This window comes from Streptomyces sp. NPDC020192 (genome assembly GCF_044388685.1).
Classification (GTDB): Bacteria; Actinomycetota; Actinomycetes; order Streptomycetales; family Streptomycetaceae; genus Streptomyces.
Genome location: NZ_JBIRXG010000010.1, coordinates 232,291 through 289,961 on the forward strand (window position 1 = coordinate 232,291; position 57,671 = coordinate 289,961).

At 72.0% G+C, this 57,671-nt stretch carries 48 protein-coding genes and 2 pseudogenes (1 of these 50 running past the window's edge); 34 read left to right on the forward strand and 16 right to left on the reverse strand.

Annotated elements, in window-relative coordinates; all coding sequences use genetic code 11:
* The 4 genes from ACH47Z_RS21075 to ACH47Z_RS21090 all read left to right on the forward strand — a co-directional run.
* Positions 1-209 (forward strand): YncE family protein (locus ACH47Z_RS21075; RefSeq protein WP_399075742.1); only part of this gene is annotated, 209 nt, incomplete at its 5' end.
* A 1,235-nt stretch (positions 210-1,444) separates the two neighbouring features.
* Positions 1,445-1,714 (forward strand): hypothetical protein, encoded by a 270-nt coding sequence (locus tag ACH47Z_RS21080; protein ID WP_399075745.1) that lies wholly within the window; start codon positions 1,445-1,447, stop codon positions 1,712-1,714.
* Between the two features lie 421 nt (positions 1,715-2,135).
* Positions 2,136-3,395 (forward strand): FAD-dependent monooxygenase, encoded by a 1,260-nt coding sequence (locus ACH47Z_RS21085; RefSeq protein WP_399075747.1) that lies wholly within the window; start codon positions 2,136-2,138, stop codon positions 3,393-3,395.
* A 511-nt stretch (positions 3,396-3,906) separates the two neighbouring features.
* Positions 3,907-4,320 carry an LppP/LprE family lipoprotein gene (locus tag ACH47Z_RS21090; protein WP_399075749.1) on the forward strand — a complete coding sequence of 138 codons (414 nt, stop codon included), beginning with the start codon at positions 3,907-3,909 and terminating at the stop codon, positions 4,318-4,320.
* On the opposite strand, the pseudogene ACH47Z_RS21095 reads toward ACH47Z_RS21090, so the two are convergent.
* Both ACH47Z_RS21095 and ACH47Z_RS21100 read right to left on the reverse strand, forming a co-directional pair.
* A pseudogene (locus ACH47Z_RS21095) lies at positions 4,321-4,546 on the reverse strand (transposase); the annotation flags it as partial.
* A gap of 1 nt (position 4,547) precedes the next feature.
* Positions 4,548-4,685 (reverse strand): annotated as a pseudogene (locus tag ACH47Z_RS21100) (IS3 family transposase); the annotation flags it as partial.
* Positions 4,686-4,805: 120 nt separating this feature from the next.
* Between ACH47Z_RS21100 and ACH47Z_RS21105 the strand changes: the two are divergent.
* The 7 genes from ACH47Z_RS21105 to ACH47Z_RS21135 all read left to right on the forward strand — a co-directional run bounded on the left by ACH47Z_RS21105 (position 4,806) and on the right by ACH47Z_RS21135 (position 12,933).
* Positions 4,806-5,000, forward strand: a complete 195-nt coding sequence (locus tag ACH47Z_RS21105) for a transposase (protein ID WP_399075896.1) — start codon at positions 4,806-4,808, stop codon at positions 4,998-5,000.
* A gap of 251 nt (positions 5,001-5,251) precedes the next feature.
* A complete protein-coding gene (locus ACH47Z_RS21110; protein WP_399075751.1) occupies positions 5,252-6,085 on the forward strand; it encodes a M55 family metallopeptidase in 834 nt (277 codons plus the stop codon).
* On the forward strand, positions 6,078-7,382 hold the full coding sequence (locus ACH47Z_RS21115) for a M20/M25/M40 family metallo-hydrolase (RefSeq protein ID WP_399075753.1): 1,305 nt from the start codon (positions 6,078-6,080) through the stop codon (positions 7,380-7,382). Before ACH47Z_RS21110 ends, ACH47Z_RS21115 begins: the two co-directional genes overlap by 8 nt.
* Before the next feature lie 14 nt (positions 7,383-7,396).
* Positions 7,397-9,349 (forward strand): prolyl oligopeptidase family serine peptidase, encoded by a 1,953-nt coding sequence (locus ACH47Z_RS21120; RefSeq protein ID WP_399075755.1) that lies wholly within the window; start codon positions 7,397-7,399, stop codon positions 9,347-9,349.
* A complete protein-coding gene (locus ACH47Z_RS21125; RefSeq protein WP_399075757.1) occupies positions 9,346-10,269 on the forward strand; it encodes an LD-carboxypeptidase in 924 nt (307 codons plus the stop codon). The genes ACH47Z_RS21120 and ACH47Z_RS21125 overlap by 4 nt, the downstream gene beginning before the upstream one ends.
* Positions 10,270-10,323: 54 nt before the next feature.
* Positions 10,324-10,875: a GNAT family N-acetyltransferase gene (locus ACH47Z_RS21130; protein WP_399075759.1), complete on the forward strand. Its 552-nt coding sequence runs from the start codon at positions 10,324-10,326 to the stop codon at positions 10,873-10,875.
* Between the two features lie 105 nt (positions 10,876-10,980).
* Positions 10,981-12,933, forward strand: a complete 1,953-nt coding sequence (locus ACH47Z_RS21135; RefSeq protein ID WP_399075761.1) for a DUF5107 domain-containing protein — start codon at positions 10,981-10,983, stop codon at positions 12,931-12,933.
* A gap of 16 nt (positions 12,934-12,949) precedes the next feature.
* Here the strand turns inward: ACH47Z_RS21135 and ACH47Z_RS21140 are convergent, their stop codons facing one another.
* A complete protein-coding gene (locus ACH47Z_RS21140) occupies positions 12,950-13,300 on the reverse strand; it encodes a VOC family protein (protein ID WP_399075763.1) in 351 nt (116 codons plus the stop codon).
* 140 nt (positions 13,301-13,440) lie between these two features.
* Between ACH47Z_RS21140 and ACH47Z_RS21145 the strand changes: the two genes are divergently transcribed.
* Positions 13,441-15,288, forward strand: coding sequence for a transketolase (locus ACH47Z_RS21145; RefSeq protein ID WP_399075765.1), 1,848 nt, complete (start codon positions 13,441-13,443; stop codon positions 15,286-15,288).
* Positions 15,289-15,424: 136 nt separating this feature from the next.
* Positions 15,425-16,117, forward strand: coding sequence for a GvpL/GvpF family gas vesicle protein (locus ACH47Z_RS21150; RefSeq protein ID WP_399075766.1), 693 nt, complete (start codon positions 15,425-15,427; stop codon positions 16,115-16,117).
* 21 nt (positions 16,118-16,138) lie between these two features.
* On the opposite strand, the gene ACH47Z_RS21155 is transcribed toward ACH47Z_RS21150, so the two are convergent.
* Positions 16,139-16,960, reverse strand: coding sequence for a class I SAM-dependent methyltransferase (locus tag ACH47Z_RS21155; RefSeq protein ID WP_399075768.1), 822 nt, complete (start codon positions 16,958-16,960; stop codon positions 16,139-16,141).
* Positions 16,961-17,204: 244 nt separating this feature from the next.
* On the opposite strand from ACH47Z_RS21155, the gene ACH47Z_RS21160 reads away from it, so the two are divergent.
* From ACH47Z_RS21160 to ACH47Z_RS21185, 6 genes are all read left to right on the forward strand, one after another.
* The gene (locus ACH47Z_RS21160) at positions 17,205-17,861 is read left to right on the forward strand and encodes a histidine phosphatase family protein (RefSeq protein ID WP_399075770.1); all 657 of its coding nucleotides are present in this window, start codon (positions 17,205-17,207) and stop codon (positions 17,859-17,861) included.
* Positions 17,862-17,947: 86 nt separating this feature from the next.
* Complete coding sequence (locus tag ACH47Z_RS21165) at positions 17,948-19,567, forward strand: ABC-F family ATP-binding cassette domain-containing protein (protein ID WP_399075772.1); 1,620 nt, start codon at positions 17,948-17,950, stop codon at positions 19,565-19,567.
* Between the two features lie 153 nt (positions 19,568-19,720).
* Positions 19,721-19,978: a DUF6158 family protein gene (locus ACH47Z_RS21170; RefSeq protein ID WP_399075774.1), complete on the forward strand. Its 258-nt coding sequence runs from the start codon at positions 19,721-19,723 to the stop codon at positions 19,976-19,978.
* A 472-nt stretch (positions 19,979-20,450) separates the two neighbouring features.
* On the forward strand, positions 20,451-21,083 hold the full coding sequence (locus tag ACH47Z_RS21175) for a hypothetical protein (protein ID WP_399075776.1): 633 nt from the start codon (positions 20,451-20,453) through the stop codon (positions 21,081-21,083).
* Between the two features lie 130 nt (positions 21,084-21,213).
* Positions 21,214-22,470 carry an aminotransferase class I/II-fold pyridoxal phosphate-dependent enzyme gene (locus tag ACH47Z_RS21180; RefSeq protein WP_399075778.1) on the forward strand — a complete coding sequence of 419 codons (1,257 nt, stop codon included), beginning with the start codon at positions 21,214-21,216 and terminating at the stop codon, positions 22,468-22,470.
* Complete coding sequence (locus ACH47Z_RS21185; RefSeq protein ID WP_399075780.1) at positions 22,467-23,528, forward strand: MBL fold metallo-hydrolase; 1,062 nt, start codon at positions 22,467-22,469, stop codon at positions 23,526-23,528. The genes ACH47Z_RS21180 and ACH47Z_RS21185 overlap by 4 nt, the downstream gene beginning before the upstream one ends.
* Here the strand turns inward: ACH47Z_RS21185 and ACH47Z_RS21190 are convergent.
* Both ACH47Z_RS21190 and ACH47Z_RS21195 read right to left on the reverse strand, forming a co-directional pair.
* On the reverse strand, positions 23,497-24,108 hold the full coding sequence (locus ACH47Z_RS21190; RefSeq protein ID WP_399075898.1) for a DedA family protein: 612 nt from the start codon (positions 24,106-24,108) through the stop codon (positions 23,497-23,499). The two genes, ACH47Z_RS21185 and ACH47Z_RS21190, sit on opposite strands and share 32 nt — an antisense overlap.
* 17 nt (positions 24,109-24,125) lie before the next feature.
* Positions 24,126-24,899: an MBL fold metallo-hydrolase gene (locus ACH47Z_RS21195; protein ID WP_399075782.1), complete on the reverse strand. Its 774-nt coding sequence runs from the start codon at positions 24,897-24,899 to the stop codon at positions 24,126-24,128.
* 92 nt (positions 24,900-24,991) lie between these two features.
* On the opposite strand from ACH47Z_RS21195, the gene ACH47Z_RS21200 reads away from it, so the two are divergent.
* The 6 genes from ACH47Z_RS21200 to dnaK all read left to right on the forward strand — a co-directional run bounded on the left by ACH47Z_RS21200 (position 24,992) and on the right by dnaK (position 33,091).
* On the forward strand, positions 24,992-25,423 hold the full coding sequence (locus ACH47Z_RS21200) for a hypothetical protein (RefSeq protein ID WP_399075784.1): 432 nt from the start codon (positions 24,992-24,994) through the stop codon (positions 25,421-25,423).
* Positions 25,424-25,512: 89 nt separating this feature from the next.
* Positions 25,513-27,636, forward strand: a complete 2,124-nt coding sequence (locus ACH47Z_RS21205) for a phage holin family protein (RefSeq protein WP_399075786.1) — start codon at positions 25,513-25,515, stop codon at positions 27,634-27,636.
* Between the two features lie 86 nt (positions 27,637-27,722).
* A complete protein-coding gene (locus ACH47Z_RS21210) occupies positions 27,723-28,784 on the forward strand; it encodes an ATP-binding protein (RefSeq protein WP_399075788.1) in 1,062 nt (353 codons plus the stop codon).
* A gap of 56 nt (positions 28,785-28,840) precedes the next feature.
* Positions 28,841-30,574 carry a hypothetical protein gene (locus ACH47Z_RS21215; protein WP_399075900.1) on the forward strand — a complete coding sequence of 578 codons (1,734 nt, stop codon included), beginning with the start codon at positions 28,841-28,843 and terminating at the stop codon, positions 30,572-30,574.
* A gap of 82 nt (positions 30,575-30,656) precedes the next feature.
* Positions 30,657-31,082 (forward strand): OsmC family protein, encoded by a 426-nt coding sequence (locus tag ACH47Z_RS21220; protein WP_399075790.1) that lies wholly within the window; start codon positions 30,657-30,659, stop codon positions 31,080-31,082.
* Positions 31,083-31,222: 140 nt separating this feature from the next.
* On the forward strand, positions 31,223-33,091 hold the full coding sequence (dnaK, locus tag ACH47Z_RS21225) for a molecular chaperone DnaK (RefSeq protein ID WP_399075792.1): 1,869 nt from the start codon (positions 31,223-31,225) through the stop codon (positions 33,089-33,091).
* A 19-nt stretch (positions 33,092-33,110) separates the two neighbouring features.
* Here the strand turns inward: dnaK and ACH47Z_RS21230 are convergent, their stop codons facing one another.
* The 4 genes from ACH47Z_RS21230 to ACH47Z_RS21245 form a co-directional block, all read right to left on the reverse strand.
* A complete protein-coding gene (locus tag ACH47Z_RS21230; RefSeq protein ID WP_399075794.1) occupies positions 33,111-33,515 on the reverse strand; it encodes a hypothetical protein in 405 nt (134 codons plus the stop codon).
* On the reverse strand, positions 33,512-35,200 hold the full coding sequence (locus tag ACH47Z_RS21235; protein ID WP_399075796.1) for a right-handed parallel beta-helix repeat-containing protein: 1,689 nt from the start codon (positions 35,198-35,200) through the stop codon (positions 33,512-33,514). The genes ACH47Z_RS21230 and ACH47Z_RS21235 overlap by 4 nt, the downstream gene beginning before the upstream one ends.
* A gap of 136 nt (positions 35,201-35,336) precedes the next feature.
* Complete coding sequence (locus ACH47Z_RS21240) at positions 35,337-36,200, reverse strand: helix-turn-helix domain-containing protein (protein WP_399075798.1); 864 nt, start codon at positions 36,198-36,200, stop codon at positions 35,337-35,339.
* A gap of 105 nt (positions 36,201-36,305) precedes the next feature.
* On the reverse strand, positions 36,306-37,154 hold the full coding sequence (locus ACH47Z_RS21245) for a helix-turn-helix domain-containing protein (protein ID WP_399075800.1): 849 nt from the start codon (positions 37,152-37,154) through the stop codon (positions 36,306-36,308).
* A 37-nt stretch (positions 37,155-37,191) separates the two neighbouring features.
* Here ACH47Z_RS21245 and ACH47Z_RS21250 point away from each other — a divergent pair, with 37 nt between their 5' ends.
* From ACH47Z_RS21250 to ACH47Z_RS21260, 3 genes are all read left to right on the forward strand, one after another.
* Positions 37,192-38,310: an ADP-ribosylglycohydrolase family protein gene (locus tag ACH47Z_RS21250; protein ID WP_399075902.1), complete on the forward strand. Its 1,119-nt coding sequence runs from the start codon at positions 37,192-37,194 to the stop codon at positions 38,308-38,310.
* Between the two features lie 80 nt (positions 38,311-38,390).
* Positions 38,391-38,696 carry a 4a-hydroxytetrahydrobiopterin dehydratase gene (locus ACH47Z_RS21255; RefSeq protein ID WP_399075802.1) on the forward strand — a complete coding sequence of 102 codons (306 nt, stop codon included), beginning with the start codon at positions 38,391-38,393 and terminating at the stop codon, positions 38,694-38,696.
* Between the two features lie 5 nt (positions 38,697-38,701).
* Positions 38,702-39,451: a class I SAM-dependent methyltransferase gene (locus tag ACH47Z_RS21260; protein ID WP_399075804.1), complete on the forward strand. Its 750-nt coding sequence runs from the start codon at positions 38,702-38,704 to the stop codon at positions 39,449-39,451.
* A 43-nt stretch (positions 39,452-39,494) separates the two neighbouring features.
* On the opposite strand, the gene ACH47Z_RS21265 is transcribed toward ACH47Z_RS21260, so the two are convergent.
* Together ACH47Z_RS21265 and ACH47Z_RS21270 are read right to left on the reverse strand one after the other, a co-directional pair.
* Complete coding sequence (locus tag ACH47Z_RS21265) at positions 39,495-42,155, reverse strand: cellulose binding domain-containing protein (RefSeq protein WP_399075806.1); 2,661 nt, start codon at positions 42,153-42,155, stop codon at positions 39,495-39,497.
* A 134-nt stretch (positions 42,156-42,289) separates the two neighbouring features.
* A complete protein-coding gene (locus tag ACH47Z_RS21270) occupies positions 42,290-45,208 on the reverse strand; it encodes a glycoside hydrolase family 48 protein (protein WP_399075809.1) in 2,919 nt (972 codons plus the stop codon).
* A 261-nt stretch (positions 45,209-45,469) separates the two neighbouring features.
* On the opposite strand from ACH47Z_RS21270, the gene ACH47Z_RS21275 reads away from it, so the two are divergent.
* A complete protein-coding gene (locus ACH47Z_RS21275) occupies positions 45,470-46,948 on the forward strand; it encodes a cellulase family glycosylhydrolase (RefSeq protein WP_399075811.1) in 1,479 nt (492 codons plus the stop codon).
* A gap of 30 nt (positions 46,949-46,978) precedes the next feature.
* Positions 46,979-48,706 (forward strand): glycoside hydrolase family 6 protein, encoded by a 1,728-nt coding sequence (locus tag ACH47Z_RS21280; RefSeq protein ID WP_399075813.1) that lies wholly within the window; start codon positions 46,979-46,981, stop codon positions 48,704-48,706.
* A 36-nt stretch (positions 48,707-48,742) separates the two neighbouring features.
* Here ACH47Z_RS21280 and ACH47Z_RS21285 read toward each other — a convergent pair whose 3' ends face one another.
* Complete coding sequence (locus ACH47Z_RS21285; RefSeq protein WP_399075815.1) at positions 48,743-49,516, reverse strand: phytanoyl-CoA dioxygenase family protein; 774 nt, start codon at positions 49,514-49,516, stop codon at positions 48,743-48,745.
* Positions 49,517-49,634: 118 nt separating this feature from the next.
* Here ACH47Z_RS21285 and ACH47Z_RS21290 point away from each other — a divergent pair, with 118 nt between their 5' ends.
* The 3 genes from ACH47Z_RS21290 (at position 49,635) to ACH47Z_RS21300 (ending at position 52,149) form a co-directional block, all read left to right on the forward strand.
* Positions 49,635-50,552, forward strand: coding sequence for a class I SAM-dependent methyltransferase (locus ACH47Z_RS21290; RefSeq protein WP_399075817.1), 918 nt, complete (start codon positions 49,635-49,637; stop codon positions 50,550-50,552).
* Between the two features lie 94 nt (positions 50,553-50,646).
* Entirely contained in the window at positions 50,647-51,348 is a 702-nt protein-coding gene (locus ACH47Z_RS21295) for an SDR family oxidoreductase (protein WP_399075819.1), read from the forward strand.
* A 186-nt stretch (positions 51,349-51,534) separates the two neighbouring features.
* The gene (locus tag ACH47Z_RS21300) at positions 51,535-52,149 is read left to right on the forward strand and encodes a hypothetical protein (RefSeq protein ID WP_399075821.1); all 615 of its coding nucleotides are present in this window, start codon (positions 51,535-51,537) and stop codon (positions 52,147-52,149) included.
* Positions 52,150-52,217: 68 nt separating this feature from the next.
* On the opposite strand, the gene ACH47Z_RS21305 is transcribed toward ACH47Z_RS21300, so the two are convergent.
* The 3 genes from ACH47Z_RS21305 to ACH47Z_RS21315 all read right to left on the reverse strand — a co-directional run bounded on the left by ACH47Z_RS21305 (position 52,218) and on the right by ACH47Z_RS21315 (position 56,736).
* Complete coding sequence (locus ACH47Z_RS21305; RefSeq protein WP_399075823.1) at positions 52,218-53,054, reverse strand: aldo/keto reductase; 837 nt, start codon at positions 53,052-53,054, stop codon at positions 52,218-52,220.
* 79 nt (positions 53,055-53,133) lie between these two features.
* On the reverse strand, positions 53,134-54,960 hold the full coding sequence (locus tag ACH47Z_RS21310; RefSeq protein WP_399075825.1) for an AMP-dependent synthetase/ligase: 1,827 nt from the start codon (positions 54,958-54,960) through the stop codon (positions 53,134-53,136).
* A gap of 288 nt (positions 54,961-55,248) precedes the next feature.
* Positions 55,249-56,736, reverse strand: a complete 1,488-nt coding sequence (locus tag ACH47Z_RS21315; RefSeq protein WP_399075827.1) for an MFS transporter — start codon at positions 56,734-56,736, stop codon at positions 55,249-55,251.
* Positions 56,737-56,851: 115 nt separating this feature from the next.
* Between ACH47Z_RS21315 and ACH47Z_RS21320 the strand changes: the two genes are divergently transcribed.
* Positions 56,852-57,671, forward strand: partial view of an Lrp/AsnC family transcriptional regulator gene (locus tag ACH47Z_RS21320; RefSeq protein WP_399075829.1) — the 5' portion only. It continues 167 nt past the right edge of the window; the window shows 820 of its 987 coding nt (coding positions 1-820); the start codon lies at positions 56,852-56,854; its stop codon lies off the right edge, out of view.

Consider the following 57,671-nt stretch of genomic DNA (forward strand, 5'->3'; position numbering starts at 1 on the left):
GGGTGGCGGTGTCCCCGGACGGACGTCGGGCTTATGCGGTCAATGCCGGCTCGGATTCGGTGTCGGTGATCGACACGGCCACCAACCGCACCGTGGGCAACCCCATCGTTGTCGACGGATACCCGGTGTGGGTGGCGGTGTCCCCGGACGGACGTCGGGCCTACGCGGCCAACTCCGGCTCGGATTCGGTGTCGGTGATCAAGTTCTAGCCTCCCCTTTTCGCTTGGGGCGGCGGAGTCGAGTCGGGCGCGGTGGGCCGGTGGTTTTCGGCTGTTGGTCGCCGGGCGGGCCCGACGCCGGGGTCGGGTTCTCCAGGGATCCTCGGGTCGTAGGCGGGCAGGGACAAGTACCCCAGGTCATGTGGCCGGCCGTCGCAGGGCGGCGAGGTGGGCGAACGCGCTGACATGTTCGTGCTGCCATGGCCGGGTGGCGGCGATCCGCAGGCGGAGGTGGCGTCCGCCGCTTCTTCAAGTTCCTGTTCTCACAAGCTCGTCGGCATGTCATCGATCACGTGGGTGAGCTGTCCGGAGTGTCGCCACTACGTGCGGCAGGGGCAGGCGATCGCGGGACGGCTCTGCAAAGACCGCCCCACTACCGCCCCGCCCCACTGCACTCCCCACCTCCAGGCCGTTGACCAGGGAAATTACAGTGATCCGGCCGTAGTGCGCAGATGTAGTACTAGACTGACAAATCGGGATTAGTCCATCACCCCAAGCCACGGGAGATCATCATGGCGACAAGCGCCCGGAAGCGCATCCGACACCTCGTCGGTGCGTTTTGCGTTGCTGCGCTGCTGGTGGGCGTGACGAGTGCTGAGGCAATGCCTCAGACAACGAAGGCCGCGGCGGAATCGCCAAGCGGCGCACCAAACGTGCCCTGCGACGGCCCCGAGAACCCGCCAGGCTGTATCCCTTAGTGAGGCGGCCGCCGCTGACACGGCAGTGAAGTCGCGGCATGGCGTGGGCAGGACCATGGCTCGGAGCAGAACGAGCAGTTCGGGTCGGGTGGGATCAGTTCCAGCGCGGGTGACGCTCCGGTGGCACGGCTGCGGGCGAGGGTCACGGCCGGGAGGCGCCGGCGATCAGGCTCCAGCCCATCCATGAGTACCAGCGGGTCACCTGGGCCGTTTGAGTCGCTCCGGGTCTGATGGACAAGGAAAGAGGGCGGGAGTCGGTGAGGCTGACTCCCGCCCTCTTATGTCTGCATTCGCCCTGGACGCCGGCCGCTGTGACGTCCCGGCCAACGCGGCTTCGGAGGTCAGGGGCCGGCGAGGCTGTCACGGGGCCTGGCACCGGGCCGTCCTGGGCGATCCATATCAAGATCGCTTGCAGGTGTCAAGTTACGCCTTTCCGTGGCGTGACGACGCATGACCCGTTCGGGCTTACTCGAAACACGACCTTACTGATCCGGAGTGAGGCTCATCCACCGAAAGGAAGGACAGGTCATGTTTCGAACGAGAAGGAAGATCGCCAAGGTCGCGGCCATCACCGTAACCGCCGCAGGGGCGCTCCTGGGCGGCGGCGCCGCCGCCCAGGCCGCACCCGCCACGACGCACGCCACCACCGTGGCAAGCGTCAGCAGCTGGGGTGGCTGGGGTGGCTGGGGCGACGACGGCTGGGGCCACCACGGAGGCTGGGGTGGCTGGGGTGACTGCGGTCACCACGGAGGCTGGGGTGACTGGGGTGGCTGGGGCGGCTGGGGCGGCTGGGGGTAGCCGACCCGGGGCAGGCGGCACCGACGCTGCCCCGACTCCCGCGGCACCCCGAGGCGGCGCCTGACGGGCCGCGAGGAGCCCCCGGTCAGATCGCCAAGGCCCGGGCGCGGGTGCGGCAGACACACCTCAGGTGTGAGATCGCCGCACCCGCGCGCGGTGCCGGGCACAGGCTCCGCCCCCTTCTGTGCCCTCGGGCGCGCACCGACCCACAGGCACCAAGACCCAACCCACCGTGTCAACCGAGACTCAACCCAGGGAAGAGGAACCCATGCGACCACTACTCCAAGGACCCGACCGGCAGGGGACGCCGGCCGGGACCGCCCTCCCGCCGCTTGGCGGCCCCCCTCCGACACCGACCGCGCACCAGGGTGCCGCAGCCGCGATGCGGCCGCCCGGCCGTGCAGCCAGAACGGGACACGCCATGAAGATCGTGTGCGTCGGCGGTGGGCCGGGAGCGTTGTACTTCGCGATCGCGGCCAAGCGCCGCGATGCCGGCCATGACATCACCGTCATCGAACGCGACCCGCCGGGGGCCACCTACGGCTGGGGCGTGGGGTATGGGGACGACCTGCTCGACCACCTCTACCGCAACGACCCCGACAGCGCCCAGGCGGTGCGTGCGGCCTCGGCCCTGTGGCAAGACCAGGAGGTCCGCCGCGGGGAACAGACCGCGTATCTGGGCCGGTACGGCTACAGCATCGCCCGCGCCACCCTGCTCGACATCCTCACCCGACGCGCAACCGAGCTGGGGGTGGATGTCCAGCACCGCCGCAAGGTCGACGACCTGGCCGAGCTCGCCGACGCCGACTTGATCGTCGCCTGCGACGGGGCCAACAGCCGGGTGCGCCAGTTGCACGGCGACCACTTCGGCACCCGCCTGGAAGCCGGCCGCAACCCCTACATATGGCTGGGCACCGACAAGGTGTTCCCCCGCTTCACCTTCGCCTTCGAACCGACCCCGGCCGGGTGGATCTGGTTTTACGCCTACCCATCGAGCGCGGAAATCAGCACCTGCGTCGTCGAGTGCGCCCCAGAGACCTGGCGGGGGCTGGGGCTCGATACGCTCGACACCGCCGACGGTGTGCGGTTGCTGGAACAGATCTTCGCCTCCGCTCTGGACGGCCACGCGCTGCTTGGCCAGTCCCGGGGGGAACCGGCACGCTGGCAGCACTTCACCGAGGTACGCAACGCCACCTGGTGCCACGACAACGTGGTGCTGCTGGGGGATGCCGCCCACACCACCCACTACACCCTGGGCTCGGGCACCCGGCTGGCGCTGCTGGATGCGATCGAGCTCGCGCACAGCCTGTATACGGAGGCAGAGCTGCCTGCCGCTTTGCAGGCCTACGACAAGCGCCGCCGAGCCGCGCTCCATCCCGTGCAGGCCGCGGCCCGCACGAGCATGGCCTGGTTCGAGCATCTCGACCATTACCTTGAGCAGGATCTGGTGGACTTCGCCTACGCGATGTCGGTACGGCAGGGAGCTCAGGCGCCGTGGTACTACCAGTTGCACAGGGCCACCCAGGTCCCGGTGCTGCGCCGGGTACGACGGGAAGCCAACAGGGGTCTGCGGAGGTATCTGGCGCTGCGGCGCGGGGAGACTGCCCTCGGCACGGGCAGCGCCACCAGGAGGGCCACGACCACGGCGGCCCTGGCGGCACCGGCGGGGCACCAGCAGTGACGGCACCGGACAGGGCAGCCCCGGCAACCTGGACCACCGAACTTGTCGAGCCGTGATTCCTCATTTCCCTGGCGATTTTTCGGCCGGGCCGACTCGATGCAAACCCGAAGGACACGAACCCCACCGCAGTTCTTTTCTTCATCCCCCGCGATGCGGCCGCCCCGGCGCACGACGAAAATTCACCAACCCGTGCGCCGGGGCGAAAACTCTGCACCCCGGAAAGAAAAAACCCATGAGCACTCACCCATGCACACATCACCCGGTGCCCGCGGAGGCCGCACCTGCCCAGGGCTTGCCACTGGGACAGCCCAGGCCGGCACTCCGTTCCCGGTTCTTCTGCACCGCCCTCGCTGCCACCGCCGTCGTCTTGGCCCTGGCCCCCGCAGCGGCATCAGCCGCGTCCCCTTCCGTAGGGTCCCGGCCCGGTCCGAGCGTTGCGACGATCGGGGTGCTGCCTGGCTCCTCCCGGGCCGACGTGCCCAGTCCCAGCGCGATCGCGCGGGTGATGACCATGACCGTCGAGACAGGCGACCCCTCGGAGCATTTCGCGCCGTCCAGTGCCCCGGTCACGGTAGCGGACGGGTCCGGCGGTTATCTGACCGCGGTGATCGGCACCCGGTCTCCGAGCGTGGACGGGCGCGGGCAACTGGTCTTTTTCTGGCATGGCACGACGTTTGTCGGCTGGGACAGCAGCAGCGAAAGCCCGGCCATTCAATCCATCACTCCTGGAAAACCCGGGGTCATCCGAGTCACCTACGCCCACTACGGGCCCGATGACGGATTGTGCTGCCCCTCCCTGCCCTCGGTCACGATCGAATACCGGTGGAGTGGGAATGGCTTCACCCTCTCGGGGATGCCACCAAAACGGCCGGGTTCCACTGCCCCGGGGCGGGTACTGCTGTCGCCGGGACGGGGAAGCAGCTGATCAGCTGGGGTTCGGCAGTTGGGCAAGCCGTTCGAGGGCGGCGGTGATGTGGTTGGTCCAGGGCCAGTGGCGGGCGAGGCGGAGGATGCGTCGGCGGCGGGTGGTGACGAGCTGTCCGGCCGTGGTGAAACAGGCGGAGCCGCAGACGGCGGGGCTCCCCGAGCCTGGCCCTGCCGGTCAGTGCGAGCATCGGCATCCAGCCGAGCAGGTCGAGCGCGGTCTGCACGCAGCCGGCCGAGCGAGGCTTGTCGGCGGCGTCGGTGGTAGGTCCTCTCGATCATGGCCGCGTTGTCGCCTGCCGCCCCGACCCTTCCTGTCGAACCGGCCACCCCGTGGCCGTCGAGCGCCCGAACGAATGTCCGTGACTCGTCGCACGCCTGGCCAGGCAACTGCCGGCCCGCTGCCGAGAGACAACCGAGACCGTCCGGGACCTGGAAGCCGAGAACACCGCCCTCGTCAACCGACGGGCCCCGGCTCTCCTGGAGATTCCCGGCTGCCGTGCTCTCACCGTGGCAAAGATCCTCGGTGAGACCGCCGGGATCACACGCTTCAAGTCGAAGAACGCCTACGCACGGCACAACGGGACCGCGCCTCTGCCCGTGTCGTCCGGCAACCGCGAACGTCACCCGTCTCAGCCGCATGGGAAACCGCCGGCTCAACGTCGCACTACACCGCATTGAGATCATGCAAGCCCACTACCACCCCGAAGCACGAGACTCCCCACAGCGCCGCCGCCAGGCCGGAGACACCAGCACAGAATCAATCCGCGTCCTCAAACGCAGCCTTTCCGACGGAGCCACAGATCCACCTCGCAGCAGCTGCTTGACATAGGAGCAAGCGGACGTGACCGGAAATCGCGACCCGTGCGGTGCTCTCAACCTCCTCCCCGCCTCGTAGGAGGTTCCCTCACCGGCGCGTAACGTGAAGCAGCATGAAGATCCTCATCAGTGCCGACATGGAAGGCGCCACCGGCGTCACATGGCCCGCCGATGTGCTGCCGGGGACGCCGCAGTGGGAGCGGTGCCGGGCGATGTTCACCTCGGACGTGAACGCCGCCGTGCAGGGTTTCTTCGACGGCGGGGCCGATCAGGTGCTCGTCAACGAGGCCCACTGGACGATGCGCAATCTGCTGCTGGAGCGGCTCGACGAGCGGGTCGAGATGCTCACCGGGCGGCACAAGGCGCTGTCCATGGTGGAGGGTGTGCAGCACGGCGATGTCGACGCCATCGCCTTCGTGGGCTATCACGCGGGCGCAGGCATGGAGGGCGTCCTCGCCCACACCTACCTCGCCAACCAGATCACCGGGGTGTGGCTGAACGACGTCCGCGCCAGCGAGGGTCTGCTCAACGCGCATGTCGTCGCCGAGTACGGCGTGCCCGTCGTCCTCGTCACCGGTGACGACGTGGCCTGCGAGGACGCGCTCGGTTACGCCCCCGAGGCGCTGAAGGTCGCCGTCAAGGACCATGTGTCGCGGTACGCGGCGGTGTGCCGGACTCCCGCGCGCACCGCCGCCGACATCCGCGCGGCCGCGAAGGAGGCCGCACGGCTGGCGGTGCGTCAGGAACCTGCGGAGGCGGGGCCGTTCACCGTCGCCGTGGAGTTCGACGCCGAGCATCTGGCGATGGCCGCCACGGTCGTCCCCGGGGTCGCACGGATCGGGGAGCGGAAGGTGGCGTACACCAGCGCCACGATGTACGAGGGGATCCGGACGTTCAAGGCGGTCACCACGATCGCCTCCGCCGCCGTGGAGGAGCAGTATGGCTGACCAGCAGGCCCTGGACGAGGTCGTGGAGTTCACCTCCGCACTCATCCGCATCGACACCACCAACCGGGGCGGCGGGGACTGCCGGGAGCGGCCCGCCGCCGAGTACGCCGCCGAGCGGCTGGCCGGTGCGGGCCTGGAGCCCCTGCTGCTGGAGCGTACACCGGGCCGGACCAACGTCGTCGCCCGGATCGAGGGCACCGACCCCGGCGCCGACGCGCTGCTCGTCCACGGTCACCTCGACGTGGTGCCCGCCGAGGCCGCCGACTGGAGCGTGCACCCCTTCTCCGGGGAGATCCGGGACGGGGTGGTGTGGGGGCGCGGCGCCGTCGACATGAAGAACATGGACGCGATGATCCTCGCCGTCGTGCGTGCCTGGGCCAGGCTGGGCGTCCGGCCGCGCCGGGACATCGTCGTCGCCTTCACCGCCGACGAGGAGGCCAGCGCCGAGGACGGCTCCGGGTTCCTCGCCGACCACCACCCCGAGCTGTTCGAGGGCTGCACCGAGGGCGTCAGCGAGTCCGGCGCCTTCACCTTCCACGACGGTGCCGGCCGGGAGCTCTACCCGATCGCGGCCGGCGAGCGCGGCACCGGCTGGCTGAAGCTGACCGCGCGCGGCCGGGCCGGACACGGCTCCAAGGTGAACCCGGAGAACGCGGTCACCCGGCTCGCCGCCGCCGTCACCCGCATCGGCGAGCACACCTGGCCGCTCCGCCTCACCCCGACCGTGCGCGCCGCGCTCACCGAACTCGCCGCTCTGTACGGCATCGACGCCGACTTCACCGACGTGGACCGGCTGCTGGACAAGCTCGGCCCGGCCGCCAAGCTGGTGGAGGCCACCGTACGCAACAGCGCCAACCCCACCATGCTGGAAGCGGGTTACAAGCTCAACGTCATTCCCGGCGAGGCCGTCGCCTACGTCGACGGGCGCTGTCTGCCCGGCGGCGAGGAGGAGTTCACCGCCACCCTCGACCGGCTGACCGGCCCGGACGTGAGCTGGGAGTTCGCGCACCGGGAGGTGGCCCTCGAGGCGCCCGTGGACTCGCCGACGTACGCGAAGATGCGGGCCGCCGTCGAGGAGTTCGCGCCCGAGGGGCATGTGGTGCCGTACTGCATGTCGGGCGGCACGGACGCCAAGCAGTTCTCCCGGCTCGGCATCACCGGCTACGGCTTCGCTCCGCTGAAGCTGCCCGAGGACCTCGACTACCAGGCCCTGTTCCACGGCGTGGACGAGCGCGTACCCGTCGAGGCGCTCCACTTCGGCGTCCGCGTCCTCGACCGGTTCCTGCGCACCGCCTAGAAGGAGGACATGAGGTGCTGACCGCGCCGTACGGAACCTGGCCGTCCCCCGTCGACGCGGCGCTGGCCGCCGCGCACGACGGACAGCCGGAGTGGGTGGGCTTCGTCGGGGACGAGGTGTGGTGGACCGAGCCCCGGCCGGGCGAGGGCGGCCGCCGGGCGCTGGTGCGCCGTACGAACCAGGGCACGGAGGAGACGGTGCTGCCCGCGCCGTGGAACGTGCGCAACCGGGTCGTCGAGTACGGCGGCCGCCCCTGGACCGGCGAGGTGTACGACGGCCGGCCCCTGATCGTCTTCACACACCTCGCCGACCAGCGGCTGTACCGGTACGAGCCCGGCGGCGAGCCGCGCCCGCTGACCCCGCTCTCCCCGGTGGGCGCCGGGCTGCGCTGGGCGGAACCGCACCTGGACCTGGAACGCGGTGAAGTGTGGTGCGTGCTGGAGGAGTTCACCGGGGACGGCCCCGGCGACGTCCGGCGGGTCCTGGCCGCCGTACCGCTGGACGGCTCCGCCGCCGAGGACCGCTCCGCCGTCCGTGAACTCACCGACGGCCGAAGCCGGTTCGTCACCGGCCCGCGCGTCTCGCCCGACGGCCGCCGGGCCGCCTGGCTCGCCTGGGACCATCCGCGGATGCCGTGGGAGGGGACGGAACTGCTCGTCGGCGAGATCGGTGTCGACGGCGTACTGCATGCCGTCCACACGGTCGCCGGCGGGCCGCGCGAGGCGATCGCGCAGGCCGAATGGTCTGCGGACGGCGGTCTTCTGTACACGAGCGACCGCGGCGGCTGGTGGAACCTCTACCGGGACGGCACCCCGCTCTGCCCGCGCGAGGAGGAGTTCGCCGGGCCGCTGTGGCGGCCGGGCCTGCGCTGGTTCGCGCCGCTGGACAGCGGGCTGATCGCGGTCGTCCACGGCAGGGGGTCGACCGGACTCGGGATATTGGACGCGGTGTCCGGGGAGATCGTCGACGCCGCCGGACCGTGGACCGAGTTCGCCGGCACGCTCGCCGCGCACGGCGGCCGGGTCGTCGCGGTCGGCGCCGGTCCGCGCACCGGGTACGAGGTGGTCGAGCTGGACACCGTCACCGGCCGGGCTCGCGCCGTCGGCGCCCGGCACCGGGACGCCGTCGACCCCGCCTACTACCCCGAGCCCCGCATCCGCACCTTCACCGGCGAGGACGGCCGCGAGGTGCACGCGCACGTCTACCCGCCGCACCACCCCGCCCGCACCGCACCCGACGGCGAGGCACCGCCGTACGTCATCTGGGCGCACGGCGGACCCACCAGCCGGGTGCCGCCCGTGCTGGACCTCGCCATCGCCTACTTCACCTCGCGGGGCATCGGGGTCGCCGAGGTGAACTACGGCGGCTCCACCGGATACGGCCGCGCCTACCGGGAGCGGCTGCGCGAACGGTGGGGCGTGGTCGACGTCGAGGACTGCGCGGCCGTCGCCCGTGCCCTCGCCGAGGAGGGCACCGCCGACCCCGCCCGGCTCGCCGTCCGGGGCGGCAGCGCGGGCGGCTGGACCGCCGCCGCCTCCCTGACCACCACCGACGTCTACGCCTGCGGCACCATCGTGTACCCCGTCCTCGACCTCGCCACCTGGGGCCCGGGGGAGACCCACGACTTCGAGTCCCGCTACCTGGAGTCGCTGGTCGGGCCCCTCGCCGAGGTCCCGGCCCGGTACGCCGAGCGCTCGCCCACCAGCCACGCCGACCGGCTCACCGTGCCGTTCCTGCTGCTCCAGGGCCTGGACGACGTGATCTGCCCGCCCGCCCAGTGCGAACGCTTCCTCGCCCGGATCGCGGGCCGGGGCGTGCCGCACGCCTACCTCACCTTCGCGGGGGAGGGGCACGGGTTCCGGCGGGCCGAGACGATGGTGCGCGCGCTGGAGGCGGAGATGTCCTTGTACGCTCAGGTGTTCGGGCTGGACGTGCCCGATGTCCCGAGACTGGAGCTGCACCCGTGAAGGAACTCGTCAGGCCCGCGCGGCTGGCCGCCGGCGCCCGTGTCGCCGTCGTCGCCACCAGCGGACCTGTGCCCGAGGAACGGCTCCAGGCCGGGCTCGACGTGCTGCGCGGCTGGGACCTCGACCCGGTCGTCGCGCCCCATGTCCTCGACCGGCACGGCGAGTTCGGCTATCTCGCGGGCACCGACGCCGACCGCGCGGCCGACCTGCAGAACGCCTGGTGCGCCCCGACCGTGGACGCCGTGCTGTGTGCCCGCGGCGGCTACGGCGCACAGCGCATGGTCGACCTGCTGGACTGGGAGGCGATGCGCGCGGCCGGACCGAAGGTCTTCGTCGGCTTCAGCGACGTCACCGTCCTGCACGAGGCCTTCGCCGCCCGTCTCGGCCTCGCCACCCTGCACGGGCCGATGGCGGCCGGGATCGACTTCATCAAGAACGCTCGCGCACAGGACCATCTGCGGGACACGCTCTTCGCCCCGGAGACCGTGCGCACCATCGCCTCCGGCGGTACGGCCCTCGTGCCCGGCCGCGCCCGCGGTGTCACCGTCGGCGGTTGTCTCGCCATGCTCGCCTCCGAACTCGGCACCCCGCACGCCCGCCCCTCGGCGGCCGGCGGGCTGCTGTGCCTGGAGGACGTCGGCGAGGAGCCGTACCGTCTGGACCGCTGTCTCACCCAGCTCCTGCGCGCCGGCTGGCTGGACGGTGTGCGCGGAATCCTGCTCGGCTCCTGGGAACGCTGCGGCGACTACGCCCGGGTACGGCCGCTGCTCGCCGACCGGCTCGGCGGGCTCGGGGTGCCGGTGGTGGAGGAGTTCGGTTTCGGTCACTGCGCGGGCGCGCTGACCATCCCGTTCGGTGTCGCGGCCGAACTCGACGCGGACACCGGCACGTTGACGCTGGACGAGCCCGCCCTGCGCTGACCTGCCCGCGCATTTCCGGAGGCGGCACGGCCGGTGGCGTCGTACGCTGGCCGGATGCCGCACACCGCACCCCACTGGCTCGCCGAGGGACCCCGCGTGGCCGTCCGCCACTTCACCCTCGAGGACGGACCCGAGTTCACGGCCCGTAGCCGCGAGAGCAAGGACCTGCACCGGCCGTGGCTGTTCCCGCCGGACACCGACGAGGCCTTCGCCGCCTACGCCGGCCGGCTGATCGAGGACCCCACCAAGGCCGGTTTCCTGGTGTGCGAGCGGGACAGCGGGGACATCGCCGGGTTCATCAACATCAACAACATCGTCCGGGGCGGCTTCCAGTGCGGCGCCCTCGGCTACGGCGCCTTCGCCCACGCCGCCGGGCGCGGTCTGATGCGCGAGGGCCTCGACCTGGTCATCGGGTACGCCTTCGGGCCGCTGGGCCTGCACCGGCTGGAGATCAACGTCCAGCCCGGGAACACCGCCTCGATCGCCCTCGCCCGGGGCGCCGGTTTCCGGCTGGAGGGCTTCTCGCCCGCCATGATCTACATCGACGGCGCCTGGCGCGACCACGAACGCTGGGCGCTGACCGCGGAGATGCGCACGGGCCACTGATCCCTCCGTCGCGGCGAGGAGAACCTCCGTCGTCGCGGCCTTTGCGCAATCCTGACCGGCACCTCCCCTGGCCGACTCACCGCACGCCGGGTTCCATGGGGACTCGTGACGAGGATCCGACGTGAGGTACTGACCCTGCCCGCCGCGCAGTTGGGGCCGGACAACCCGCTGCCCCCGCTGCACCCCCTCGACGAGGTCCACCGCATCGACGCCCGCGACCGGGACGGCATGCCGACAGACATGGCCCGCCAGCTCGGCTACGAGCCGCTGACCAGCCTGCTCCCGGTCCGGGTCCGCGACGGCTACGGCAGGAACCGCGAACCCCGTGCCCTCGACGCCCTGGTGATCGAGAACGACCGGCTGCGCGCCACCGTCCTGCCCGGCCTCGGCGGCCGTATCGCCTCCCTGGTCCACCTGCCCACGGGACGCGAACTCCTCTACCGCAACCCGGTGTTCCAGCCCGCGAACTTCGCGCTCAACGGCGCCTGGTACTCCGGCGGCATCGAGTGGAACATCGGCGCCACCGGCCACACCGCCCTCTCCTGCGCCCCCCTGCACGCCGCCCGCGTCCCCGCCCCCGACGGCGGCGAGATGCTGCGGCTGTGGGAGTGGGAGCGGCTGCGCGACCTGCCGTTCCAGGTCGACCTGTGGCTGCCGGAGGGCTCCGACTTCCTCTACGTCGGCGTCCGGATCCGCAATCCGCACGAGCGACCCGTGCCCACGTACTGGTGGTCCAACATCGCCGTGCCCGAGGAGGTACGCGTCCTCGCCCCCGCCGAGGAGGCCTGGCAGTTCGGCTACGAGCGCCGTCTGCGCCGGGTCCCCGTCCCGTCGTACGACGGCGTCGACCGCACCCACCCCCTCAACAGCCCTTACGCCGCCGACTACTTCTACGAGATGCCGGACGGACGGCGCCGCTGGATCGCCGCGGTGGACGCCGACGGGCACGGGCTCGCGCAGACCTCCACCGACACCCTGCGCGGCCGCAAGCTCTTCGTGTGGGGCCACCGGCCCGGCGGCCGGCGCTGGCAGCAGTGGCTGACCGAACCCGGCACCGGCGGCTACTGCGAGATCCAGGCCGGCCTCGCCCGCACCCAGCTCGAACACGTCCGGCTGGACGCCGAGAGCGAGATGTCCTGGCTGGAGGCGTACGGTCCCCTCGACGCGCCGGGTGCGGGGGAGTGGGCCCAGGTGGTCCAGGGGGCCGAGGACCGGCTGGAGGCGGCCCTGCCCCGCGCCCGCGTCGAGCAGGCGTACACGGCCTGGCAGCCGTACGCCGACACCGAACCCGGCGAGACCCTGGCCACCGGCTCCGGCTGGGGCGCCCTCGAGGTCCTGCGCGCCGACTGGAAACTGCCCGGCACCCCCTTCCCCGAGTCCACCCTCGGCGAGGCCCAGGCACCCTGGCGGGAACTGCTGCGCACCGGCTCACTGCCCGAGCCGCGCCGGGTACGGCCGCCCGGCGAGACACTCGTCGCACCGCACTGGCGGGACATGCTGGAGACCGCGCCCGCCACCCCGCACACCGAGTACCACCTCGGCGTCGCCCAGTGGCACGCCGGCGACCGCGCCCAGGCCGTCCGCAGCTGGGAACGCGCGCTCCAACTGGCGCCCTCCCTCTGGCCGTTGCTGCGCTGCCTCGCCGTGGCCGACCAGGCCTCCGGCCACCACGAACGGGCCGCCGAACGGTACGCGGACGCCTTCGACGACCTGTGCCGCGAGCGGCGCGACGACGGCGAGTCCTGGACCGCCGCCCAGGCCGCGCTCGGCCGCGAGGCCGTGCCGGCCCTGCTCCGCGTCCGGCGCACGGCGGACGCCCGAGCGGTCTGGGACCGGCTGCTGCCCGCCGTCCGCGAGCGCGGCCGCTTCCGGCTCCTCGAGGCCGAGCTGCTGCTCGCCGAGGGGCGGGCCGACGCGGCACGGGCCGTCTTCGACGCGGGCTTCGAGGTCGCCGACCTGCGGGAGGGCGAGGAGGCGCTCGGCCGGCTGTGGTCCCGGCTCACCGACGAGCCGCTGCCCGCCCGCCACGACTTCCGGATGCGGCCGGACAGGCCCTGACCCCGACCCGGCCGGCTCAGGTCCGCTGCTGGTCCACGTACTCGAAGACGGACCCGTCCGGATGCATCGCCAGCAGATTGCGGCCGGCCGGCGTCGGCACCGGCCCGGCGAGGATCCGGGCGCCGAGGCCGGTCAGCACCTGGTGCGCCTCCTCCACGTCCTGCACGGCGATCGTCGCCGTCACCTTCCGCAGGATCTCCAGCTCCGCCTCCGGGCCGCTCATGAGCAGAAAGGAGCCGATCGCGGCGACCTGCACCCCACCCCGCTCGAACCGCAGGGCTCTGCCGCCCGCCAGCCGCTCGTAGAACGGGATCGCGGCTTCGAGGTCGTCGACGCAGATGCGCAGCGAGGCGCCCATAATCTCCATGCTTCCGAGCCTAGTTGGGGTGTCCTGAGGGGCGCGAGGAACCTGCCGTTCGGGTGACCCGCCGGAGGTTTACGTGCCGCGGCCGGGGATACACGGAAGACCTCCCGTGAGCCGACCTGCACAAGGAGTCGTAGGAAACGATGAACACAGACGAACTCACGGAACTCGCCCAGCAGTTGAGGGTCGACAGCGTACGCGCCTCCGCCGCCGCGGGCTCCGGGCACCCCACCTCCTCGATGTCCGCGGCCGACCTGATGGCCGTCCTGCTGGCGAGGCACCTGCGCTACGACTTCGAACGTCCCGAGCACCCCGCCAACGACCGCTTCGTGCTGTCCAAGGGTCACGCCTCGCCCCTGCTGTACGCCGCGTACAAGGCGGCCGGCGCGGTCGAGGACGGCGAGCTGCTCACCTTCCGCAAGCTCGGCAGCCGGCTGGAGGGGCACCCCACGCCCCGGCGGCTGCCCTGGGTGGAGACGGCCACCGGATCCCTCGGCCAGGGCCTGCCCGTAGGGGTCGGCATCGCCCTGTCCGGCAAGCGTCTGGAGCGCAACGGCTACCGGGTGTGGGTGCTGTGCGGCGACAGCGAGCTGGCGGAGGGCTCGGTGTGGGAGGCCGCCGAGCACGCCGGGTACGAGCAGCTGGACAACCTGATCACGATCGTCGACGTCAACCGGCTCGGCCAGCGCGGCCCCACCCGGCACGGCCATGACCTGGACGCCTACGCCCGCCGCTTCCAGGCCTTCGGCTGGCACACCGTCGAGACCGACGGCCACGACATCGACCGGATCGACCGGGCCTACCAGGAAGCACTGGCCACGACCGGGCAGCCCACGGTGATCCTCGCCCGCACCCTCAAGGGCAAGGGCGTGGCCTCCGTCGAGGACCGCGAGGGTCTGCACGGCAAACCGCTGCCCGAGCCCGAGGAGGCCGTCGCCGAACTCGGCGGACCGCGTGACGTGCGCGTCCGGGTCGGCGAGCCGCCGGCCGCCGCCGCGCTGCGCGACCTGACCATCGAGGTGGTCCAGCTCCCGCGCTACGACGAGGGCGACAAGATCGCGACCAGGGACGCCTTCGGCGCGGCCCTCGCCGCGCTCGGCGCCGCCCGCGGCGATGTCGTCGCCCTGGACGGCGAGGTCGGCGACTCCACCCGTACCGAGGAGTTCGCCAAGGCCCACCCCGAGCGCTTCTTCGAGTGCTACATCGCCGAGGAGCAGCTCGTCGCCTGCTCCGTCGGCATGGCCGCGCGCGGCTGGCTGCCGTACGCCTCGACGTTCGCCGCGTTCTTCACCCGCGCCCACGACTTCGTGCGCATGGCGTCCATCAGCGGCGCCGGGATCAACCTGATCGGCTCGCACGCCGGTGTCGCCATCGGGCAGGACGGGCCCTCCCAGATGGGCCTGGAGGACCTGGCGATGTTCCGCGCCGTGCACGGCTCGACCGTGCTGTACCCGTGCGACGCCAACCAGACCGCCCACCTGGTCGCGGCCATGGCCGGCCTCGACGGCATCCGCTATCTGCGCACCTCGCGCGGCGCGACCCCGGTGATCTACGGCCCCGGCGAGGACTTCCCGGTCGGCGGCAGCAAGACGCTGCGCTCCAGCGAGGAGGACCGGCTGACGGTCGTCGCGGCCGGGGTCACCGTGCCCGAGGCGCTGGCCGCGGCCGACCGGCTCGCCGAGGACGGCATCCGGGTCCGGGTGATCGACCTGTACTCGGTCAAGCCCGTCGACACCGAGACCCTGCGCCGGGCCGCCGAGGAAACCGGCTGCCTGCTCACCGTCGAGGACCACCACCCCGAGGGCGGCCTCGGCGACGCCGTGGCGGAGGCCTTCGCCGACGGCCGCCCCGTGCCCCGGCTGGTCCGGCTCGCCGTCCGCACCATGCCGGGCTCGGCCGCCCCCGACCAGCAGCTGAACGCGGCCGGCATCGACGCCGTGGGCATCGACAGCGCCGCCAGGCTGCTGGTGGAGGAGACGGCCCCGCACTGAGCGGCGATCCGAGCGGTGATCCGAGCGGCGATCTGTTGTGCGGGCGCGGCCGCCGGGTCAGGCTGGAGCTGGACGGATTCGCCGTACGAGGAGAAAGGCAGGGGGGCGGTACGGGGTCGCGGTGGAAGGAGGCGCCATGTCCGGACTGCGCTACGTCTACGCCGTCTGCCGCCCCTTCGGCACGCCCCTGCAGGCCCAGCTGACGGGCGTCGCGGGCATTCCGCCCCACCTGCTGCGCCACCAGGACCTGGTCGCGGTCGTCAGTACGGTCCCGGCGGCCGACTTCGGCGAGGAGGCCCTGCAGACCCACCTCCAGGACCCGGTCTGGCTGGCCGCGACCGCCCGCGCCCACCAGGGTGTGATCGACGCGCTGACCACGGTCACCACACCGCTGCCGCTGCGGCTCGCGACCGTCTGCGAGGACGACAGCCTGGTGCGCACCATGATCGAGACCCACGGGGACGCCTTCCGGCACGCCCTGGACCGGCTGGAGGGCCGGGTGGAGTGGGGCGTGAAGGTGTACACCGAGCCCGCGCCCGCCGCCGAACCCGGAGCCGGTTCCGCGCCCGGTGAGGCGTTCGCCCGCTCCCTGCACGAGCGTCTCGCCGGCCGGGCGGAGGACTGCCGGGTACACGCCCTCCAGCCCGGCCCGGCGCCCGGCCCGGCGGCCCGGAACGTGCTCGACGCCGCCTATCTGGTGCCCCGCGCGCACTCCGAGGAGTTCGTGGAGCTGGTGGACTGCATGCGGGCCGAGGAACCCGGGGTCCGGGTGGAGCTCACCGGCCCCTGGGCCGCGTACTCCTTCACGGGCGAGGAGCAGCCCCGCTGACGTGCGGGGCCCCGCCGGCCTTCAGGAGTCCTTGCGGCACAGGATCTCCCCGTGCAGCACGGCGAACCAGCCGTCCTCCTGCCGCCCCCACTCCCGCCACGCCTCGGACACCGCCCGCAGCCGCTCCTCGGTCGCGTGCCCGCCCTGCGTGGCCCGGTCGGCGTAGGCCGAGGCCAGGGTGCGGTCCGCCCACAGGCCGCTCCACCAGGCCCGTTCCTCGGGCGTGGCGAAGGTCCAGGTGCCGGTGGTGGCGGTGATGTCGGTCAGCCCGGCGGCCAGCGCCCACGCCTTCAGCCGGCGCCCGGCATCCGGTTCGCCGCCGTTGCCGCGGGCCACCCGCTCGTACAGGTCCAGCCAGTCGTCCAGGCCGGGGACCGCCGGGTACCAGGTCATCGCCGCGTAGTCCGCGTCGCGTACGGCGATGTACCCGCCCGGCTTCGTCACGCGCCGCATCTCGCGCAGCGCCTGCACCGGGTCGCCGACGTGCTGGAGCACCTGGTGGGCGTGGACCACGCAGAAGGTGTCGTCCGGGTAGTCCAGGGCGTGGACGTCGGCGACGGCGAAGTCCACGTTGGCCAGTCCGCGCCCGGCGGCGGTGGCCCGGGCCTGCTCCAGGATGCCGGGCGCCGCGTCGACGCCGGTGACGTGGCCGTCGGGGACCAGTTCCGCCAGGTCCGCGGTGATGGTGCCGGGGCCGCAGCCGATGTCCAGGATCTTCATGTGCGGCTTCAGCGAACCGAGCAGATAGGCCGCGGAGTTGGCGGCGGTCCGCCAGGTGTGCGAGCGCAGCACCGACTCGTGGTGCCCGTGCGTGTAGACGGCGGTCTCCCGCGTTTCCGGCATGGCGGTTCCCCTTCACCTCTGGTCCGGCGGTGGTCCGACGGTGGTAGGGATCACCGTACGCGCGCTGGCCGAATGGCGAGACCGGCATTTTGAATAGTGGACTGACGGACAGTCAGGAAAGAGTGTGGAGACTTGCGGAGCGCCCGGCGGAACGGCATGCGGACAGGGATGGTTACCCTGCAAGGGCCCGCCTTCCTGGGTGCGTGTGCGCCGGCCGCCCGACCGGCGCGAAGGGAGACCCCGCATGCGTCTGCTCCTCGTCCGCCACGGTGAGACCCCGTCGAACGTGGCCCATCTGCTGGACACCGCCGTCCCCGGAGCGGGCCTGACCCCGCTCGGCGAGGGACAGGCCGCCGCGCTGCCCGCGGCGCTCGCCGGTGAGGACATCGAGGCCCTCTACGTCTCCACGCTGGTGCGCACCCAGCTGACCGCGGCCCCGCTGGCCGCCGCCCGGCGCCTGGAGCCGATCGTCCGCGACGGCATCCGCGAGCTGTCCGCCGGCGACCTGGAGATGCAGCCCGGCGACTCGCCGGCGGGTGAGCAGTACCTGCGCACGGTGTTCGCGTGGGCGGCCGGGGACACCGCCCTGCGCGTCCCCGGCGGCGAGAGCGGCGACGAGGCCCTCGACCGCTACGACGCCGTGATCGCCGAGGCCGCGGCGAGCGGCGCCGGCTCCGTCGCCATGATCAGTCACGGCGCCGCGATCCGCGTGTGGACAGCCGCCCGCGCCGACAACGTCGACGTCCACTTCGCCGCCGCCCGCCCCCTGGACAACACCGGCGTCGTCATCCTGGAGGGCTCCCCGGCCGACGGCTGGAAAGCGGTCTCCTGGCAGGGCGCCGCGGTACAGCCGGCCGGAGAGACCGGTCCGGCGGGGGAGGCGCTCGACACGGCGGGATAGAGGATCGGCGTTGTGCGCGGGGGCAGGCGTCCGTGCGGGGATATGCGTTTGCCCGGGGCCGGGGCCGCCCCGCAGAATGCCTGCCCATGGGACATCTGGAAGCCGCACACCTCGAGTACCACCTCCCCGACGGGAGGACCCTGCTCGGAGACGTGTCCTTCCGGGTCGGCGAAGGTTCCGCCGTCGCCCTGGTCGGCCCGAACGGCGCCGGCAAGACCACCCTGCTCCGCCTGATCTCCGGCGAGCTGAAGCCGCACGGCGGCACCGTCACCGTCAGCGGCGGCCTCGGCGTGATGCGCCAGTTCGTGGGCTCCGTACGGGACGACACGACCGTACGCGACCTGCTCGTGTCCGTCGCCCAGCCCCGCATCCGCGAGGCGGCGAGGGCGGTGGACGAGGCCGAGCACGCCGTCATGACCGTCGACGACGAGGCCGCCCAGATGCGGTACGCCCAGGCCCTCGCCGACTGGGCCGAGGTCCGCGGCTACGAGGCCGAGACCCTGTGGGACGTGTGCACCACCGCCGCCCTCGGCATGCCCTACGAACGCGCCCAGTGGCGCCAGGTGCGCACCCTCTCCGGCGGTGAGCAGAAGCGCCTCGTGCTGGAGGCGCTGCTGCGCGGCACCGACGAGGTGCTCCTGCTCGACGAGCCGGACAACTACCTCGACGTGCCCGGCAAGCGCTGGCTGGAGGAGCAGCTGCGGCAGACCCGCAAGACGGTCCTGTTCGTCTCCCACGACCGCGAACTCCTCGTCCGCGCCGCCGAGAAGATCGTCTCCGTCGAGCCCGGCCCGGCCGGCGCCGACGCCTGGGTGCACGGCGGCGGCTTCGCCACCTACCACGAGGCCCGCCGCGAGCGCTTCGCCCGCTTCGAGGAGCTGCGCCGCCGCTGGGACGAGAAACACGCCCAGCTGAGGAAACTCGTCCTGAACCTCCGGCAGGCCGCCGCCGTCAGCCACGAGATGGCCTCCCGCTACGCCGCCGCGCAGACCCGGCTGCGCAAGTTCGAAGAGGCCGGACCGCCGCCGGAGCCGCCCCGCGAGCAGGACATCACCATGCGCCTCAAGGGCGGCCGCACCGGCGTCCGGGCCGTCACCTGCAAGGGACTCGAACTGTCCGGTCTCATGCGGCCGTTCGACCTCGAGGTCTTCTACGGCGAGCGGGTCGCGGTCCTCGGCTCCAACGGCTCCGGCAAGTCGCACTTCCTGCGGCTGCTGGCCGGCGAGGACGTGGCGCACACGGGGGAGTGGAAGCTGGGCGCACGCGTCGTACCCGGGCACTTCGCGCAGACCCACGCCCATCCCGAGCTCCACGGCCGCACCCTCCTCGACATCCTGTGGAAGGAACACGCCCAGGACCGGGGCGCGGCCATGTCGAGGCTGCGCCGCTACGAACTGACCCAGCAGGCCGAGCAGTCCTTCGACCGGCTCTCCGGCGGCCAGCAGGCCCGGTTCCAGATCCTGCTGCTGGAGCTGGCGGGCGCCACCGCGCTGCTGCTGGACGAGCCCACCGACAACCTCGACCTGGAGTCGGCCGAGGCCCTCCAGGAGGGTATGGAGGCCTTCGACGGCACGGTCCTCGCCGTCACCCACGACCGCTGGTTCGCCCGCTCCTTCGACCGCTACCTGGTCTTCGGCACCGACGGCCGCGTCCGCGAGACCCCGGAACCGGTCTGGGACGAACGCCGGGTGGAACGGGCCCGCTGAGCCCCGGGAATCTGTTCGTTTTGCGGCTTTCGACCTTTCGGAGGCCCCGGACCGGGGATCTTCGTATGGTGGAGGCAGGAATGCCGGCTCCATGGATCTGGCTCCGGACACGCCCGGGGCCGGGGCCACGGACACGACGAGCGGGGCACCACCATGACCGGAGTCGACCCCAGCCGACTGGACGACCAGCAGCTCATGAAAGAGCTGGAGACGATCCACCGCACGCGCCACGACACCCTCCTGTACGGCTCGAACGACGCGCTCCGGGTCCACAACGAGCGCATGGCGCAACTCGAGGGCGAGTACCTGCGCCGCAACCCGCGCCGCCTGGTCAGCTCGGGCCGCACCCGCGAAGGCGCCCGTGAACGAGGCTGCGGCGAGACGACGGCTCCGCGCACGTCCAGCACCTGACGGGGTCCGGTTCCCGGCCCCTCACGCCCGTGCGTTCCTGCCCCGAGACCGGGACCCGCCCTGCCCCGAGACCGGGTCCCGCCCTTGCCCTTGACCGAGGTCCGTTCTGCTCCTCGCCGGCGTGCGTCCACGGCCTGGGGCTGGGGCCCGCCCCTGGCCCTCGCCGTCGTACGTCCCCGGCCCGAGAGCGGGATTCGTTCGCGGTCCCCGGGCACGCACACGCGGGGCCGACCCGCACGGGCCGGCTCTCCTCACGCTCCCCGGCACCGGCACACCTGCACCGGAGTGCCCCGCGCGCCCCGCGTCACCCGCCTGGCCGTGCGTGTCCCGCGAATGGGGTCCGGCCGCGCGCGCTGCGGCCCCGTACGGGCTGAGATGGCAGCGAGGGGCACACCCCCGTGCCCCGGCCCCGTGCCCGGTACCCGTGGCGCCGCCCGGCAGTGCCGCCGCAGCTCGTCGAGGAGCCCGTCCCATGCGCCGCACAGTCCGTGTCCTGTCCGCCGCCCTCGTCGCCGGCGCCGCGCTGCTCCTGGCCGGCCCCGCCGCCTCCGCGGTCCCCAGCACCGGCCCCACCATCCTCGCCCTCCCTGTGAACTGCGACGCCGTCGGCAGACCCGTACCCGGCGCCGTCGAAGGCCCGCCGCAGCCGCTCCCCGACGGCAAGCCCTGCGGCGACAGCGGCGGCGGCACCCAGTGCTGGCCGGGGGAGGCGCTCTGCCGGGACGGCACCGGCTGCTCGGGCGGCGCGTCCTGCCCTGACCGCTCCTCATGCCGCGACGGCACACAGTGCCACAGCGACGGACGAGAATGCGCCGGAGCCGGAGCCGGAGCCGGAGCCGGAGTCTGTCCCGATCACCACACCTGCGCCGACGCCCGCGATCCTCAGCACGACGCTCCGGCCCGCACCGGCCCGTCCCGCGACGGCGACGACTGCGCGCCGGCCGGCGTCCAGCACGGCGTCGAGGCCGGTCAGGGTGGCAGCTTCACCGACTCCGTTCCATCCCTGGTCGCCGGCGGCACCCTCATCGCCACCGCCTGCGCCGGAGCCGGCTACCGGCTCCTCGGCCACCGCCACACCACGGCGGACCGGCCCACCGGCGTGTGACCGGGACAACGCCCGCCACCGCCCATGGACAGCCGCCCCACGGGTACACCAACCCGAGGACACCGGCACCCCACCCACGTACACCGACCACACCCCACGACGACCCATCACGGACCGCGCGGAGGCGGACATGCGGCGGACGGACCCCGAGGGCCACGGCCCCGTCCGCTACGGCCCGCCGCTCCCCGGCGACGGACTGCCCCTCCTCCCCGAACTCACCGCCGTACTCGCCGCCGCCGCGCACCGCAGTGACGCCCAGCCCGTCGGCGGCGCCCCCGCCCTCCTCGAAGCGGCCTGCGGCTACTGGACCCGGCGCGGCCTGCCAACCGTCCCCGACCAGGTCGCCGCCGGCCCCGGCGCCCCCGCCCTGCTGCTCGCCCTCACCGCCGCGCTCGCCACGGACGGCGCCGACGTCCTCGTGCCCCGCCCCTGCGCCGCCTGGTGGGCGCCGTACGCCCGGATCCTCGGCCGGCCCGTCTACCACGTTCCCACCCCCGCCGAGAGCGGCGGCGTCCCCGACCCCTACGCCCTGCTGGAGACCGTCCGCCGGGTACGTGCCGAGGGCGGCGACCCCCGGCTGCTCGTGCTGTCCGTCGCCGACGACCCCACCGCCACCGTCGCCCCGCCCGAACTGCTGCACGAGACCGTCGAGGCCGCCACCACCGAGGGCCTGCACCTGGTCAGCGACGAGACCTGGCGCGACACCCTGCACCACCCGCACGACACCGTCCTGCTCAGCCCCGCCGAGATGCGCCCCGACCGGGTCACCGTCGTCACTGACCTCGCCGGCTCCCTGCTGCCGCCCGGCTGGCCCGCCGCCGTCGCCCGCTTCCCCGCGACCGAACCCGGACTCCACCTCCACGCGCGCGTGCTCGACATCCTCACCGCACTCGGCGCCCGCATCGCCGCCCCCGTCGCCGCCGCGGTCGGCTACGTCCTCGACGAACCCCCGCCCGTCACCGAGCGCCGCGAGACCACCGTACGGCTGCACGCGCGCGTGGCCGCGGCCGCGCATGCCGCGCTCGTCGCCGCAGGCGCCCTCGCCCGCCCCCCGCAGGCCGGCCGCCACGTGTACGTGGACCTCGCCCCGCTGCGCGAACCCCTCGCCGCACAAGGTGCCGGCGACGCACAGGAGTTGGAGGACCTCCTCACCACCCGGCTCGGCATGCCCGCGGCCGGCGGCCACCGCTTCGGCGACGACCTCGGCGCCCTGCGCGTACGCCTGGCCACCGGACCCCTGCTCGGCGGCACCGACGAGGAACGCGCGGAATGCCTCACCTCACCCGCGCCGTTGGAACTGCCACACGTGCACCGCGCGTTGATCTCCTTGACGTCGGTCCTCGACGATCTCCGCGACGAAGCTCAGCGATGGGAGCCTCCTCGATGACGCAGCAGACGCATGAGCCCGCATCGCCCCCGACGACCCCGACGACTCCCCGCCCCCTCGGCGAACACCGGGTGTGGCCGCGGACGTTCCACGACCGGCTCACCGCCCCGCTGCCCGGCCTCAAGGCCATGGCCCGCTTCGCCCGCGAAGGCGCCGTACGCCCCGGCCGCGAAGGCCTCGCCGACCTCCCCCTGCTCCCCGTCGAACCCGCCCCGTTGCCCCGCGCCGACCCCAGCACCCTCGCCGTCACCTGGGCCGGACACGCCAGCTGGATCGTCCGCATCGGCGGCCTGACCGTCCTCACCGACCCCGTCTGGTCCCGCCGCATCCTCGGCACCCCCACCCGCATCACCCCCGTCGGCGTCCCCTGGGAGGACCTGCCGCGCATCGACGCCGTCGTCATCAGCCACAACCACTACGACCACCTCGACGCCCCCACCCTGTGCCGACTCCCGCGCGCCACACCGCTGTTCGTCCCCGCCGGACTCGGCCGCTGGTTCCGGCGCCGCCGCTTCTCCTGGGTCACCGAGCTGGACTGGTGGGAGGGCGCCGAACTGGCCGGAGTCCGCTTCGACTTCGTCCCCGCCCACCACTGGTCCAAGCGCACCCTCACCGACACCTGCCAGAGCCTCTGGGGCGGCTGGATCCTCACCGACACAGACGGCCGGCGCCTGTACTTCGCCGGCGACACCGGCTACGGCCACTGGTTCTCCCGCATCGGCGACCGCTACCCCGGCATCGACCTCGCCCTCATGCCCATCGGCGCCTACGACCCCCGCTGGTGGCTCAGCGACGTCCACTGCGACCCCGAGGAGGCCGTCCGGGCCACCCTCGACCTCGGCGCCCGCCGCATGGCCCCCATGCACTGGGGCACCTTCGTCCTCTCGGCCGAGCCCGTCCTGGAACCGCTCACGAGAGTGCGGACGGCCTGGGAGAAGGCGGGGCTGGAGAGAGAAGACCTGTGGGATCTGCCGATCGGCGCTTCAAAGGTGCTCGAGCGGAGCGCCCCTACAGCGGCGCGGGCAACTACCGAAATCGCCGCACCACACTCGGCATAGCACTGATCACCACGGTCAGGCCCACCGCCACCACAACCCCCTCCCACGGCTCCCTGAACAACGAACCCCCCAGAACACCGATCACTTGATAGGTGGCCGCCCAGGCCAGACAAGCGGGCACGTTGCCCCGAGCGAAGCGTCTGAGCGGCCACTCCGCCATCAGACAGGCCAGCATCACCGGAATGCGACCGGCAGGCACCAGCCGGGACAACACCAGGACGGCAACCCCATGCTCGGCCAGCTTCCCCCGCGCCTGGCCGAGCCGTTCCTCCGGCGCCCGCGACCGGATCGCCTCCAGCCACCGCGACCCGTTCCGCGACCGCATCCCGCGCCGCCCCAGCCAGTACAGTGCTCCGTCCCCCAGGAACGCCGCCAGCGACGCCGTCACGAACACCAGCGCCAGCGAGAACGGCGCCGTCTGATGGAACGCCACCACCGCCGCCGAACTCACCAGCGCACCGGTCGGCACCACCGGCACCAGTGCCCCGACCAGCACCAGCAGGAACAACGACGGATAACCGGCCGCCTGCTGCGTCGACTCCGGCGGCACCGCCGACGTCGACGCGGCGGCCAGCGCCAGCGCGGAGGCCGGCCGGTTCACCGCGCGACCTCCAGCCGCACACTCTCCCCGTGCCCCAGCTTGCGCACCACCACCTGCGGCGCGAGCACGCCCGCCAGCCGCACGAACTCGTCGCCCGGCGCGTGGAACTCGTGCGGCCGCACCACCGCCATCCCGATCGGCCAGTACGTCCCGTAGTGCACCGGCACCGCCATCCGCGGTGCCAGCCGGGCCAGCGCCCGCGCCGCCCGCCCGGCGTCCAGATGCCCCTCACCCAGGAACGGCCCCCAGCCGCCCACCGGCAGCAGCGCCACATCCACCGGGCCGACCCGCTCCGCCATCGCGTCGAACAGCCCGGTGTCCCCGGCGAAATACGTCCGCGCCCCGCCCTCCACGACGTACCCCAGCGCGGGCGAACGGTGCGGCCCCACCGGCAACCGCCGCCCGTCGTGCAGCGCGGGCACCACCCGGATCAGCACCTCACCGACCCGCACCTCGTTCCCCGGCACCACCTCGGTCACGTCAAGATTCCGCAGTCGGCGCAGAGCCGGCACCGCCCGTGGCGCGCCCCGGGGCACGAGCAGGCGCGCACCCGGCGCGAGTGAGGCCAGCGACGGCACGTGCAGATGGTCGGCGTGCAGATGGGAGACGAGCGCCACGTCCGCGCGCCGGGCCGGAACCGGCGCGACCGCCCCCCGGCGGCGCCGCAGATGCGCCAGCCGGCGCGCGAACAGCGGATCGGTGAGCACACGTATGTTCCCGTCCTGAATCGCGCAGGTGGCGTGACCCCACCAGGTGATCTCCACCGGCACCTTCTTTCGCCTCCTTCACGCGACTCCCCGAAGCCTACGGGCAGGAGTAGGGTCGGCGGCGAAACCCGGAGGTGAGGGGGACTCCAGACGCCATGGGACAACCGCAGCCCGCCTCCGACGTGCCCGCGCCCGTGCGGGTCACCGCCATCGCCAGCCTGACCCCGCTGGAAGAACTGGAAGCCGACCCCTTCCTCGTCGACTCCCGCAGCCAGCACGCCATGTGCGCCCGCTGGGCCGCCGAACACGGATACGTCGTCGCCCGCGAACTCCTCGTCGGCGGACTGCGCTTCGACCACTGCGCCCTGTGGGACGGCGTCCGCCCCGGCGTCGACGTGTTCGTCGCCCCCAGCCTGCGTGTCCTGCGACGCGCCCTGTCCTCCGTCGAGGCCTTCACCGCCGAATGCGCCCGCCGCGGCGTCCGCGTCGAGACCGTCGGGCGCGCCGAACCGTCCTACGACGCCCAGATGAAGGCCCACGTCCACCGCCGCCTGTCCATGCCGACCGCGGGCTACGACGGCCGCTGAACCCGGTGACCGTGGTCGTCCCGGCCCGGTATGACAAGGTGGAGCGAGGCCCGGTCGTCGAGCGGGCCGGGACGTGAGGTGTTCACGGCGTGCGAGGCGTGGCCTGGCGGCGGGTCGTCGGTCAGATCGGACGGAGCGTCACCGTATGGGCGGCCTCCACCGCCACCATGCTGGTCCTCGCCGCCCTGCTGCCCGACTTCCGACTCGAGTCCGCCGACGGCGACAGCGCCCCCCGGATCGCCGTCACCGCGGCCTGCGGCGCCGGCGCCTTCGGCGTGCTGTCGGCCGTGGTCTGGCCCCTCCTGGTCCGGCTCCTGCTGCTCGTCCCCGCCCTCTTCCTCGGCCTGCTGGTCTTCGTCCTCAACGGCTCCCTGCTGCTGCTCGCCCTGCGCATCAACCCCTCCGGCCGGGGCGCCGTCGCCCCCGAGACCGCCGTCATCGTGGCCGCCGTGGTGTCCGCCGTCGCCTCGGCCACCGGCGCCGCCCTCGCCGTACGCGACGACGAGACGTACCGGCGCCGCCTGCACCGCCTGGCCACCCGCCGCCGCGGCTCCGACCCGCCCTGCCCCACCACCCCCGGCCTGGTCTTCGTCCAACTCGACGGCGTCGGCCACGACGTCCTGACGGGTGCGGTACGCAAGGGGGTGATGCCCACCGTGGCCCGGTGGTTGGCGACGGGCGACGGCAGACCGTCGGACGGCACACCGCCGACCCACCGCCTCACCCCCTGGCGCACCGACTGGTCCAGTCAGACCGGTGCCAGCCAGCTCGGCATCCTCCATGGCAGCACCTTCGACGTGCCGGCGTTCCGCTGGTACGAGAAGGACCGCGGGGAGGTGATGGTGTCCAATCGGCCGACGAGCGCCGCGGAACTGCAGCGCCGCGCCATACTGCACACGGGCGACGGCGGACTGTTGACCGTCGACGGTGCCAGCCGCGGCAACCTCTTCAGCGGCGGCGCCGGCGAGCAGGCCCTCGTCCTGTCCATCGCCGCCCGCCGCCGAGGCCGGGAGAACCGTTCCCGCGCCGGTTACTTCGCCTACTTCTCCGACCCCGCGGGCGCCGTACGCACCGCCCTGTCCTTCGTCGCCGAGGTGGTCCGCGAGGTCGGACAGTCCACCCGCGCCCGGCTGCGCCGACAACGGCCCCGGGTCCGCCGCGGCGGTCTCTACCCCCTCGTGCGGGCCTTCGCCACCGTCGTCGAGCGGGACGTCGTGGTCGCCGCGGTGATGGGCGACATGCTGGCCGGGCGCACCGCCGTCTACGCCGACCTGGTGGCCTACGACGAGGTCGCCCACCACTCCGGCCCGCACAGCCGGGACGCCGAGAAGGTGCTGCAACGCCTCGACCGGGCCCTCGCCCTGCTCCAGCGGGTCGCCGAACACGCCCCGCGCCCCTACCGCATCGTCGTCCTCTCCGACCACGGCCAGAGCCCCGGCGAGACCTTCCGCGCCCGCTACGGCCTCACCCTCGGCGACCTCGTCCGGGCCGGCTGCGGACTGCCCGTCCCGCGCCGGGCCGAGGGCACACGCAGCGGTGCCGAGGCCCGTGCCGCCGTCCGTGCCGCGCTGCGTCGGCCCGTGGAGGAGAAGGGGGAACGGCACCGGCCGGCGCGTGGTTCGGAGCCGATCGTGCTGGCCTCCGGCAACCTCGGCCTGGTCTCCTTCCCGGACGTGCACCACCGGATGTCCAAGGAGGAGATCGACGCCCGTCACCCCGCCCTGCTCACCACGCTCGCGCATCATCCGGGAATCGGTTTCCTGCTGGTGCGCAGCGAGAAGCACGGCGGTGTGCTGCTGGGTGCCCACGGTGCCGAGATCCCGCTGGCCGAGCTGGACGACGGGTCCGGGCCGCTGGCGCGCTTCGGTCCCGGTGCCGCCGACGCCGTCCGCCGCACCCACTCCTTCCCGCACACCGCCGACATCATGGTGAACTCCGCGCACGACCCCGCCGACGGCGAGGTTCTCGCCTTCGAGGAGCAGATCGGCTCCCACGGCGGTCTCGGCGGCGCCCAGTCCCGCCCGTTCCTGCTCTCCCCGCTGGACCTGTCCGCACCGGTCGACGGCGAGGAGGAACTGACCGGCGCCGAGCACGTGCACCAGGTGCTGCGGCGCTGGCTGGGCGAGCTGAGCGGCCCCCAGGTCCCGCTGACCGACGACACCGGGACCGACGACACAGAGACCGACGACACCGAGGACGAGCGCGCCGCCTGAAAATCGGCTGCGTCCGCACCGCCGTACGCCCACACTGTTCGAGTCGTACCCGATCGTCACTCGAACACCCGCAAGGATGCCCCGCGTTGCAGGCTGCCGTCACCGTCACTCCCGCCCGCGTCCCCGAACTCCTCCTCGGCCTCGCCACCGTCCGGCCCGTGTTCCTCTGGGGCGCCCCCGGCATCGGAAAGTCGTCCCTGGTGCGGGAGTTCGCCGACTCGCTCGGCCTGGAGTGTGTGAGCCTGCTCGGTACGCAGCTCGCCCCCGAGGACCTGATCGGTGTGCCGCAGATCCGCGACGGACGGTCGGTGTTCTGCCCGCCCGAGACGATCGCCCGGGACGAGCCGTACTGCCTGTTCCTGGACGAGCTGAACGCGGCCACCCCGGATGTGCAGAAGGCGTTCTACTCGCTGATCCTCGACCGCCGTATCGGAAACTACGAGCTGCCCGCGGGATCCATCGTCATCGGCGCCGGGAACCGGGCCACCGACAACGCGCTCGCCCGGCCGCTGGCCTCCGCCCTGGTCAACCGGCTCGCCCATGTCCATCTGGAGGTCTCCGCCACGGACTGGCTGGCCTGGGCGGCGGACAACGGCATCCACCCGTGGATCCTGGACCACCTCACCGACCGGCCGGACCACCTGTGGTCCAAGCCGCCGAAAACCGAGGAACCGTTTTCCACGCCCCGCTCCTGGCACATGCTCTCCGACGCCCTGCACTCCTTCGGCCCCGATCTCGACGAGCCGACCCTGACGGTGCTCGCGCACGGCACGCTCACGCCCGCGCACGCGACCGCGTTCTGCGGTTACGTCAAGGTCGTGCGCAGCCGGTTCGGGATCGAGGCGATCCTCAAGGGCGACGCCCGCTGGCCGCACCGCCTGCAGGACCGGGACCTGCTGTACTACCTCGCCGAGTCGTTCCGCGGCCGGCTCGTCAAGGAACTGCCCGCCGGCAAGGAGCACATGTCGGCGAACGGCCGGCAGATCGCCTACCGCGCCAAGTCGCTGCTGGTGCAGCTCGCCGAGATCTCCGTCGAGGTCGCCCAGACGGTCATCGCCTCCGACGCCGACGGCAACCCCGTGCTGCCCTCGTGGTTCCTGGTCGAGGCGGCCCGCGACATGCCCCGCCTGGTGGAGGCCCGGCGGTGAGCCGTACCCCGCCGAAGAAGAAACGCGATCCGGCCGGTGAGGCGTTCGCCGAGGGGATGCGGCTGCTGCGGGCCAACCCGGCGCTCGCCGCCGTCGAGTTCGGCGTCTGCCGCAGCGAGACCTGCGCGCTCGCCCCGAGCGAGGGGCTGCTCGTCGTCGACTCCGACGCCACCGTGCACGCCCACCCCGACCGGCTCGCCGAGCCCGGCGCCTGGGCCTGGGCGCTCGCGCACGCCGCCCTTCACCTCGGTTTCGGGCACGTTCCGGCCGCCAAGGGCCCGCGTGAGCAGCCCGACCGCTACGACCTCGCCGCCCGCTGTGTCGTGGTGAACCGTTTTCTGCTCGGTTTCCCCGTCGGCACCACCCCCGAGGACCTGCCCGCGAGCTACCCCGACGGGGACGAGGAGCGGCTCGCCGCGCGCTTCCGGGCCCACGGCCTGCCGCCCGTCTACGAGCGCTGCGACACCGCCGGCGGCGCACCCGACCAGGTACTCACCGAATGGCGCGGCCGGCAGGGCCAGGTCCCGGACCGGCAGCTGGCCTTCGCCACCGCGCTGACCCGGACCGTGTCCGCCGCGATGGACATGGCCGGCGGCCGCCGGGACTCCCTCGACGGTGAGCGGCTCCCGCAGCGCCCCTGGGAGCGGGCCCTGAGCTGGTTCGTCTCCTCCTACCCGCTGCTCGGCGGCATCGCCGCCGGGATCAGACTGGTCGCCGACGCCGAACTCGCCCGCGCCCACGGCATCCAGATCGCCGCCGTCGACCCCGGGGCAGGCGAGATCTACGTCAACCCGCTGCGCACCTTCGACGACGAGGAGTGGCGGTTCGTCCTCGCCCACGAGATGCTGCACGCCGCCCTCCGCCACGGCGACCGCTGCGGCCCCCGCGATCCCTACCTCTTCAACGTCGCCTGCGACTACGTCATCAACGGCTGGCTGGTCGAGATGCGGGTCGGCACCATGCCGGAGGGCCTGCTGCACGACCCGCAGCTCACCGGCCTGTCCGCCGAGGAGGTTTACGACCGCATCGCCGGCGACCTGCGCCTCGTCCGGCGCCTGGCCACCCTGCGCGGCAAGGGCACCGGCGACGTCCTCGGCGCCCCGCTGCGGCAGCCCGGCGACTACGTCGACCTGGACGAGTTCTACCGGCGCGGCCTCGGCCGGTGCCTCGATCTGCACCAGGCCCAGGAGCGCGGCTTCCTGCCCGGTGGCCTCGTCGAGGAGATCCGCGCGCTCAGCCATCCACCGCTGCCCTGGGACGCGCAACTCGCCCGCTGGTTCGACGAGTTCGTGCCCCGCCCCGAGCCCGTACGGTCCTTCGCCCGCCCGGCCCGCCGCCAGGCGTCCACCCCCGACATCCCGCGCGCGGGCCGCTGGTTCCCGCCCGAGGAGGTCGCCCGCTGCACCTTCGGCGTTGTCCTCGACACCTCCGGCTCGATGAGCCGCACCCTGCTGGCCAAGGCGCTCGGCGCGATCGCCTCCTACGCCGAGGCCCGGGACGTACCGGCCGCCCGCGTGGTCTTCTGCGACGCCGCCCCGCACGACGCCGGCTATCTCCCGGCCACCGAGATCGCGGGCCGGGTACGGGTGCACGGGCGCGGCGGTACGGTCCTGCAGCCCGGCATCGACCTGCTGCACCGGGCCGAGGACTTCCCGCCCGCCGCACCGGTGCTGGTGATCACGGACGGCTGGTGCGACGTGCTGCGGGTGCGCCGTGAGCACGCCTATCTGATCCCGCAGGGAAGTCACCTCCCGTTCACGCCGCGTGGGCCGGTCTTCAGAGTGAGATGAGCCCGGATGTGATCGGATAGGGGCACGGAAAACCCCCGTAACGGGATCTCACGTCACGGGACCCGACGCGAAAGGAACCATCGTGGCCACCACGCGCACCGCGCACACCGTCTGGGAAGGCAACCTGCTCGAGGGCAACGGCGTCGTCACCTTCGACTCCTCCGGCATCGGCGAGCAGCCGGTCACGTGGGCCTCGCGCTCCCAGGACGCGAACGGCAGGACCAGCCCCGAGGAGCTGATCGCCGGCGCCCACTCCAGCTGCTTCTCCATGGCCCTCTCGCACGCCCTGGCCGGCGCCGGCACCCCGCCCACCCGGCTGGAGACCAAGGCCGACGTGACCTTCCAGCCCGGCGAGGGCATCACCGGTATCCACCTCACCGTGCGCGGTACGGTGCCGGGTCTGGACGCGGAGGGCTTCGCCTCGGCCGCCGAGGAAGCCAAGAAGAACTGCCCGGTCAGCCAGGCCCTGACCGGTACGACGATCACGCTGACGGCCGAGCTGGCCTGACGCCCGTACGACCCCCGGTGCCGCGCCCGCCCGCGAAGGGGGCGCGGCATCGCGCTGTGCCACCACGTGGGCATTGACACCGCCGTACGCACGTCTTCTGCTGATAGTGCCGAAGACGCCCTGGCGGAAGGGGACGGATCATGGCACGTGCGGTCGGGATCGATCTCGGGACGACGAACTCGGTGGTGGCCGTCCTGGAGGGCGGCGAGCCCACCGTCGTCACCAACGCGGAGGGCGCCCGGACCACGCCGTCGGTGGTGGCGTTCGCGAAGAACGGGGAGGTGCTGGTCGGCGAGGTCGCCAAGCGGCAGGCCGTGACGAACGTGGAGCGCACCGCCCGCTCGGTGAAACGGCACATGGGCGACGCCGCCTGGCGCTTCCCGGACAGCGGTACCGTCGACGGTGCCCGGCTGCGTGCGCAGGAGCTGTCGGCGCGGGTGCTGCAGAAACTGAAACGGGACGCGGAGGCCTATCTCGGCGAGGACGTCTCGGACGCGGTGATCACCGTGCCCGCGTACTTCGACGACGCCCAGCGGCAGGCCACCAAGGAGGCCGGGGAGATCGCCGGCCTGAAGGTGCTCCGGATCATCAACGAGCCGACCGCCGCCGCCCTCGCCTACGGCCTGGACCGGGGCGAGGAGCAGACGGTGCTGGTCTTCGACCTCGGCGGCGGCACATTCGACGTGTCCCTGCTGGAGATCGGCGACGGCGTCATCGAGGTGAAGGCCACCAACGGCGACACGCGTCTCGGCGGCGACGACTGGGACCAGCGGATCGTCGAGCATCTCGTGAAGCGGTTCAAGGGGGGTCACGGCATCGATCTGGGCGCCGACAAGATGGCCCAGCAGCGGCTGCGGGAGGCCGCCGAGAAGGCCAAGATCGAGCTGTCGTCGTCCTCGGAGACCACGGTCAACCTGCCCTACATCACCGCTTCCGCCGCGGGCCCGCTGCACCTGGACGAGAAACTGACACGGGCTCAGTTCCAGGAGCTGACCGCCGACCTGCTCGACCGCTGCAAGCAGCCCTTCCACCAGGCCGTGCGGGACGCCGGGATCCGGCTGGCCGCGATCGACCACGTCATCCTCGTCGGCGGCTCCACCCGGATGCCCGCCGTCACCGACCTGGTCCGCGAACTCACCGGCAAGGACCCGCACAAGGGCGTCAACCCCGACGAGGTGGTCGCCGTCGGCGCCGCCCTCCAGGCCGGCGTGCTGCGCGGCGACGTCAAGGACGTGCTGCTGCTGGACGTCACCCCGCTGTCCCTCGGCATCGAGACCAAGGGCGGCATCATGACCAAGCTGATCGAACGCAACACCACGATCCCCACCCGCCGTTCGGAGATCTTCACCACCGCCACCGACAACCAGCCGTCGGTCGGCATCCAGGTCTACCAGGGTGAGCGTGAAATCGCCGCGTACAACAAGAAGCTGGGCGTCTTCGACCTCACCGGACTGCCGCCCGCCCCGCGCGGTGTCCCGCAGATCGAGGTGGCCTTCGACATCGACGCCAACGGGATCATGCACGTCTCCGCCAAGGACCTCGCCACGGGCCGCGAACAGAAGATGACCGTCACCGGCGGCTCCGCCCTGCCCAAGGACGACATCGACCGCATGATGCGCGAGGCGGAACAGTACGCCGAGGAGGACCGCAGGCGCCGCGAGGCCGCCGAGACCCGCAACCAGGCCGAGCAACTCGTCTACCAGACCGAGAAGTTCGTCCGCGACAACCACGACCGCATCCCCGCCGACACCCGCGGTGAGGTCGAGACGGCCGTCGCGGAACTGAAAACCCTCCTGGAACAGAACGCCGACACCACCGCCCTGCGCGCGGGGGCGGAGAAACTCGCCACGGTCAGCCAGCGGATGGGGCAGGCGATGTACGCGGGCGCCTCCGCCGCCGGCGACCAGGCACCCCCACGGGAGAGCGCCCGGGAAACGGACGCCGACGGCGTGGTGGACGCGGAGATCGTGGACGACGAAGCCGGCGACAGCAAGGGCGGCGCCGCCTGAGGTCCGTCCCGCCCCGGGTTCACATGAGGGCGGTCAGATTCCTGACCGCCTCGTGTGCCCACTGCTCGGCGCCGGCCGCCGCGCCGGCCGAGGCGCCCATGGCGACCGGGGCCAGCGCGCCCTTGAGCGTGTTCAGCGCCCGGCGCAGCCGGCCCGGCTCGGGGGCCTCCGGTCCCGTGACCTCGGCCAGCACCTCCGCGGCCGCCGCTTCGGCGTCCGCCCGGTCCTGCTCGGCGAGGCCGGACTCGGGCAACTGGCGCAGCAGTTGGCCGACGAGCTGTGCGAGTGCCTCGTAACCGGGCGCGGCCGTGGTGTCGTTGCGCTGGTTCTGGGTGACGGTCTGGTTGTTCCAGGCGAACTGGCTGCCCGAGACCGGCCCGTGGAACACCGGACCTCCCTGGCCGGTCGGCTGAGCGTCCGTCATGTGGCGGTTCCTTCCTCTGCGTTGTGCTGCCGCTGGCTGACATGGGTGCTGTCCCAGGCGAACTGGGCGTTGTGGACGGCGGCGTGGAAGACCGGCCCGTGATGGTGCACGACGGAGGGCGGCGGGGGAGCGGCCGGTTCGGGCTCCTCCTGCTCCACGACACGCAGCGGGGAGTCGAGTCCGACCAGTTCGGCACGGCCGTTGTGCAGCACGGCCGTCCCCCGTGTCCCGGTGACCCGGCAGTCCACCAGCCGGCCGGTGCTCGTCCCCCGCACGGCCATACCTGTGTCCACGCAGTCGGCGAAACGGCTGTCGGTGACGTCCAGATACGCCGAGTCCGTGCCGCAGAGGCCGACGTCGCAGCCGGTGGTGGTGACGTTCCGCGCGAACAGCCTCGATCCGCCGGCCGCGAGGACCCCCACGGTCGCCGCGGTGACCTCGCAGTCGAACAGGCGCAGTTGAGCCTCCTCCACGACGCCGAGCGCCATTTTCCCGTGCTCCGCGGACACGTTCCTCAGCGTGAGCCGCGACTGGCCGCCCGCGGCCACGGAGCCCATGGAGCAGTCACGGAACCGCCCGTCGGTCAGTTCGGCCGTGGTGGCCGCGTCGCCCCGTGTCTCCAGACCCGCCGCGCAGCGCTCGACCCGCACCTGCTCGAAGACGGCCCGGGCCCCCTCGTACACGCGCAGCGCGGTGCTCGTGACGTCGGTGACCTGGATCCGGGTGAACCGGCCCCGCGCCTTGTCGAAGACCCCGACACCGACGTTGCCGCCCACGACGCGGCAGCCGTCGACCGTGGGCGCGCCGCCGGTGGTGGCGAACACCGCGACCGTGCCGGCGTCGCGCACCTCGCAGTTCCGATACGTCCCCAGGCCCGCTTCCGGAACGTTGATGCCGGTGTCGCGGCAGTCGGTGAACACACAGTCACGTACGACGGGATCGCTGCCGGTCGTCACCGCGATCCCGTGCTCGGCGTCGCTGACCCGGCAGCCCTGTACGAGCCCCCGGGACTGCTCGATGAACAGCAGGCCCTCGGCGTGTACGGCACTGATCGCGCAGTCGGTGACGGACAACTCGGCGCGCGTGTCCGCGCATACGGCCGCCCGCCCGGTGCCGGTCAGTTCGCAGCCCGTCAGTTCGGCCCAGGCGTCGCTGACCCGCACGCCGTGGATCCGGCTGCCCTCGAACCGGCTGGCGCGGACCGTGACCCGGCCGCCCTCGATCACCGCGAGCGCGTTGTCGGCGGCATCGGTGAACCGGCACCGCTCCACCGTGCCCGTACCACCCGCGAACACCGACCTCCCGTAGAAGAAGTGACTGTCCGTCAGAACAGCCGAGGTGTCCCGCCGGGCGTTCAGGCAGACCCCGCCGTGGGCCCGCACCACCACCTGGTCCAGAACCAGCGCGCCGGCGTGCAGATCGACGACGTCGCCCTCCCGCCCGACCAGCTGCAGCCCGCGTACGGTCACGGACCCGGCGGCCTCCAGCACGGTGCCCTGGGCCGGACTCACCACCACCGAGCCCGGTGCGCCCAGCGCTGCCAGCTCGACCGAGCCCCGGACGACGAGCCGCTCCGCGTACTGCCCGGGCTCGATCTCCACCCGCGCCGGCCCGTGCCGCCCGGCGGCCGCCCGCAGCGCGGACCCGATGTCCGGATACGCGCCCCACCTGCCACGTGGCGCCACAACATACCGCCTGACCATGCCCGCCTTCCCCCGCAGCGCCCACCGGTGGCGTCCCCCGCCGACCTCGACCGATGCTACCGGCAGCCCCCAGCCGCCCAGCCGAGTCGGCTGTACGGCACGAACGCCCTCCGGGACGTCACAGGCTCGCGCGGAACTCCCGCAGCAGGGTTCGCGTGCGCTGCGCCGACGCGGCCCGTGCCGTCATGTGGTCCAGCACCTCCAGATGCGCGGCCACCTCCCGCCGCGAGTCCAGATACAGGGCGCCGGTCAGGTACTCGGTGAACACCATGTCCGGCAACTCCGGCTCGGCGAACCGGAACAGCGTGAACGGCGCGTACGTCCCCGGATGCGGGCCCGCCGCGAACTCGGCGATCTGCAGCGTGACCCGGTCCCGCTCGGCGAACTCCAGCAGCCGGTCCAGCTGGTCGCGCATCACCTCGGGGCGTGTGCTCACCGGACGCCGCAGCACCGTCTCGTCCATGATCACCCACAGGTGCGGCGGATCGTCCCGCTCCAGCAGCCGTTGCCGCTCCAGGCGCAGCGACACATGCCGCTCGACCGTCTGCGGCGAGGTCTGCCCGATCGTGCCGGCCTCCATCACCGCGCGCGCGTACTCCTCGGTCTGCAGCAGACCGGGTACGAAGTGCGGCTCGTAGGAGCGGATGATCCGGGCGGCCCCCTCCAGACTGACGTACAGGCTGAACCAGTCCGGCAGCACGTCGTGGAAACGCTGCCACCAGCCCGGCTGGTTCGCCTCCTCGGCCAGCCGCACGAACGCGGCCGCCTCCTCCTCGGGCACCCCGTAGGTGTCCAGCAGCACCTGCACGTAGGGGATCTTCAGCGCGACCTCGGCCATCTCCATCCGCCGTACGGTCGCCGACGCCACCCTGAGGACCCGGGCGGCCTCCTCACGGCTGAGGCCCGATGCCTCGCGCAGTTCCTGCAACCGTTTGCCGAGCACCACCTGGCCGACGGTGGGCGCAGCCCGTCGCTCACTCACGCCACGCCTCCCCAACGCGCCGAAGTACCCGGGCAGTCTGCCATGTGATCGCCTCTCGCACACCGGTCCGAGAGCTTCCGGGTGGCGCAAAATCGATGGAGAGCGTCAACCGGCAAGCGTGTGCAGGTATTTGGCGGTCGCCGGGTCCGCCGGCAGGAACGTCTCGATGGCCAGCTCGGCGACCGTGACGTCCATCGGAGTGTTGAAGGTGGAGATCGACGACACGAACGACAGGACACGGCCGTCGTGCTCGATCCGCATCGGCAGCGCGAAGTACGCGACGGTTCCGGCCGGTTCGCCGTCCTCGTCGTCGTGCGCGTCCTCCGGCACCGGGTAGGCCGCCACCTCCTCGTACAGGGCACGCAGCCGCTCCGAGCGCTGCAGGGCGATCTGCCGGTCCATCTGCGCCAGCAGATGCCCGCGCCACTCGCGCAGATTGCGGATGCGCGGTGCCAGTCCCTCCGGGTGCAGCGTCAGCCGCATCGCGTTCGGCGCCGGGGTCAGCAGCTTCTCCGGCACGCCGTCCAGCAGCATGGCGATGCCCCGGTTCGCGGCGACGACCGTGTAGCTCGCGTCCACCACCAGCGCCGGGTAGGGCTCGTAGCCCTGGATGAGACGCTCCATGCCGTCGCGCAGCGCGTCCAGCGCCGGGTCGTCCAGCGGCGTCTCAGGATAGTGCGGGGCGTAACCGGCCGCCAGCAGCAGGGAGTTGCGCTCACGCACCGGCACGTCCAGATGCTCGGCGAGCCGCAGCACCATCTCCTCGCTCGGCCGGGACCGGCCGGTCTCGATGAAACTGATGTGCCGCGCGGAGGAGTCGGCGCGCAGCGCCAGCTCCAGCTGGGAGATGCGCCGCCGCTCCCGCCAGGCGCGCAGCAGCGGGCCGACTCCCTTGCCGTCGGCGGGGGCGGGGGCGATGGCGGACGCGGAAGGACCGGAGGCGACAATGGTCATACGTCCGACCGTAGTCGAGGAGTTGCTTCAGGTGCGCATGAACGAGCCGGGGACGACGCCGTCCCTTCAGGCCGCGGCCGTGTACCGGGCCAGGGTGCGTGGCTGTCTCCTCGGCGGCGCGCTCGGTGACGCCCTCGGCTACCCCGTGGAGTTCGCCTCCCTGGACCGCATCCGTGCCGCGCACGGACCGCGCGGCGTCACCGGTCTCGTACCCGGCGCGTACGGCGCCGTCGGCCTGATCAGCGACGACACCCAGATGACCCTGTTCACCGTCGAGGCCCTGATCCAGGCGCGCGCCCAGGTGCGCGAGAAGGGCACCGGCAGCGCCTGGCCCCTGCTGCTGCGCCGGGCGTACGAGCGCTGGCTCCAGACCCAGTCCAGGCCCGGCCCCGAGCAGCCGGAACCGCCGCAACCCGGCGCACCGACAGGCCCACAGGCAAGCGCACCGTCCCAGGGCGGGCTGGTCACCGAGGCCTGGCTGTACTCCCGGCGCGCCCCCGGCAACGCCTGCCTGTCCGGCGTCGCCCAGATGTACGCGCCCGACGCCACGCTCCCGCTCGACGGCACACCCGGCGAGGTCAACCCCGACTCCAAGGGCTGCGGTACGGTCATGCGCTCGGCCCCCTTCGGCCTGGTGAACCCCGCCGACGCGGCCTTCGCGATGGCGGCGCGCGGCGCCCAGATCACCCACGGCCACCCCACCGGCTACTACGCGGCGGGCGCGCTGGCCGCGATCGTGGCCCACCTGGTCGCCGGGGACTCCCTGGAGGGCGCGGTGCTGCGCGCGCTGCGGCTGCTGGAGCGGCACCGCGGCCACGACGAGACCACCGCCGCCCTGCGCGCGGCCCTCGACCTCGCCGCCGACGGGACCCCGACGGCCGAGAAGGTGGAGTCCCTCGGCGCGGGTTGGGTCGCCGAGGAGGCCCTGGCCATCGGCGTCTACTGCGCGCTCGCCGAGCCCCGCCCCGAGCAGGCGCTGCTGCTGGCCGTCAACCACTCGGGCGACAGCGACTCCACCGGCTCGATCTGCGGCAACCTCCTCGGCGCCCTGCACGGCGACACCGGCCTGCCGCACGACTGGGTGGCCCGGGTGGAGGGCCGGGCCACCATCGCCGCCCTCGCCGACGACGTGGCGGCGCAGTACGCACGCGGCTGACGTGGCAGGCTGAAGTCGTCACCGGTGACCCGGATTCCGTACCCCACCCCGTTCCGCCGCCGTGAAAGGAGCCGAAGGCCATGGCCGTAGAACCGCTGTCGCAGAAGGAGATCGAGGACCGGCTGGCGGAGCTGCCCGGCTGGTCGCTGGACGGCGACCGGCTGACCCGTGCCTACCGGCTCGGCTCGCACATCGCGGCGGCGGCGTTCGTCGTGCACATCGCCGCCGTCCAGGACGAGCTGGACCACCACTCCGACCTCACCCTCGGCTACAACACCGTCTCCCTCAGCGTGCACACCCACAGCGCGGGCGGCGTCGTCACCGCGAAGGACTGTGACCTCGCCCGCAGGGTGGAGGACATCGCCCCAGGTCACGGCGCAGACTGAGGGGCGTGCTCGACTACGACAAGGAAGCCGACGCCTACGACGCGTCCCGGGGCGGCGAGGCCCGCGCCCAAGCCGCCGCGCAAGCGGTGCTCGACCTCATCCCCGAGGGGCCGGGCCGGCTCCTCGACGTGGCCTGCGGCACCGGCATCGTCACCCGCAGGCTGGCCGCCGACCGCCCCGAGCTGCGGGTGACCGGCGCCGATCTCACCTCCGCCATGGTCCGCAGGGCGGGGGCGAGACTGCCGGGCGCGGTCGTCCGGGCCGACAGCCGCCGCCTGCCCTTCGGCACCGGCACCTTCGACGCGGTCACCAGCATCTGGCTGCTGCACCTGCTGGACCGCCCCGAGGACGTCCGCGCGATCGTCGCCGAGTGCGCCCGCGTGCTGCGGCCCGGCGGGGTCTACGTCACCACCGTCGACAAGGCCGCGTCGCACGACGTCGGCAGCGACATCGACGCCGTCCTCGCCCCCCGCCCGCGCCGCGCCGCCCAGGACGCCGCCGCCACCGTCGCCGCGCACGCCGCCCGGCACGGCCTCGAGCCGGCCGGCGACACCGCGTTCCACGGCGTCGGCCAGGGCCGCAGTCCGCGCGCCACCATCGCCGACCTGCGCCGCGGCTGGTTCACCCAGCTGTCGCCGGGCGAGCCCCGCACCGAGGAGTTCGCCACACGCCTGGCCGCCCTCCCGGACCAGGAGCGCCCCCGCGCGGACCCGGTGTTCGCACTGCGGGCGTACCGCAAGCCGGAGACACGCTGAGGGCGTGCGGGGGCGCGTACCGCAGCGGTACGCGCCCCACGGTTCAGTTCACGGAGCAGTCCTGGCCGGCCAGCTTGAACGCGGCCGGCTTCGCGTTGGAGCCCGACCACGTACCGGTGAACCCGAAACTCACCGATGAGCCCGCCGCCACATTGCCGTTCCACCTCACATTCGTGGCCGTCACGGCCGAGCCGTCCTGTGTGTACGACGCGTTCCAGAGTTGGCCGATCTTCTGGCCGTCGGTGAACGACCAGCCGAGTGACCACCCGGTCCAGGCGGTCGATCCCGTGTTGGTCAGCTTCACATCCGCCTGGAACCCGCCCGACCACTGGCTGGTGACGCCGTACGTCACCGAGCAACTGCCAGAACTCCCACCGCTGTCGCCACCACTGTCGGACGAGCCTGTGGCGTCGCCGTAGACGACCCCCCGGCCGTTGGTGGAGACGTACACGCGGCCGTACACCCTCGGGTCGCCGGTGATCGCCGCGCCCGTCCAACCCCACTGGTGGGCATCGTCGTTGATCCGCGTCCAGGTCGCGCCCTCGTCGGTCGAGCGGAAGATGCCGCGCACGCCGCCGATCTTCGCGCTGGTGTAGAGGGTCTGGTACGACGCCCCGCTCGCCGCCTTGCCGAAGCCGATCGTGTCGGCCTGGCCGACGTTCGACAGCTTGGTGAAGGTGGCCCCGCCGTCCGTGGAGTGCCACAGGCCGTACGCGCCGTCCGTCGCACCCCCTGCGAGCCACACATCGCCCTTGGTGCCGGGCAGTGCCTTGAAGCGGACGCTGTCACCGCTCGGCAGGCCGGTCGCCGTGGACGCGGTGAAGGTCGCGCCGCTGTCCGAACTGACGTAGAACTTCCCCGACTTGAAGCCGTAGAAGGTCTTCGGGTCGACGCGGTCCGACTCGACGATCGCGCCGGCCGGGATGCCGCTCGACGCCGACCAGGACGAACCGAAACCCGTGGTGTACTGCACGCCCGTGCCCGCCGGGCTCCACACGAAGCGGCTGCCGTCGGCGGCCGCCGCCACCGTGCCGCCACCGCTCACCCCCGAGGGATCCGTGCCCGCGAACCAGTTCGCGCCGTTGTCCGTCGAGAACGCGATGTGCGGACCGGAGTCCAGATTGCCCACCCGGACCACGGTGTTCGGGATCGCCTCGGCGAAGTCCAGGCTCGTGGTCGTGGTGAAGGTCGGGGACGTGTACATCAGCGACGGCACCTTGGTGAGATCCGTGTGCCGGAAGCCGCCGACGTCACCCAGGGCGCTGAAGAGCTGGGCGCCACCGGAGGGAGGTGACGCCAGGTCGTTGACCGAGGTCTCCTCCAGGCCCTGCACCATCGGTTTCACCGTGAACTGCCCGCCGCTGTCCCAGTTGGTCAGGTTCTCGGTGCCGTACAGCGTGGCGCCCGTGCCGTACATCATCCGGGCGGAGTCGAACGGGTCGATCTCCAGCGACTCCGTCATCCAGCCCAGCTTCGGCGTCTGCTCCGGCGGCGACGGGTTCGCGCCGAACGTCAGCCAGGGGGAGGACGACACGTCGATGGTGTAGCGGTTCGAGCGGTTGGGGTACGACGTGTCGTCCCAGGCCCTGGTCCAGGTGGCGCCGCTGTCGGTGGAACGGAAGATCTGGGTGTCCGGCCACCAGGAACTGTACGCGGTGGCCATGATGGTGGACGGGTGCATACGGTCGACCGTCAGCCCGCTGAAGCCGTAGGAGGTGTCCGACTCCGCCACCGGGCTGATGTTCGTCCACGTGCCCGTCGCGGTGGCGTACCGCCACAGCCGGCCCTTGCCACCGTCGTACGGACCGCCCTTGTCGCTGTAGGCGAGATACAGATAGCCGTTCACCGCGTCCAGTACACCCTTGTGCGCCAGATACCCCGTCGGCTGACCCGGAAGCCGCGACCACGTGGCGCCCGCGTCCGTTGACCGGTACACCGCGTTGTCCTTGTCGGCGACCCCCACGTAGATCGTCTTCGTCGCGCTCCCCGACGTCCCCGTGGACTCGTCGCAGGTGACCCAGACGATCCCCTGGTTGTCACTCGCGTACCCGGTCGTGTCGCTCGGATCCTGCTGGTAGTTGCCGGGGTTCGGGAAGCTCGTCACCTGCGACCAGGTCACCCCGGAGTCCGTCGACCGCCACAGTCCCTTGCCGCTGGGCGCGCCCAGATACAGCACGCTGTCCTTGTTCGGGTCGATCGCGAGCCGCTCGCCCATGCCCCGGCCCGGCATGTTGCCGCCCAGTTTGAACGGCAGGTCCGTCTTCTGCCAGCTCGCGCCTCGGTCGGAGGAGCGCAGCACGGCGCCGTTCGTCGGATCCCAGCTGTTGGTGTACGTGCCGACCGCCGCGTACACCCTGTCCGGGGCGGCGGAGTCGGAGGCGAGGCTGACCACGCCCGTGTGCCCCCACTCGTCCCAGCCGACCGAGTCCAGCAGTGGGGTCCAGGTCTTCGTCGACTGCTGCCAGCGGTAGGCGCCGCCGATGTCGGTACGGGCGTAGACGAGGTTCTTCTCGGAGCGGTTGAAGACGATCCCGGGGACGAATCCGCCGCCGTCGATCCGGGCGTTCTTCCAGGTGTACGTGTCCGCGGCGACGGTCACCTGCGGGGCGGACGCGGCCGTGGCCGCGGCCAGTGCGGGCGGGGTGCCCGCGAGCAGCCCGGCCGCGAGGGCGAGCACGGCCGTGACGATACGGGTTCTTCGCATGGTGGGGGTCCTTCCTGCGCGTGAGGGGAGCAGGACATGACGACCGGGCGGTCCCCTGTGCGGGAGGGGACCGCCCGGCCTTGGTGACCCCGTCGCCCTGTGACGGGGTCGTGCACGCGGAGCGTCAGCGGGGACTATTCGAGGAGCTCCGCGTACGAGCCCATGGCCAGGGCGATGTCCGCCTGGGCCCAGAACCGGTGGTACGTGAAGACGGGCGCGGCGCCGCCCTTGAGATAGGCCTCGATCTTCGACCAGGCCGGGTCGTTCTTGTAGAAGGACCTCAGCGAGGTGAAGGTGGCCGAGGAGTTGATGGCGTCGCCGTTCGGCATGGTGCCGCTCCAGGTGCTCGGCACGTACACGCTGTCGCCGAACCGGCTGTAGTCGCTGCGGGTCTCGGGGACGGCGACGCCCAGGCTGTCCTGGTAGTTGTTCCACATGCCGTCCAGCAGCGCCTTCGCCGTCGACTTCGCCGTCGTGTCACCCGACTTGGCGCCGTAGTAGGTCAGCGTCTTCGCGTACGCCGCCGCCACGCCGACGTCGTTGGTGTAGTCGGCGACCGTCACGTGAAGTCCGCTGTTGGAGCCGGGACTTGACGGGTTCCAGGTGTTCGGCTGACCGGACCACTGGAGGGTCGAGGGGATCTTGTAGGTGCCGTCCGGGTTGATCGTGGTCTGGGACAGCGCCCACTTCACCCACTTGTCGAGGACCGCCTTCGCGGTCGCGTTCCCCGTCTGCTGGTAGTACTCGGCGACCCGCTCCATCGACCACGCCTGGAACCCGAACCACTGGTTGGACGGCGGGTCGTGGTAGACGGGCTCCCAGTCGTAGTACATGCCGTAGAAGGTCGGCGTACCGGCCGGCGGGGTGGCGTACCGGCCCTGCCAGCTGTTGGTCGCGCCGCCCGCGATCGCGCCCTCGGACGACTGCAGCCACTGGTAGAACTCCAGCTGCCGCTGGAGCGACTTGCCCCAGTCCGAGGCGCCGGTCGCCGACTTGGGCTCCAGGTCCGGGTAGCTGCTCAGCGCGTAGGCGGCCAGGGGGTTCTGGTAGCCGCCGTGCACATGGCTGGAGCCGATCCGCCAGGCCCAGCCCGCGTTGGTATCGGCGGCGCCGCCCCAGGCGTAGTACCAGGACAGCAGGTAGTGCGAGGCGTCCTTGCCGGTGCCGGCCGCGCAGGTCGAGGGGCCCACACAGGTGCCGATCTTCTTGAAGTACTTGTCGTACATCGCGTACCGCAGGTAGTCGCCCATCTTCGAGGCCTTGGCGACCGTGGCCGACACATCGCCGCCCTTGCCCTGCTGCTTCGCCCACACGTCCGCCCAGTACGCCGCCTGCACCGCGCGGGCGTCCGCGTCCGGGGCGTCGGTGTACTTCCACTGCTTGGCGTAGGAGTTGTCGCCCGTGAACAGGTCCAGGTAGCCGTTCTTGCCGCCGTACTTGAAGGCGTCGCAGGTCGGCTGGGGGACCGTCTCCCAGACGGACTCCTGCGGGCCGCGCTGGAAGGTGTTCAGGTACGACGGTCCGCTCGCCGTCGGGCCGCCCTCGCAGGTGCCGCCGGGCGTGTCGCCGTAGCCGTAGACGTTGTCCACGTCCTCGATCCAGTGCATACCGTAGACATCGTCCGTACCGTATGCGGTCTTCAGTTCACCGGCGATCGGATCCGATCCCACCGACACCGACGTGTCCAGCTTCGCCGGATACTGGTCCGGGGTGTCCTCCTCGGGCGCGTACGTCGCCGGCTTGGAGGCGTTGTAGAAGGAGTTCGCCGGCTGGTCGGCGTGCGTGGGGATCATGTACTTCTCCATCAGGGCCCACGCGCCGTTGAACTTCGACCAGTCACCGGTGACCTTGCCGTACATCGCCTGCAGCCAGAGAAGGTAGCTGTAGGCCTCCGACGTGGTCTCGTGACCGTAGTCCGGGGCCTCCACGATCAGGGTCTCCACCGAGTGGTAGGGGATGCCCTGGGGGGAGAAGTAACCGTTCGCCGGGTCGGTGATCTTGCCGTACAGGTCCAGGAACCGCTGGTCGTAGTCCTTCGTCGCCGCCAGCTCCGTCACGGTGACCGTCGCCTTGGTGAGGCCGGTGGCCGAGGCGGTGAAGGTCGCCGCACCCGTTCCGGAGGAGTCCGCCGTGACGGTGACCGTCTGTGCGGTGTTCCAGTTCGACGGGGTGAAGGTGAGGGAGGAGCCGCCGGTCACGGACAGACCGCTGTTGCCGCCCGTGCGGGCCACGCTCACCGTGACGTTGGCGCTCGGCTGCGTCGACAGCTTCACCCCGAACGTCCCCGACTTGCCCTGCTGGACGCCGAGTTGGGCCGGCGAGGCCACCACCGCCGGGCCCGAGACGACCGTGACGCCCACCGGAGTGGACTCGGCCGACGCGCCCGTGCTGTCGTACGCCTTCGCCACCAGCGAATGACTGCCCACGGTCAAACTGGAGACGGAGAGCGTGTACGGCGCGCTCGTGTCCGTCCCCAGCAGCGTGGTGTCGTCGTAGAACTCCACCTTGCTGATCGTCGCGTTGTCCGCGGCCGCCGCGGTCGCGGCGAGCGGGACCGCGTCCCCTTGCGTGTACACCGCGCCAACGCTCGGGCTGGTCAGCACCGTGACCGGCGGCTGGTGCGCGCCGGCGCAGGTCGTGCCGTTGACCGAGAACGAGGTGGGGGCGGTGTTGGTGCCGCTGTACGTGAACTGCGCGCCGGTGGTGACGGCGGCGCCCGCGGCGATGGTGCCGTTGTACGAGGCGTTCTGCACGGTGACCGTCTGGCCGGACTGGGACCAGGTGCCGTTCCAGCCGTTCGTCAGCTTCTGATTGCCGGAGTAGGCGTAACCGAGCGTCCAGCCGTTGATGGCGTCCGTACCGCGGTTGGTGATCGTGAGGGCGGCGGTGAAGCCGGAGCCCCAGTCGTTGGTCGTGTAGTCGACGCTGCACTGCACGGACGCCGCGTGTGCGGTCGTCGCGCCGGCGGCGAGCATCGACAGGGGCAGGGCGAACACCGCCGCCACGGCGGTCCACCACCGTCGCACGGCTCTGCGTCTGCGTCCGGGATCCATGTGCTGGTTCCTCCTTGCGGGCTTGCGGCTCGGGAAGATGTCAAGGCTTGAACCAGTGGGAGCGCTCCCATAGTGAGGACGACCCTATGGGCGGTCAAGGTGCTTGAAGAGTCGAAAAGATTCGACGGAAGTCGTTGAGGAAAAGTCAGCAACTCCCCTGGGCAATCCGCCCACTTGGCGCTACCTTCCTTCGCACCAGTGGGAGCGGTTCCAGTCAGTCGGCGCGCCTGTCACGGCGCGCTCAACTGCGAGGAGTCGCTCATGAGACACCCCCCGCGTTCAGTACTTTTAGCCGCCGCCGGAGCGGTCGCGCTCATCGGGAGCGCGCTCGTCCCGGTGGTGTCGGCCCAGGGGGCCACGCCCGCCTGCACGGTGGAGTACTCCGTCACCAACCAGTGGGCGGGCGGCTTCCAGGGCTCGGTGACCATCACCAACAACCAGGCCGCGCTGAGCAGTTGGCAGCTCGGCTTCGACTTCGCCGACGGCCAGAAGATCACCCAGGGCTGGAACGCCAAGTGGTCCCAGTCCGGCACCACCGTGACCGCGGCCAACGAGAGCTACAACGGCGCCCTCGGCACCGGTGCCAGTGTGACCGCCGGCTTCCTCGCCTCCTGGTCGGGGAAGAACAGCGTGCCGACGGCGTTCAAGCTCAACGGCACGACCTGCAACGTCGATGCACAACCGCCGACGACACCGCCCCCGACCTCTCCTCCGCCGTCCAACGGCACCGCGCCCGCCCTGCACGTCTCCGGCACCAAGCTCGTGGACGCCTCCGGTGCGACCCACCGGCTGCTCGGCGTCAACCGCTCCGGCGGCGAGTTCATGTGCGTGCAGGGCTACGGCATCTGGGACGGCCCGGTGGACGACGCGGCGATCAAGGCGATCGCCGACTGGAAGGCCAACGCCGTCCGCATCCCGCTCAACGAGGAGTGCTGGCTGGGCCTTTCCAACATCAAGCCCGAGTACGGCGGCGCCAACTACATCAACGCCGTCAAGGACCTGGTGGCCCGCGTCGAGGCACACGGCCTGACCCCGATCCTCGACCTGCACTGGTCCTACGGTCAGTACACCGGCAACTCGGCCGGCTGCTCCGACGTCCACGCCACCTGCCAGAAACCCATGCCTGACGCGCAGTACGGTCCGTCGTTCTGGGCATCGGTGGCGAGCACCTTCAAGGACGACCCGGCGCCGGTGTTCGACCTGTTCAACGAGCCCTACCCGGACCGGGCGACCTCCAGCACGGCCGACGCCTGGAAGTGCTGGCGGGACGGCGGGACCTGCCCCGGGATCTCGTACGCGGTCGCCGGTATGCAGAGCCTCGTCGACGGTATCCGGAACACCGGATCCAAGAACCTCATCATGGCCGGCGGTCTGGCGTACTCGAACGACCTCAGCCAGTGGGCCGCGTACGAACCACAGGATCCCGTCGGCAATCTCGCCGCCTCCTACCACGTCTACAACTTCAACACCTGCTCGTCCGAGAGCTGCTGGAACTCCACACTCGCCCCGGTCGCGGCCCAGGTGCCGCTGATCGCCGGGGAGATCGGTGAGAACACCTGCTCGCACGGCTTCATCGACCAGGTCATGAAGTGGTTCGACGACCGGGACCTGTCCTACCTGGGCTGGACCTGGAACACCTGGGACTGCTCCTCGGGGCCGTCCCTGATCTCCGCCTACGACGGCACACCCACCGCCTATGGCATCGGGCTGCGTGACCACCTGCGTGCCCTCAACCCGTAACTCCGCAACCGAGAAGAGGAACCCGCACTCATGAGTCGTACGAGAACCTCGCTGCTCGCCGCCCTGGCGCTGGTCGCCGCGGCGTCCGGGACAGCGCTCACCACCACACCCGCCTCCGCGGCGGCCGACGCCATCCCCTGCACCGTCGCCTACACGGTGCAGAACCAGTGGGGCACCGGCTTCACCGCCGCCGTCACCGTCACCAACAACTCAGCTGCCAAGTCGAGTTGGGCGGTGAAGTGGTCGTACGCCGGTAACCAGCAGGTCACCAGCGGCTGGAACGCGCAAGTGAGCCAGAGCGGCACCGCCGTCACCGCCACCAACGAGAGCTACAACGGCACGCTGGCCACCGGTGGTTCGGTCAGCTTCGGCTTCAACGCCTCCTACAGCGGCACCAACGCCCTGCCCACCACCTTCACCCTCGACGGCGTCACGTGCAACGTCGACGACGGCACCGGCAGCGGCGGGGGCACGGGCGGCGGAACCGGCGGCGGCAGCACCGGCAGCCGTGTCGACAACCCCTACGCCGGCGCCAAGGTGTACGTGAACCCGGAGTGGTCGGCCAACGCCGCCGCCGAACCGGGCGGCACCCGCGTCTCCAACCAGCCGACCGGTGTGTGGCTCGACCGCATCGCCGCGATCAACGGCGTCAACGGCGGCATGGGGCTGCGCGACCACCTGAACGCGGCCCTCACACAGAAGGGAAGCGACCAGGAGGTCATCCAGCTGGTCGTCTACGACCTGCCCGGCCGCGACTGCGCCGCCCTCGCCTCCAACGGCGAACTCGGTCCGGACGACATCGGCAGGTACGAGAGCCAGTTCATCGACCCGATCGCCGCGATCCTCGCCGACCCCAAGTACGCCTCCCTCAGGATCGTCACCACGATCGAGCTGGACTCGCTGCCCAACCTCGTCACCAACACGGGCAGCCGCGCCACCGCCACCGCCAACTGCGACACCATGCTCGCCAACGGCAACTACGTGAAGGGCGTCGGCTACGCCCTCGCCAAGCTCGGTGCCATCCCCAACGTCTACAACTACCTCGACGCCGGCCACCACGGCTGGCTCGGCTGGGACGACAACTTCGCCGCCTCCGCGAACGTGCTCAAGCAGGCGGCGACCAGCTCCGGGGCGACGGTGGACGACGTCCAGGGCTTCATCACCAACACCGCCAACTTCAGCGCCCTGAAGGAGGACAACTTCACGATCAACGACACCGTCAACGGCACCTCGGTCCGCCAGTCCAAGTGGGTGGACTGGAACCGGTACGTCGACGAGCAGTCCTTCGCCCAGGCCTTCCGCAACGAGCTGGTCTCCGTCGGCTTCAACTCGAACATCGGCATGCTGATCGACACCTCCCGCAACGGCTGGGGCGGCACCGCCCGCCCGACCGGACCGGGCCCGAAGACCAGCGTGGACGCCTACGTCGACGGCGGCCGCTACGACCGACGTATCAACATCGGCAACTGGTGCAACCAGGCCGGGGCCGGCCTCGGCGAACGCCCGCAGGCGAGCCCGGCGCCCGGGATCGACGCCTATGTGTGGATGAAGCCGCCGGGGGAGTCCGACGGCTCCAGCACCGCCATCGCCAACGACGAGGGCAAGGGCTTCGACCGGATGTGCGACCCGACCTACACGGGCAACGTCCGCAACAACAACAACATGTCCGGCGCCCTGCCGAACGCGCCGCTGGCTGGGCACTGGTTCTCCGCCCAGTTCCAGCAGCTGATGCAGAACGCCTACCCGCCGCTGCCGTAGCACCGGCGTGGTGAACGTCCGCCGGGGCCCCGGCCGTTATCGGCCGAGGCCCCGGCGGATCGCGATCTCCACCGGCGCGTACGCGCCGTCCGCCCGTTCCAGCTCGTACGGCACCGCCGGCATCAGCGGCGGCTGCGCCATGAACCGGGGCCGGGTGCCGTGGTGTGGCTGGGCGGCGTGGACGAGGAAGGGATGGCAGAGGTAGACGTCGCCGGGGCGGCCGGTGGCGTACGCGAGCGGGCGGTGGGCCGAGGCCCGGTCGAGCCGGGGGGCGAGTCTCAGGATGGAGGCCCCCGCCTCGCCGTACGGCTCCAGCAGCGGTGGCACGTCCAGGTGTGACCCGAGCCGGATCCGGGTCGGGGCGTCGGCCTCGGTCACCTCGCTGAACAGGAACAGCATCAGCAGGGCGCGGTCCCGCGAGCGCAGGTTGGCGTAATGCCACGTGGCGCCCTCGGGCAGATAGCTGCCTTCGATGTGCCAGCCTGCGTCATCCGGCTTCTGGGGGTGCGGGAAACGGAGCGGAAAGCCTCCCAGCGAACGGCGCGGCATCCACCGGCCCGGACCGACGAGCTGATCGAACGCCTCGTGCAGCACAGGGGAGTTGACGGCCGCGTCGAACGGCTCCTGGGGCATTTCCCCGACCCACACCACCGGATCCTGCCAGGTGCCGGGGTCGCCCGGTTCGTAACCGGTCTCCCGCCAGAGCAGCCGGGCACAGTCGTCGGCGACCGCGGGCGGGACCGCGCCGTCGATCTTCACGAAGCCGTCGGTCAGGAAGCGCTGCACCAGTTCGTCGTCCACGGGTTCCATGCTGGCGCCCTCCCCCCCCCGCACACCCGGTTTTTTTTTTGCGGCACCGGCAACAGAACTGGCCTCCTCCCGGAGTGCCGTCGCACGCTGACGACATCCGACCGAGAGGCTGACCACCATGGCACACGAGCACCAGACCCACCACATCCACCAGGGGGACCACGCACATCACGGCCACAGCCACGGGCACGGCGACGCAACCGACTGGGCGGCCATGGCGGCCCTGCTGGAGGCGGAGGCCGAGCTGTACGGCCCGGCGTACGCGCGCGCCCTGGCCTGGCTGGGCAAGGAGGTGACCGAACCCGGTCTGATCGTGGACGCGGGCAGCGGGCCCGGGGTGATCGCCTGCCTGATGGCGGAGGCCTTCCCCGGCGCCCGGGTGGTCGCCGCCGACGGCGCCGCCGAGCTGCTGGAGCGTGCCCGCGCCCGCGCCGCCCGCCAGGGCATCGCGGACCGCTTCGACACCATCGCCGGTGAACTCCCCGACTCGCTCAAGGAGTTGGACTACCCGGCGGACCTGCTGTGGGCCAGCCGCAGCCTGCATCACCTCGGTGACCAGAGGGCCGTGCTCGCCGCGTTCGGCGCCCGGCTCGCCGCCGGCGGCACGCTGGCCGTCCTGGAGGGCGGGCTGCCCTCCCGGTGGCTGCCCCGCGACCTCGGCTTCGGCCGCCCCGGACTGCAGGCCCGTCTCGACGCCGCCCAGGAGGACCGCTTCGCCCGGATGCGCGCCGACCTGCCCGGCGCCGTCGCCGAGACCGAGGACTGGCCCGCCCTGCTGGGTGCCGCGGGCCTGAAGCACACCGGCACCCGCAGCTTCCTGCTCGACGTGCCCGCCCCCGTGCCGGACCGGGCCCGCGCCTTCGTCGCCGCCGCGCTGACCCGCGCCCGGGACGTCCACGCCGAGGTCCTGGACGCCGAGGACCGCGCCACCCTCGACCGGCTCCTCGACCCCGCCGACCCCGGCAGCGTCCACCGCCGCCCCGACGTCTTCGTCCTGGCGGCGGTCACGGTGCACCGGGCGGTACGGCCGGTCTGACGTCATGGCACGTCCGGCGGCAGGGCGGGCGCTTGACTTCGAGCGCGCTCCATGTGATGGGCTCCCCGGCGTCATCGACACACAGGGGGATCTTGTGAACGACTCTCCGGTCGCACTCATCACCGGCGGTGCCACCGGCATCGGCGCCGCCGTCGCCCGGCAGCTGCTGGCCGCCGGACACCGGGTCACCGTCACCGGCCGCACCGAATCGCGGCTGCGGGACTTCGCCGACGAGCTCGGCCGGCCCGAGGAACTGCAGACGGTCGTCGGCAACGCGTCGGCATTCGACGACGTACAGAACGCTGTCGACCGTACGCTCAAGGCATACGGCCGGCTGGACACCGTCGTCGCCAATGCCGGCTTCGCCACCCATGACACCGTCGCCGACGGCGACCCGGCCGGCTGGACCGAGATGGTCCTCACCAACGTCCTCGGCCCGGCCCTGCTCATCCGCGCCTCCGTCGAGGCGCTGAAGGAGACCCGTGGCCGGATCGTGCTCGTCGGCTCCGTCGCCGGGTTCGTGAACACTCCCGGCAACATCTACGGCGCCACGAAGTGGGCGGTCACCGGGCTCGCCGAGAACACCCGGCGCCAGGTCACCGACTTCGGGATCGGGGTGACGCTGGTCGCTCCCGGGCGGGTGGAGACCCCGTTCTGGGACGGGCTCGGCAGCCTGCCCCCGGGGCATCTGCTGACCGCCGACCAGATCGCCGACTCGGTGGTGTGGGCGATCCGGCAGCCGGCCGGGGTCGACGTCAACACCGTGGTCGTACGCCCGCTGGGGCAGCCCAACTGACGCGTCGCCTCTCTATTAGGAAAGTTTCCTTACTGTATGCCTTAGGCCGTGCCTCAGGTTGCGAACTGCCGAAATTCATGCGTATTGCGGTGATTTGTGCGTCCGGCAAGACTGAAGGAGGCGATTTCTTCTGATCTGTCTGCCGCCGTCGGCCCGGTACGGTCACGGCTCCGGGAGGTGAGGCGCATGTTGTTCGTCCGCACGGTGTACGCGACCGGCGATCCGGCGCAGCTGGGCACGGCCATCCGGGCCCTGAACACCCAGGGACACGACCTGCTCGAGGAACGGCCCGGCTTCCGCGGCGCGGGGGTCTTCGTCGACCGGGACCTCGGCACCCTGCTCTCGATCAGCTGGTGGGAGTCTGCCGAGGCCCGCGACCACAGCGACGAGGTGATGCGCGAGCGGCGCCCGGCGCTGCTGCATCCGTTCGCCGGGACCGTCGCGGTCGAGAACTACGAGGCCACCGTCTTCCCCGTCGGACACCGACCGCTCACCGCCGGCGGAATGCGCCTGAGCCGGCTGGAGTTCGAACCCGCGGACGCGGACCTGGCCTTCGACACCTTCCACGGCGGCGTGCTGCCCCGGCTGGAGGTGCTGCCCGGATTCGCCGGGGCGGCCCTGTTCCTGGACCGCGACCGCGGCAAGGGCATGACGGGCGTCCTCTTCGCGGACCATGCCGCGCTCGCCGCGTCCCGGGCGGGCCAGGCGGTGATCCGGCGCGAGGGCGTGGCCAAGGCACACGTGAACGTCGTGGCCCTGGAGGAGTTCGAGATCGTGCACGCGGACGTGCGGGTGGACTGAGCCGTGCGGGCGTACGGCCCCCCAGACGGTCGTGCGCCGTCTCGGGGGCCGGTCCGGTTCGAAGCGGGTCAGCCCACCTCGAAGGTGGCCGGGTCGGGGCCCAGGCGCCGGTCCTCGTTGAGCGCGCTGATCGCCGCGAGGTCCTCGTCGTCCAGGCTGAAGTCGAAGACCTCGATGTTCTCCCTGATCCGGGACGGCGTCACGGACTTCGGAATCACGATGTTGCCGAGCTGGACGTGCCAGCGCAGCACGACCTGCGCCGGTGTACGGCCGTGCTTCTGCGCGATGGCGACGATCGCCGGCACCTCCAGCAGGCCCTTGCCCTGGCCGAGCGGGGACCAGGCCTCGGTGGCGATGCCCTGCTCCGCGTGGAACGCGCGGGCCGCGTGCTGCTGCAGATGCGGGTGCAGCTCGATCTGGTCGACCGCCGGGATGACGGAGGTCTCGGCGATCAGCCGCTCGAGGTGCTCGGGCAGGAAGTTGGACACGCCGATGGCGCGGACCCGCTTGTCGGCGTAGAGCTTCTCGAGCGCCTTGTAGGTGTCGACGTACGTGCCGCGGGACGGCAGCGGCCAGTGGATCAGGTACAGGTCGACGTAGTCGAGCCCCAGCTTCGCGAGTGAGGCGTCGAAGGCGCGCAGCGTGGAGTCGTAACCCTGATCGCTGTTCCAGAGCTTGGTGGTGACGAAGACGTCCTCGCGGGGCACGCCGGAGGCGGCGATGGCCTTGCCGGTGCCCACTTCGTTGCCGTAGATCGCGGCGGTGTCGATGCTGCGGTACCCGGCTTCGAGCGCCGTGGCGACGGCCCGTTCGGCCTCGTCGTCCGGAATCTGCCAGACGCCGTAGCCCAGCTGGGGCATCTCGATGCCGTTGTTGAGGATGATCGGGGGGACCTTGCTGCTCACGAGCCTGATGATCCTTCGGTCGAAGACAGGTGGTACTCCCATCGTCAACGATCAGGCGCCGGGATGCATTCCTGACACGTCAGGTCCGGTAGAGAGCCTCGACCTCGTTGCCGTACGCCTTCTCGATCGCCTTCCGCTTCAGCTTCAACGACGGGGTGAGCAGGCCGTGTTCCTCGGTGAACGGCTGCGCCAGTATGCGGAAGGTGCGGATCGACTCGGCCTGCGAGACGAGGGTGTTGGCGGCGACCACCGCCCGCCGCACCTCCGTCTCCAGGTCGGCGTCGCGCACCAGTTCCACCGGGGTCATCCTCGGCTTGCCGCGCATCTGCAGCCAGTGCTCGACGGCCTCCTGGTCGAGGGTGACCAGGGCGGCGATGTAGGGCCGGTCGTTGCCGACGACGATGCACTGGTTGACCAGCGGATGCTCGCGCACCCGCTCCTCCAGCACCCCGGGGGAGACGCTCTTGCCGCCGGAGGTCACGAGGATCTCCTTCTTGCGGCCGGTGATGGTCAGATAGCCGTCCTCGTCGAGGGCACCGAGGTCGCCGGTGGCCAGCCAGCCGTCGTGCAGGGTCTCGTCGGTGGCCTTGGGGTTGTTGAGATACCCCTGGAAGACGTTCGCGCCGTACAGCCAGATCTCCCCGTCGTCGGCGATGTGCACGGTCATCCCGGGGATGGCCTGGCCGACGGTGCCGTAACGGGTGCGCTCGGGCGGGTTGGCCGTCGCCGCGGCCGACGACTCGGTCAGGCCGTAGCCCTCGTAGATCTGCACGCCCGCGCCCGCGAAGAACAGCCCCAGCCGGCGGTCCATCCCCGAACCGCCGGACATCGCGTTCCGTATACGACCGCCCATCGCCGCGCGGACCTTGGAGTAGACGACCTTGTCGAAGAACTGGTGCTGCATGCGCAGCCCCGCCGACGGGCCGGGCCCGATGCCCCACGCCTTCGCCTCGACGGCCTCCGCGTACTTCACCGCGATGTCGACCGCCTTCTCGAACGGCCCGGACCTGCCCTCCTTCTCCGCCTTGCGGCGGGCGGCGTTGAACACCTTCTCGAAGATGTACGGCACCGCCAGGATGAACGTCGGCCGGAACGCGGCCAGATCGGGCAGCAGGGCGGCGGCGTGCAGCTGCGGCTGGTGCCCGAAGCGGACCCGGCCGCGGATCGCGGCGATCTCCACCATCCGCCCGAAGACATGCGCGAGCGGCAGGAACAGCAGCGTGGAGGCCTCGTCGCCCTTCTTGGAGTGGAACACCGGCTCCCAGCGCCGGACCATGGTGTCCGCCTCGTACATGAAGTTGCCGTGCGAGATCACACAGCCCTTGGGCCGGCCGGTGGTGCCGGAGGTGTAGATGATCGTGGCGACCGAGTCCGGGGTGACGGCCTGCCGGTGCCGGTGCACCATCTCGTCGTCGAGGTGCGCGCCGGCGTCGTACAACTCCTGCACACAGCCCGAGTCCAGCTGCCACAGCTGGCGCAGCTGCGGGAGGCGGTCGATGACGGTGGCGATGGTCATCGCGTGGTCCTCGTGCTCCACGATCGCCGCGGACACCTCGGCGTCGTAGAGCATCCAGAAGCACTGTTCGGCCGAGGAGGTGGGGTAGACCGGCACCACCTGGGCGCCGATGGTCCACAGCGCGAAGTCGAACAGGGTCCACTCGTAGCGGGTACGGGACATGATCGCGACGCGGTCGCCGAAGCGGATGCCGCGTGCGAGCAGGCCCTTGGCGAGGGCCAGCACCTCGTCGCGGAACTCGGTGGCGGTCACGTCCCGCCACTGCCCGGCGGCGTCCTTGCGGCCCAGGGCGATGTGCGTCGGGTCGGTCCGGGCATGCTCGAAGACCACGTCGGCCAGACCGCCCACCGGCGGTTCCGACGTGAGCGGCGGGCTGGTGAACTCGCGCAAACCTCGCTCCCCGATCCTCGCTGCTTGGTCACGCCGGTGAGGTCCGGCACAGCGCGGTGAAAGCTACCCCACGGCGTCATCGGGCGGGAGGGGTTGGTTAACCGTGCAAACCTCACGTTTTCCCCGGGAGGTGACGGGAAAATGCGCGCACATGGGGAAGGGCCGGACACAATACTGACGGGTCAGTAAGTTTCGGTACCGTAATCTCCACCGAATCTGTACGGGGCGATTACCGGAGAAGGGCGGCCCGGAGTCGTTCTCCCGGAGCCGCCCCTCGTCGTACACCCCTCAGTGCTGCGCCGCCACCGCCTTCTCCGGCACCGCGCCCGCCTCCTTCGGTGCCGTGGGCCGGCCCGCCCGTACGAGCAGCAGGACCAGCGCGGCCGCGACCATGCCCGCCAGGCCGGCCACCACCAGGGCGCCGTTCAGGCCCGAGGCGAACGCCGCGCGCAGGGTGTGCTCGGGGATGCGGCCGCGCAGTGCCCCGGCGCCGCCGCCCGCCAGCGTGTGGGCCGCGCCGCTCGGAAGCGCGCCGGTCATCCGCGAGGTGAGGACGGTGCCGAAGACGGCGACGGCGAGCGCGTACCCGAGCTGGCGGACCGTGTTCACCGCGCCGCCCGCCATGCCGGCCCGCTCCGGCGGTACCGCCGCCAGCGCCGCACCGGACACGGTCGGCACGACGAAGCCGGTGCCGACGCCGACGAGCACGAACCCCGGTACCAGCGCCGTCCAGTCCGAGCCCGCGTCCAGCACCGCCTGGCACAGCGTGCCCGACGCGATCAGCAGCAGCCCGCCGCCGACCGTCAGCCAGGCCGGCGCCCCGTGCAGCAGCCGCCCCACCAGCACCGCGACCAGCATCGACACCATCGTGATCGGCAGCAGCGTCAGCCCGCCGCGCACCGGGGTGAGGCCCAGCAGGGTCTGCATCCAGATCGACAGATACGCGATCCCGCCGAACGCCACCCCGTTGAAGACGAACGAGCCCAGCATCACCCCGACGAACGCCGGCCGGCGCAGCAGCGACAGATCCAGCAGCGGATGCGCCACCCGCCGCTCCGCCAGCACGAACACCACCAGTGCCAGCGCCGCCACCGCGAACGACGTCAGCGTCGCGGCCGCCGTCCAGCCGTCCTCACCGGCGCGCACCACGGCGTACGTCGCACCGCCCGCGAACAGCGCGAAGGCCGCCGTACCCGCCCAGTCGACCCGCATCCCGTGCCGCCCGCGCGACTCCGGTACGGCGCGCAGCGTCAGCCACACCGCGACCACACTGACCGGCAGGTTCACGAAGAAGATCCACCGCCAGCCCGGCCCCTCGGTGAGCAGCCCGCCGAGCACCGGCCCGACCGCCGCGGCCCCGCCGCTGACCGCGCCCCACACGCCGAGCGCCGCCGACCGCTGCCGTCCCTGGTAGACCGAGCCCAGCAGCGGCAGCGTCGTCGCGAACATCGCCGCGCCGCCGATGCCCTGCAGCGCCCGCGCCGCCACCAGCGCCCCCGGCCCCGACGCCAGCCCGCACAGCAGACTGGCCGCCGCGAACAGCACCACACCCGCCACGTGCACCCGGCGCCGCCCCAGGATGTCCGCGGCGGCGCCTATGCCCAGCAGCAGCGCGGCCAGCGCCAGCGCGTATCCGTCGACCACCCACTGCAGATCGCCCAGCGACGCGTGCAGCGAACCGGCCATGTCCGGCAGCGCCACCACCACGATCGTCACGTCCAGCAACAGCATGAACGTGCCCAGGCACACGGCCGTGAGCGTCCCCCAGCTCCGCATGCTCCACTCCTCGTCATCGTTCCCGTCGGCTTCCTGTCGTTCCGTACGATGGCCGGGTCAGGGCTGATCAGACCGCTCAGCACCGCCTACGTGACGGAATCCGACGGGGGACCACATGCCCGAGATGCAATCCGACATCCTCGATGACCTTGACCTGCGCCTGCTGTCGGCGCTGGATGTGGACGGCCGGGCCTCCTTCAGCCGGATCGGCGCGGTGCTCGGCGTCTCCGACCAGACCGTCGCCCGTCGCTACCGCAGGCTCACCGCGACCGCCGGCGTGCGGGTCGTCGCCCTCAGGGACGCCTTCCGGCTCGGCCAGGACCAGTGGATGCTGCGGGTGCGCTGCGCCCCCGACAGCGCCCCGGCCATCGCCGAGGCACTCGCCAAGCGGCCCGACACCTCCTGGGTCGGCCTCGCCTCGGGCGGCACCGAGGTGATCTGCCTGACCCGGCCGCGCCGTCCCGGCGACCACGACGACCTGCTCCTCGGCAGACTGCCGCGCACCCCGAGCGTGGTCGAGATCCGGGCCCACCAGGTCCTGCACCGCTTCTACGGCGGTGTCGACGGCTGGATCCGCAAGTTCGGCGCCCTCACCGACGACGAGATCACCGCACTGTGCCCCGTCCCCGGCCCGGTCCCGGAGCCCGGCGAGGCCCGCCTCGAACCCGACGACGAGCCACTGCTGGCCGTACTGGAACGCGACGGCCGCGCCACCTACCCCGAACTCCAGCGCGCGACCGGCCGTTCGGAGTCCTCCGTCAAACGCCGGCTGGCCACGCTGCTCGCCTCCGGCGCGATCTATCTCGACATCGAGTCCCGGCCGGAGCTCCTCGGCTACCCCGTCGCCACCCTGCTGTGGATCACCACGGCCCCGGCCGCCCTGCACGCCGTCGGCCAGGCGCTCGCCGCCCACGGCCCCATCGCCCACGTCTCGG

Coding starts and splice junctions, on each gene's coding strand:
- ACH47Z_RS21290 (WP_399075817.1), top strand. CDS start 49,635: ATGGCACACGAGCACCAGACCCACCACATCCACCAGGGGGACCACGCA.
- ACH47Z_RS21315 (WP_399075827.1), bottom strand. CDS start 56,736: ATGCGGAGCTGGGGGACGCTCACGGCCGTGTGCCTGGGCACGTTCATG.
- ACH47Z_RS21160 (WP_399075770.1), top strand. CDS start 17,205: ATGCGTCTGCTCCTCGTCCGCCACGGTGAGACCCCGTCGAACGTGGCC.
- ACH47Z_RS21250 (WP_399075902.1), top strand. CDS start 37,192: ATGAACGAGCCGGGGACGACGCCGTCCCTTCAGGCCGCGGCCGTGTAC.
- ACH47Z_RS21300 (WP_399075821.1), top strand. CDS start 51,535: ATGTTGTTCGTCCGCACGGTGTACGCGACCGGCGATCCGGCGCAGCTG.
- ACH47Z_RS21280 (WP_399075813.1), top strand. CDS start 46,979: ATGAGTCGTACGAGAACCTCGCTGCTCGCCGCCCTGGCGCTGGTCGCC.
- ACH47Z_RS21215 (WP_399075900.1), top strand. CDS start 28,841: ATGCGGCTGCTGCGGGCCAACCCGGCGCTCGCCGCCGTCGAGTTCGGC.
- ACH47Z_RS21165 (WP_399075772.1), top strand. CDS start 17,948: ATGGGACATCTGGAAGCCGCACACCTCGAGTACCACCTCCCCGACGGG.
- ACH47Z_RS21245 (WP_399075800.1), bottom strand. CDS start 37,154: ATGACCATTGTCGCCTCCGGTCCTTCCGCGTCCGCCATCGCCCCCGCC.
- ACH47Z_RS21110 (WP_399075751.1), top strand. CDS start 5,252: ATGAAGATCCTCATCAGTGCCGACATGGAAGGCGCCACCGGCGTCACA.
- dnaK (WP_399075792.1), top strand. CDS start 31,223: ATGGCACGTGCGGTCGGGATCGATCTCGGGACGACGAACTCGGTGGTG.
- ACH47Z_RS21255 (WP_399075802.1), top strand. CDS start 38,391: ATGGCCGTAGAACCGCTGTCGCAGAAGGAGATCGAGGACCGGCTGGCG.
- ACH47Z_RS21090 (WP_399075749.1), top strand. CDS start 3,907: ATGACCGTCGAGACAGGCGACCCCTCGGAGCATTTCGCGCCGTCCAGT.
- ACH47Z_RS21150 (WP_399075766.1), top strand. CDS start 15,425: ATGTCCGGACTGCGCTACGTCTACGCCGTCTGCCGCCCCTTCGGCACG.
- ACH47Z_RS21270 (WP_399075809.1), bottom strand. CDS start 45,208: ATGGATCCCGGACGCAGACGCAGAGCCGTGCGACGGTGGTGGACCGCC.
- ACH47Z_RS21200 (WP_399075784.1), top strand. CDS start 24,992: ATGGGACAACCGCAGCCCGCCTCCGACGTGCCCGCGCCCGTGCGGGTC.
- ACH47Z_RS21185 (WP_399075780.1), top strand. CDS start 22,467: ATGACGCAGCAGACGCATGAGCCCGCATCGCCCCCGACGACCCCGACG.
- ACH47Z_RS21170 (WP_399075774.1), top strand. CDS start 19,721: ATGACCGGAGTCGACCCCAGCCGACTGGACGACCAGCAGCTCATGAAA.
- ACH47Z_RS21275 (WP_399075811.1), top strand. CDS start 45,470: ATGAGACACCCCCCGCGTTCAGTACTTTTAGCCGCCGCCGGAGCGGTC.
- ACH47Z_RS21180 (WP_399075778.1), top strand. CDS start 21,214: ATGCGGCGGACGGACCCCGAGGGCCACGGCCCCGTCCGCTACGGCCCG.
- ACH47Z_RS21265 (WP_399075806.1), bottom strand. CDS start 42,155: ATGCGAAGAACCCGTATCGTCACGGCCGTGCTCGCCCTCGCGGCCGGG.
- ACH47Z_RS21285 (WP_399075815.1), bottom strand. CDS start 49,516: ATGGAACCCGTGGACGACGAACTGGTGCAGCGCTTCCTGACCGACGGC.
- ACH47Z_RS21155 (WP_399075768.1), bottom strand. CDS start 16,960: ATGCCGGAAACGCGGGAGACCGCCGTCTACACGCACGGGCACCACGAG.
- ACH47Z_RS21175 (WP_399075776.1), top strand. CDS start 20,451: ATGCGCCGCACAGTCCGTGTCCTGTCCGCCGCCCTCGTCGCCGGCGCC.
- ACH47Z_RS21115 (WP_399075753.1), top strand. CDS start 6,078: ATGGCTGACCAGCAGGCCCTGGACGAGGTCGTGGAGTTCACCTCCGCA.
- ACH47Z_RS21145 (WP_399075765.1), top strand. CDS start 13,441: ATGAACACAGACGAACTCACGGAACTCGCCCAGCAGTTGAGGGTCGAC.
- ACH47Z_RS21140 (WP_399075763.1), bottom strand. CDS start 13,300: ATGGAGATTATGGGCGCCTCGCTGCGCATCTGCGTCGACGACCTCGAA.
- ACH47Z_RS21085 (WP_399075747.1), top strand. CDS start 2,136: ATGAAGATCGTGTGCGTCGGCGGTGGGCCGGGAGCGTTGTACTTCGCG.
- ACH47Z_RS21130 (WP_399075759.1), top strand. CDS start 10,324: ATGCCGCACACCGCACCCCACTGGCTCGCCGAGGGACCCCGCGTGGCC.
- ACH47Z_RS21080 (WP_399075745.1), top strand. CDS start 1,445: ATGTTTCGAACGAGAAGGAAGATCGCCAAGGTCGCGGCCATCACCGTA.
- ACH47Z_RS21230 (WP_399075794.1), bottom strand. CDS start 33,515: ATGACGGACGCTCAGCCGACCGGCCAGGGAGGTCCGGTGTTCCACGGG.